The following is a 57,671-nucleotide window of genomic DNA, read 5'->3' as shown; positions in this document are numbered from 1 at the left end:
GCACCGCCTCGCCGGCGTCCCGCACCGGAACGATGACCACCTCCTTGCCCGGCGCCTCGACCGGCTCCAACTCGCCGACCCCGATACCGGAGGCCAACTCCCCGATCGGTCCGGGATCGGGTGTTCTGGACGCGACCTGCGGGCACACCTTCGCCGCGAGCAGGTCGGCGAACGCCCGTCCGGGTCCCGCTGACCACAGCACCCCCGGATCCCCGCTGAGCACCAACCGGGCGCCGTCCGGCACCGATTCGACCAGCGTGGCCGCCCGCTCCACGTCCAACTGCGGCGCGTCCAGGACGGCGAGCAGATCCAGCTCCAGGGTGCCGTCCGCGCCACGCCCCGGACCCTCGCCGCCCGACAGCAGACCGTCGACGGTGACCGCCGCCTGCTCGCCCTCCGTGCCGAGCAGCTCGGCCAGCCGCCGCCTGCCGTTCTCGGTGTGCGCCGCCGCGTAGGCGCGTAGGCCCGCCGTACGTGCCGCCGCCACCAGGGCGGCGGGTTCGGCCCGGGCGGCCTCGCCGCCGGTGTGCGCCGTCAGGCCGCTCCCGGCAGCGGCGAGGATCAGCTGCGCCGCGGAGGGGGAGGGCGCGTCGTCCTCGGACGGCTCCCACGGTGTCGCGGCCGCCTCGAAGGTGTTCAGCAGCCGTACCAGACCGTCCGCGAGGCTCTCCTCGGCGAGCGCGTAGCGGTCGAGGCCCAACAGCAGGGTGACCGGCGCCTCGTCATCGGGTGCGGCGCCCTCCTGCTGATCGTGGAAGACCATCACCTGGCCGTCTTCGACCGCCTTGCGCAGCGTTCCTTCGGCATCGGCGACCGACTGCTTCTGCAGTGCCGCGGTCAGTACGGACCACTCCAGCGCCGTGTGCCCGGCTTCCGCCGCCCGCTCCAGCAGCCATCCGACGACCGCGCGCCCCCGGCGCTCGTCATCGGGACAGCAGGCCGCGCCGAGCAGGGTCCGGGCGAATCCGTCGGCCTGGTCGACCCGCACTCCGGGGAGGGACAGGACGAGCCACGGGTCCTCGGCCAGCAGTTCCCCGGCGCGCTCGCCGAGCCGTTCCACGGCCGGTTCGGCGAGCGTCTCCGGCGCACCGCCACGGCTGAGGACCTGTCGAGCCGCTTCGAGGGGCTCGCCGGACAGCGCGACCGGCCGGGCGGCGGCAGGCGCGGGCCGCTGGGCGACCGCGGGTGGCTCGGGCCGCTCGGCGGGCGCCGGACGGTCGGTCTGCGGGCTCGTTGCGTCGCCGCGCTCTATCGCCCGTACCGCCTCGGCGAGGCGGGCCAACTCCTCGGAGGGCTGCCCGGCTGGGCGGGGCGCCGGATTCGCGTCCTCGGCCGGGGTACGGTCCGTGCTCACTGTGCTGCTCCGTTCGCTGCTCCGCCGGCGCGGCGCCGGGGGCAGCGCTGATCGGCTGCGTGTGCGTCGCTCACAGCGTGCTCCAGTCGTGGTCGGGATAGCGATGCACCGGCGCCGAGACATCGTCCAACGCCTGGTTGATCTCATCCGGAAGCGTAAGGGCCTCCACTGACAACGCCTGGCTGAGCTGGTGTGCGGTACGGGCTCCGAGGATCGGCGCGGCCACGCCCGGCCGGTCCCGCACCCAGGCGAGGGCGGCCTGCAGCGGGGAGACCGCCAGGCCGTCCGCGGCCGTCGCGACGGCGTCCACGATCCGGCGCGCGGGCTCGTCGAGATAGGGCGCGACGAACGGCGCCAGGTGCTCCGAGCCGCCGCGGGAGTCCGGTGGAGTGCCGTTGCGGTACTTGCCGGTCAGTACGCCGCGCCCGAGCGGTGAGGAGGGGAGCAGCCCGACGCCGAGGTCCAGCGCGGCGGGCAGCAGCTCGCGTTCGACACCGCGCTGCAGCAGCGAGTACTCCATCTGCACACCCGCCAGCGGAGTGCGGCCCTGGCCCGCCGACTGCCAGGTGGCGGCCTTGGCCAGCTGCCAGCCGGAGAAGTTGGACACCCCGGCGTACCGGGCGCGGCCGGAGGCGACCGCGATGTCGAGGGCCTGGAGCGTCTCGTCCAGCGGAGTCGTGGGGTCGAAGGCGTGCACCTGCCACAGGTCGACATGGTCGGTACCGAGTCGTTGCAGGGAGGCGTCGAGCGCGGAGAGCAGATGGCCGCGTGAGCAGTCGAACCGCCGGTCGGGGTCCGGGACGCTGCCCGCCTTCGTGGCGATCACCAGGTCGGAGCGCGGCACCAGGCTCTCCATCAGTCGGCCCAGCAGATACTCCGCGCCGCCGTCGGCGTAGACATCCGCGGTATCGAGCAATGTGCCGCCAGCCTCCCAGAATGTCTTGAGTTGGTCGGCGGCGTCCCGTTCCTCGACGTCCCGTCCCCAGGTCAGGGTGCCGAGGCCGAGCCGGGAGACGCGCAGTCCGGTGCGGCCGAGATGCCTTAGCTCCATGCCCGGTGACATTACTGAGATTCACTCCCGGTGTCGCTCGGGGCATGGGGGAGTGCCCGCGGGAGTGCGGCCCGGCCGACGGGCGAGGCAGGGCGGTGTGGCACACCCGACAGGCGCTGATCGGCGCGCTCCGCGCTACAGTCCCGGAGACGACGACGTTACTGATCAGTAAGGGGAGCGGTATGGCGAGCGGAATGCGGCTCGGGATCAACCTCGGGTACTGGGGCGCCGGAATGGACGCGGACAACCTCGCCGTGGCGCGTGAGGCCGACCAGCTCGGCTACTCGGTCTGCTGGGCCGCCGAGGCCTACGGATCGGACGCGGCGACCGTGCTGTCCTGGGTCGCGGCGCAGACCGAGCGCATCGACGTCGGCTCGGCCATCTTCCAGATCCCGGCGCGCACCCCGGCCATGACCGCGATGACCGCGGCCACCCTGGACTCGCTGTCCGGCGGCCGGTTCCGGCTCGGCCTCGGAGTCTCGGGGCCGCAGGTCTCCGAGGGCTGGTACGGCGTCAAGTTCGACAAGCCGCTGGCGCGCACCCGTGAGTACGTCGAGATCGTCCGCAAGGCGATGTCCCGCGAGCGGCTCTCCCACCAGGGCGAGCACTGGACGCTGCCGCTCCCCGACGGCCCCGGCAAGCCGCTCAAGCTCACGGTGCACCCGGTGCGCGAGTACATCCCGCTGTACATCGCCGCGATCGGCCCGAAGAACCTCGAACAGACCGGCGAGATCGCCGACGGCGCGCTGCTGATCTTCCCTGCCGCCGAGCACCTGGAGGAGACCGCGCTGTCCTCGCTGCGCGCCGGCCGCGAGCGGGTGGGCAAGACCCTGGACGGATTCGACGTCTGCCCGACGCTGCCGATCGCGGTCGGCGACGACATCGAGACGCTGGCCGACCAGTTCCGCCCGTATACCGCGCTGTACGTCGGCGGGATGGGCAGCCGCCAGCAGAACTTCTACAACCGCCTTGCCCAGCGCATGGGTTACGCGAAGGAAGCCGCCGAGATCCAGGACAAGTACCTGTCCGGCGACAAGGCGGGCGCCGCTGCCGCTGTGCCGCACGACCTGATCGACAAGACCTGCCTGCTCGGCCCGGTCGACCGGATCGCCGACCGGATGCGGGCGTACGCCGAGGCGGGCGTGACCACGCTGACGCTCTCGCCCGCCGGGTTCACCCTGGACGAGCGGATCTCCGCGCTGCGCGCGGGTGTTGACGCCTTGGAGCGCGCCGGACTGGCGTGATCTCCGCGCCGGACCCCGATCGGGTTGCGGCTGGCTCGGTATCGCCGGACCAGTCGCAACCCACCGGAGACCGGCTGGCCTGCCCGAGCCGCGTCAGCTCGGTACCAGCCGCCCCAGCAGCCTGCCGAACGCGATCAGTCGTGCTATCTGGCCAGGACCGCCGTCCTCAAGGGACTTGCTGAACCGGAATGCCTCCGGCCGGACCCGTGCCGAGGCCACCGGGGATTCGGGATCCGTCTGGACCGCGCTGAGTTCATGCGGCGTCGCCGTCGCCAGCACCAGATAGACCCCGCGGTCCACCCGCTGGCCCCGCTCGTCACGGCCGACCAGGGTGCGCATCCCCACATGGCCGATGGCGTCCAGCGGCAGTACCTGGATCGACGAGTCGAGAACCGTGCCGCCGGGCGCGGCCATGTCCGTCAACTCCTCGCTGTGCCACAGGATCAGCCGCCGGCCGTCGCACACCGCTGCCTCCTGCCAGACCGAGGCGCCGGCCTCCGTCAGATCGACCACCCGCTCCAGAGTGAATCCGCGTACCCTGCGGCGGCCCAGCACCCCCGCGATCGCCTCCAACGCGACGTCGGCGTGCAGGAAGTAGGCGCGGGAGGCGTCATCGAGGCGAGCGTACGGCGACCAGTCGGCACCCGCAGGCCCTGGCCGACCGGGCGTCGTATGACGTCTGGCGGCCTTGCTGAACATGTCCACGCTTCGCGATCCCGTCCCCTGGCGTACCACCGATCCCATCGCACCTTACCCAGCCCTGCGGACGGGCGCGGGGCGCGTCTGGTGGGAGGCGGCGCGGGATGGTGGCGCGCCGGACGATCCGGCTGCGCGCGGTGTGGTGACGTTTCTGCGGCCGTGGTGGGGGCTCGGGCGTCTTCCCCGCCACGGCCGTCACCAAACACAACGCCGTGCGAGGCGAAGGGTTACGCCCAGCGGTCACCCGTCAGTGGGCGGCTGCGGTGCTCGCCGACACCGCCATGCGCCACCCGCGGCGTTCCATCGCGCTATGGGGTGCTTCGCCGTCGCGGGGGACGAGCAGCCGTGACGCGGTGACCCGTTCGGGCGCTGCCCGTCGCGACACCAAGAGCTGTCCGCGGCGCCGGTGAACAGCCGCGATGGCGCGGACCGGCGGTCACCGGGCTGCCCCGGCCCACGAGCACCCGGCCCAGCCCTTCAACGCCTTCGGATCATCCCGGAGTTCGCCCCATCCCGGTATCCACGAGCACGCCGTTCATGTGTGGGTCCACGCTCCGGTGCCGGTCCGCCGCGCCGAAGGCCGCCGCGCGCCGCGGGCGGCGGGCGGGACGGTGCAGAGGCATCGGTCCGGTGATCAGCGCGCCCCGGGAGCTTCTGGGTTGTCGGACCCTGGCCGTACGCTCGGAACCATGCCCATCGTGATCCTTGTCCGGCACGGCCGGTCCACCGCAAACGCCGACGGAGTGCTCGCCGGATGGAGCCCCGGAGTGGGCCTGGACGAGCGCGGCAGCGCGCAGGCCGCGGCACTCGCCGGACGCCTCGCCGAGCTGCCGATCACCGCCGTGGTCTCCAGCCCGCTCCAGCGCTGCCGGGAGACCGTGCGCCCACTGCTGGACGCCCGGCCCGAGCTGCCGATCCACACCGACGACCGGGTGGGTGAGTGCCGGTACGGAGACTGGACCGGGCGCAAGCTGGTGGAGCTCGCCGGCGAGCCGCTGTGGCAGACCGTCCAGCACCACCCGTCGGCCGCCGTCTTCCCCGGCGACACCGGCGAGTCGGTACGTGCCATGCAGGCCCGCGCCGTCGACGCGATACGGGACTGGAACGCGCGGATCGAGGCCGAGCACGGACCGGACGCGATGTACCTGGTCTGTTCACATGGCGACATCATCAAGTCGCTTGCCGCGGACGCGCTCGGTATGCATCTCGACCTGTTCCAGCGGCTGTCGGTGGAACCCTGCTCGATCACCGCCATCCGGTACACGCCGTTGCGCCCGTATCTGCTCCGCCTCGGTGACACCGGGGAGTTCGGCGGACTGCTGCCCCGCCCGTCCGCGGAGGTGGGCGCCGGAGACGACGCGGTGGTCGGCGGAGCCACCGGCGCACCGTGATCGCCTTCCGCAGTAGGGTGGTGCCGCGGATTCCGCGCGATCACGTGATGGCACGTGAAGCGAGCAAGTAACCAAGCAGCCGAGCAAACGGAGCGGACGTGCCCCGTCAGGTGTTCTTCTACGAGCAGCCGGACCGGTTCGTGGCCGGTACGGTAGGGCAGCCGGGCCAGCGCACCTTCTTCCTGCAGGCGACCGCGGCCGGGCGCACCACCAGTGTGGCGTTGGAGAAGACCCAGGTGGAAGCGCTGGCCGAGCGCATCGACGAGTTGTTGGACGAGGTGGTACGGCGCAGCGGCGGCAGCGCCGCGGTACCGGCCGTGGCACCGGCCGAGCTGACCGACACCGCGCCGCTCGATGCGCCTGTCGAAGAGGAGTTCCGGGTCGGCACCATGGCACTCGCCTGGGACACCACCGCCGAGCGGATGATCCTCGAGGCGCAGGCGCTGGTCGAGATCGAGGCCGACTCCGAGATGTCCTCCGAGGACCTGGAGGCAGCGGAGGAGATGCTGCTCCAGGACGAGGAGAACGGGCCGCCGATGCTGCGGGTCCGGCTGACCGGGGCGCAGGCCCGATCGTTCGCCAAACGGGCCCTGGAGGTGGTCTCCGCGGGCCGACCGCCCTGCCCGCTGTGCAGCCTGCCCCTAGACCCGGAAGGACATGTATGCCCGCGCCAGAACGGGTACCGCCGGGCGGGGTGACGTCCGACGGCACACACCACGCCGACGGCGTCGAGCTGCTGGCCAAGGGCGCGCTGACCGTCCGCGGGCAGCTGCGGGAGGCCTCGAACGCGGTGCTGTACTGCGCCGTGGAGTACGACGGCGGCAAGGCCATGTGCGTCTACAAGCCGATAGCCGGCGAGCGGCCGCTGTGGGACTTTCCGGACGGCTCGCTGGCCGCCCGTGAGGTGGCCGCATACCTGGTCTCCGAGGCCACCGGCTGGGACCTGGTGCCGCCCACCGTGCTGCGCGACGGGCCATACGGCGAGGGCATGTGCCAGCTGTGGATCGAAGCCGATCCCAGCGCTGAGCTGCTCGCGCTCGTCGAGGACGACGAGCCCGGCGACGGCTGGAAGGCGGTGGCCTTCGCGGAGGTGGACGAGGGACGCACTGCGCTCCTGGTGCACGCCGACGACGAGCGGTTGCGTCGGCTGGCCGTCCTGGACGCCGTGATCAACAACGCCGACCGCAAGGGCGGCCACCTGCTGCCCACCGCGGACGGGCGGCTGTACGGAATCGACCACGGTGTCTCGTTCCACACCGACGACAAGCTGCGCACCCTGCTGTGGGGCTGGGCGGGCGAGCCGCTGACCGAGGACGCCCGGGAGGCGCTTCGGCTGCTCTCCGACGCCCTCGGCGATGATCTGGGCGAGCGGCTGTCCACACTGCTGACCGAGGCCGAGCTGGCGGCGCTGCGGGCCCGGGTGACCACGCTGCTCGCCACCGGCCGCCACCCGGAGCCGAGTGGCCGCTGGCCCGCGATTCCCTGGCCGCCGGTCTGAACACCGGGCGCCCCCGGTCCGGACCTTTCGCGTGTGCGGCGTCCTCGATGCGGTGCGCAGCCGTAAGCACGTCGAGCCCCGTAACGCAAGACCGTGAATCCGGCCATCCCTGCTGGTCCCGGCTCGTATCCGGAACGGGCATCCGGTTAGGCTCAAGGCATGCATGCCTGGCCCGCTTCGGAGGTTCCCGCCCTGCCTGGCAGGGGACGCGAACTCCGCCTCCACGACACCGCGACGGACGGTCCGGTAACCCTGGACCCCGGTCCCGTTGCCCGCATCTACGTATGCGGCATCACCCCCTATGACGCCACCCACATGGGGCACGCGGCCACATACACCGCGTTCGACCTCGTGCAGCGCGTGTGGCTCGACACGAAGCGGCAGGTTCACTACGTACAGAACGTCACCGATGTCGACGATCCGCTGCTGGTGCGGGCCGCCGAGACCGGAGTCGACTGGACCGAGCTCGCCGAGCGCGAAACCGCCCTGTTCCGCGAGGACATGACGGCCCTGCGGCTGCTTCCGCCGCGGCACTACATCGGCGCGGTCGAGGCCATCCCCGGGATCGTCCCGCTGGTGGAGCGGCTGCGCGACGCGGGTGCGGCCTACGAACTCGACGGCGACGTCTACTTCTCCGTCGAGTCCGACCCGGACTTCGGCAAGGTCTCCCGACTCGACGCGGCCGTCATGCGGCGGCTGTCCGCCGAGCGCGGCGGTGACCCGGACCGGCCGGGCAAGAAGAACCCGCTCGACCCGATGCTGTGGATGGCCGCCCGTGACGGTGAGCCGAGCTGGGACGGGGGCTCGCTGGGCCCCGGCCGTCCCGGTTGGCACATCGAGTGTGTGGCCATCGCGCTCGACCACCTCGGCATGGGCTTCGACGTCCAGGGCGGCGGCTCCGACCTGGCCTTCCCGCACCACGAGATGGGCGCTTCGCACGCCCAGGTGCTCACCGGCAAGTTCCCGTTCGCCAAGGCGTACGTACACGCCGGGATGGTCGCCCTGCACGGCGAGAAGATGTCGAAGTCCAAGGGCAACCTGGTCTTCGTCTCCAAGCTCCGCCAGGACGGAGTCGACCCGGCCGCCATACGGCTCGCCCTGCTGGCGCACCACTACCGCGCCAACTGGGAGTGGACCGACGCCGTGTTGGCCGAGGCCGTCGCACGCCTCGACCGGTGGCGCGCGGCCGTCTCGCGTCCTGACGGGCCGTCCTCCGACGCGCTGCTCGAGCAGATCCGCGAGGCGCTCGCCGATGACCTGAACGCCCCCGCCGCGCTGGCCGCCGTCGACCGCTGGGCGCAGTTGCAGCACGCCGAGGGCGGTACGGACACCGGTGCGCCGGGACTGGTCTCCAGGGCGGTGGACGCGCTGCTCGGCGTCGCACTGTAGCGGTCCGAACAGACAGCGAAGAAACGTCTCATCAATCAGGTGCCCCGGTCATGGCGGCCGGGGCACCCGGTCCCGTCGCCGGGTCCCGTCGACCGGTCCCTCAACCGGTAAGGGGCGCCCACCACGGGTGGGCGCCCCTTACGCATCTGCGGTTGCCGCCGAAGCTACTGTCCGGACTCCTCGGAATCGGAACCGTCGGCGTCCTCCGGACCGCCCTCTTCGCGCTCCGCCTTGTCCTCGTCGCGGGCGAGCTGCGGACCGCGCAGGAAAGGTCCTATGTCCCGGCTGTCTCCGCTCTCGGTGGCGTGCGATCCGGGCTGGCCGTCACGGCGGCGCAGATAGCGCTCGAACTCCCGGGCGATCGCCTCGCCGGAGGCCTCGGGGAGTTCGGCGGTGTCCCGGGCCTCCTCCAGCGTCTGCACGTACTCGGCGACCTCGCTGTCCTCGGCGGCCAGCTGGTCGACCCCCAGCTGCCAGGCGCGCGCGTCCTCGGGAAGCTCGCCCGGCGGGATGCGCAGGTCGATCAGGTCCTCCAGGCGGTTGAGCAGCGCCAGGGTCGCCTTCGGGTTCGGCGGCTGCGACACGTAGTGCGGGACCGCCGCCCACAGGCTCACCGTCGGAATGCCCGCGTGGGTGCAGGCTTCCTGCAGGATGCCCACGATGCCTGTGGGGCCCTCGTAGCGGGACTCCTCAAGGTTCAGCGTGCGGGCCAGATCCGGGTCGGAGGTGACACCGGTGACCGGCACCGGGCGGGTGTGCGGGGTGTCGCCGAGCAGCGCGCCGAGGATCACCACCATCTCCACGCCCAACTCATGGGCGAACCCCATGAGTTCGTTGCAGAAGGAGCGCCAGCGCATACTGGGCTCGATGCCCCGGACCAGGACCAGGTCGCGTGGCGTGGGGCCCTGGACTCGTACCACCGAGAGCCGGGTGGTGGGCCAGGTGATCTTCCGGGTCCCACCGTCCAGCCATACGGTCGGCCGGTTGACCTGGAAGTCGTAGTAGTCCTCGGCGTCGAGTGCCGCGAACACCTCGCCCTTCCACTCCCGGTCCAGGTGTGCGACCGCGGCGGACGCGGCGTCCCCGGCGTCGTTCCAGCCTTCGAACGCGGCCACCATGACCGGGTCGATCAGCTCGGGTACCCCCGCGAGCTCGATCACCCAGCGCCTCCTTCCGGCCCCGGCGGCTGTGCGCGCCGCGGCTTTACTGTTCTGCTGCTTCCCGTGGACCGGGTCGCGCGTCTCGGTTCTCTTGCGCCACCAGCCTACGGCTTTCGCCGCCCGGGTCCGCAGCCCTGGGCACTAGTGAGCCATTCAGGCCCGCGGCGGGGTCAGTGCCTCGGCGTCGATCGCCGGTCATCGAGTGTGCAGACGTGCGTCCAGAAGACATCCGACGTGTCACCCTGCGGCTTCCCGGGGAAATTGCTGCACACCCCTGGACTCGACTCAAGCGGTGGCGCTATACATCGGAGGGCCAAGGAAAGATCCGATGTCTTGCTGGGGGGATAAATGAGTCCGACCATCACCGCGGTCGAGGTCCACGACATCAGGTTTCCCACCTCGGAGCGGCTCGACGGTTCGGACGCGATGAATCCCGACCCCGACTACTCCGCCGCGTACGTGGTGCTGCGCACCGATGCGCCGGACGCCCAGGAGGGCCACGGCTTCTGCTTCACCATCGGGCGCGGCAACGAGGTGGCCGCCGCCGCCATCCGCGCCCTTCGACCCTACGTCGAAGGGCGCAGCGTCGACAGCGTCACCGGCGATCTCGGCGGTTTCCACCGGCAGTTGACCCATGACTCGCAACTGCGTTGGCTGGGGCCCGACAAGGGCGTGACGCACATGGCGGCCGGTGCGGTGACCAACGCCGCCTGGGATCTGGCCGCCAAGTCGGCGGGCCTGCCGGTGTGGGAGTTCCTCGCCACCATGCCCCCGGAGCAGATCGTCGACATGGTGGACTTCCGGTACGTCACCGACGCCCTCGACCGCGAACAGGCGCTGGACATCCTGCGTGCCGCGCAGCCCGGCCGGGCCCGGCGCATCGCGGAGTTGAAGGCCGATGGCTATCCCGCGTACACCACTTCGCCCGGCTGGTTGGGCTACTCCGACGAGAAGCTGGTCAAGTTGGCGCAACAGGCGGTGGCCGAGGGATTTCGGCAGATCAAGCTGAAAATCGGCGCCGACCTGGCCGATGACGTACGGCGGATGCGGCTGGCGCGGGAGGCGGTCGGCCCCGGAATCCGCATCGCGGTCGACGCCAACCAGCGATGGGACGTCTCCGACGCCCTCGGCTGGATGAGCGCGCTGGCACCCTACGACCCCTACTGGATCGAGGAACCCACCAGCCCCGACGATGTACTGGCGCATGCCGCGGTACGCGCCGGGCAGCCGGTCAAGGTGGCCACCGGGGAGCACGTCGCCAACCGGGTGGTCTTCAAGCAACTGCTCCAGGCCGGTGCGGTCGACTTCGTACAGATCGACGCCGCCCGGGTCGCCGGGGTGAACGAGAACATCGCGATCCTGCTGCTCGCCGCCAAGTTCGGCGTTCCGGTCTGCCCGCACGCGGGCGGCGTGGGGCTGTGCGAACTCGTCCAGCACCTGTCGATGTTCGACTACGCGGCGGTCTCCGGCAGCCTTGACGACCGGGTCATCGAATACGTCGACCACCTGCACGAGCACTTCACCGACCCCGTGGTCATCGAGCGCGGCCGCTATCGCGCGCCGACCGCCCCCGGCTTCTCGGCCCGTATGCGGCCCGAGTCGCTCGCCGCCCACAGCTACCCCGACGGGCCCGTCTGGCGGGCCCGGACCGCCACCGGTCAGGAGGCCGACTGATGCCCTACCCCCACGACTTCGAGGGGCTCACCGCCCTGGTCACCGGCGGCGCCTCCGGCATCGGCGCCGCCACCGCCGCCCTGCTCACCGCTCGGGGTGCCCGGGTCGCCGTGCTGGACCGGGACCCGTCGGGTGCCCCCGCCGGGTGCCTGCCCCTCAAGGCCGATGTGACCTCCGACGAGGCGGTGCGCGCCGCCGTCGCCGAAGCCGCGGACGAACTCGGCGCCCTGCACATCCTGGTCAACAACGCCGGAATCGGCAGCGTCGGTACCGTCGAGGACAACGGGGACGACGAATGGCACCGGGTGCTGGACGTCAACGTCCTGGGGATGGTCCGCACCACCCGGGCCGCCCTGCCGCATCTGCGGCATGCCGCGCGGGAGCGGCCCGGAGCCGCGTCCATCACCAACACCTGCTCCATCGCCGCGACCGCCGGGCTGCCGCAGCGAGCGCTGTACAGCGCCAGCAAGGGCGCGGTCCATTCGCTCACCCTGGCGATGGCCGCCGATCATGTGCGCGAGGGGGTCCGGGTGAACTGCGTCAACCCCGGCACCGCCGACACCCCGTGGGTCGGCCGACTGCTCGACCAGGCCGCCGACCCGGCGGCGGAGCGGGCGGCGTTGGAGGCACGCCAGCCCATGGGCCGGTTGGTGACCGCCGGTGAAGTGGCCTTCGCCATCGCGTATTTGGCGAACCCCGCCGCGGCCCCGGTCACCGGGACGGCCCTCGCCGTCGACGGCGGCATGCAGGGGCTGCGGCTGCGGCCGTTAACGCGGTAGCGGGTGCTTTTCCGGCTGGGTCGCGGTGCCGAACCGGCCGCGCCCCTCAACGAACCGTCTACGCGCAGCCAGGAAACCTCCTCCGCGAAGGGCAGGGACCCCCATGAGACTCCATACGACCGCCGCCGTGGCGTGCGCCGCGCTCCTCGCCGTCGCCACGCTGGCGGGCTGCAACCGAGGTAGTTCGGCCACCGCGGGCACCTCGGGCAAGGTCGGCATCGACCTACCGCGCGCCGACAGCGACTTCTGGAACTCGTACGCGCAGTACCTGAACCAGGGCATCAAGAGCGGGGTGGTCTCCGCCCTGCCCCTGTCCAACTCCCAGAACGACATCGGCAAACTCGTCGCCAATGTGCACGCGTTCACCGACCAGGGCGCCAAGGCCGTGGTCATCGCCCCGCAGGACACCGGAGCGATCGCCTCCACCCTCGACGAACTGGCCGCCAAGAAGGTACCGGTGATCAGCGTCGACACCCGGCCCGACAAGGGCAAGGTCTACATGGTCGTACGGGCCGACAACCGGGCGTACGGCACCAAGGCCTGCGACTACCTCGGGCAGCAGCTCAAGGGGCAGGGCAAGGTCGTCGAGTTCGAGGGAGACCTGAGCTCGATCAACGGCCGGGACCGCTCCCAGGCGTTCGGCGACTGTATGAAGACCAAGTACCCCAAGATCCAGGTCTTCGCGCTGCCGACCAACTGGCAGGGGGACGTGGCCTCCGCCAAGCTGCAGAGCGTCCTCGCCCAACACCCCGACATCAACGGCATCTACCTGCAGGCGGGCGGCGTCTTCCTCCAGCCGACCCTCGCCCTGCTGCAGCAGAAGGGCCTGCTCAAGCCCGTTGGCACCACGGGCCACATCACGATCATCTCCAACGACGGCATTCCGCAGGAGTACGACGCCATCCGGGCGGGGAAGATCGACGCCACCATCTCACAGCCCGCCGACCTCTACGCCGAGTACGCGCTGTACTACGCCAAGGAGGCGCTCGCCGGGAAGACCTTCCAACCGGGATCCACCGATCACGGTTCGACGATCGTCGCCATACCGAACGGCTTGGAGGACCAGTTGCCGGCGCCGCTGGTCACCAAGGCCAATGTGGACGACCCGAAGCTGTGGGCCAATCAGCTCCAGAAGAAGCAGTGATGGACGCACCCGCCGCCGTACACGCACAGGGCATCGTCAAGCGCTTCGGGCCGACCCTGGCGCTCGACGGTGTCCGGCTGACCGTGCGCCCCGGCGAGTCGCACGCGCTCGTCGGACGCAATGGAGCGGGCAAGTCGACCCTGGTCTCCGTACTGACCGGGCTGCACCGCCCGGACGCCGGCACCGTCACCTTCCACGGCGAGCCCGCGCCGGCGCCCGGCGACCGCGCGGCCTGGCAGGCCGAAGTGGCCTGCGTCTACCAGAAGTCGATGGTCGTCCCCGACCTCACCGTCGCCGAGAACCTCTTCCTGAACCGCTTCGACCAGCACAGGTCGCTGGTCCGCTGGGGACGCCTGCGGTCCCGGGCCCGGGAACTGCTCGCCGAGTACGGCGTGGAGGTGGACCCGCAGCGGCGGGCCAAGGACCTCACCGTGGAGCAGCGGCAGTTCGTGGAGATCGCCCGTGCGCTGTCCTTCGGCGCCCGGCTGATCATCCTCGACGAGCCCACCGCACAGCTGGACGCGAGTGGCATCCAGCGCCTCTTCACCCGGCTGCGGGAACTCCAACGGCAGGGCGTCGCCTTCCTGTTCATCTCGCACCACCTTCAGGAGGTCTACGACCTGTGCACCACCGTCACCGTCTACCGTGACGCCCGGCATGTGCTCACCGCCCCCGTCGCCGACGTCGCCAAACGGGAGCTGGTCGCCGCCATGACCGGCGACTCCCCGGCCGAGCGGGCTTCCCGGCACGCCGCGGGAGCAGCGGTGCCCGGCGCTGCGGAGACCGTGCTACGAGCCGAACGGCTCTGCCTGGACGGCCAGTTCGACCCCATCGACCTCACCGTCCGCCGCGGCGAGGTACTGGGCGTCGCGGGCGCCACCGCCAGCGGCAACACCGCGCTCGGCGAAACACTGGCAGGCCTGCGCAAGCCCACCGCCGGGCGGATCACGGTCCGCGGCCGCACCGTGCGCCCCGGCAGCGTTCCGCATGCCCTCGACGCCGGTATCGGCTACGTACCCGAGGACCGGCAGCGGCAGGGCCTGGTGCTGAACCGCAGCGTCGCCGAGAACGCCACCCTCACCGTGGCGGACCAACTCGGCCCCTGGGGGACCGTGCTGCCCTCCCGCACCCGGGCGTTCGCCCAGCGGGTGATCACCTCGTTGGACATCAAGACCTCCGGCCCCGACCAACCGGTCAACGCACTGTCCGGCGGCAACCAGCAGAAGGTCGTCATCGCGCGCGCCCTCGCCCGCGAACCGCACTGCCTGGTCGCGATCCGGCCGACCGCGGGCGTGGACGTCAAGTCCAAGGAGGCGCTGCTCGGCGTCGTACGGGGGGTGGCCCAGGAGGGCCGCGCGGCGGTCATCGTCTCCGACGAGCTCGACGACCTACGGGTCTGCGACCGGGTGCTCGCCCTGTTCCACGGGCGCGTGGTCGCCGAGTTCGACCGCGGATGGACCGACCAGGCACTGGTCGCGGCCATGGAAGGCGTCACCGAGCAGCGGCGGCACGCCGCATCCGAGGGAGGCGGGCAATGACCGACACCACCCGACAACTGGCCGCGGACGCCCCGCCGGGCCGCGGCAGCGGCGGCGCCACCGGCCGCGGGCCGCGCCTGGACCTCACCCGGCTGAGGGATCTGTCCCTGGTGCCGGTGATCCTCGTCCTGTGCGTGATCGGCTTCATCGTCTCCCCGGCGTTCCTGACCACGGACAACCTCGTCGGCGTCGTCCAGCAGTCCACCGAGCTGAGCCTGCTGGTGCTGGCCGAGGCGCTCATCCTGATCAGCGGCCGGATGGACCTCTCCCTGGAGTCGACCATCGGCGTCGCGCCGGTCATCGCCATGTGGCTGGTACTGCCCGCGCACGGCGGGCGCTTCAACGGCCTTGGGCTGCTGCCGGGTTGGACCTCGGTTCCGGTCTGCCTGCTGGTCGGTGTGGCCATCGGCGCGGTCAACGGCTTCCTGATCCTCAAGCTGCGGGTCAACGGCTTCATCGCCACCCTCGGCATGCTCACCATGCTGCGCGGACTGCAGGTCGGCATCTCCCAGGGCCAGTCGATCGTCACCGTCCCCGCCTCGTTCTCCTACCTCGGCGCGGCCGCCTGGCTCGGCGTGCCCGCCGCGGTGTGGATCTGCCTGGTGCTGTTCGCGCTCGGCGGCTGCGCGCTCGCCTGGCTGCGGCACGGCAGGGCGCTGTACGCGATCGGCGGCAACCCGGAGGCGGCCCGCGCCGCGGGCATCCGGGTCGACCGGGTCACCTGGGCCATCCTCTGCCTCGGCAGCGGCCTCGCCGCGTTCGCCGGAGTCCTCTACACCGGGCACTACGGATCCGTCTCCGCGACCCAGGGCAACGGCTGGATCTTCCAGGTGTTCGCGGCGGCCGTGATCGGCGGCATCAGCCTCAACGGCGGCCGCGGCACGCTCTTCGGCGCGCTCACCGGTGTCCTCACCCTGCAGCTGGTGGTCAACGTGATGACGCTCGGCGGTGTTCCTCCGCTGTGGAACCAGTTCCTCAACGGCGCCATCATCATCGTCGCCCTTGTCATCTCCCGCTTCGCCAGCGGCGAGAAGCAGGAATAGGCGGGGCCTGCCATGCCATACCCAACCGGCCCGCGAACGCTGGGCAGTTCGGGGGTACACGTGCCGCCCCTGGGCCTCGGCACCGCCCCACTGGGCAACCTCTACCGCGCGGTCACCGAGGAGGACGCCCAGGCGGCGGTCTCCGAGGCGCTGGGCGCGGGATGCCGCTATCTCGACACCGCTCCGCACTACGGACTGGGGCTGGCCGAGGAGCGGCTCGGCCGCGCACTGGCCGGGCGGGACCGCTCCTCGTACGTGCTGTCCACCAAGGTCGGCCGCAGGCTGCGCCCGCTCGCCCCCGGGGAGGTGGCCGACGGCCAGGGGTTCGTCAGTCCACCGCCGCGTGCCCGCGAATGGGACCTGACGCGCGACGGTATCCGGGCCACCCTGGAATCGTCGCTTGACCGGCTCGGAACGGACGCCGTCGACATCGTCTATCTGCACGACGTGGAGGGCAGGGAGCGGGAGGTCTACGAGACGGCCTTCCCGGCCCTGGCCGAACTGCGCGCGGACAAGGCGGTGGGCGCGATCGGCTTCGGGATGAACCACAGCGGTCCGCTGGCCCGTTTCGTCGAAGACCTCGATGTCGACGTGGTGCTCTGCGCCGGGCGCTGGACGCTGCTGGACCGCGCCGCGCTGGATGACCTGCTACCGGTGTGCGAGCGGCGGGGCACCTCGGTCGTGGTCGGCGGTGTCTACAACTCCGGTCTGCTCGCCGACCCCCGGCCGGGGGCGCCGTTCGACTACCAGGAGGCGCCGCCGCACCTGGTCGCCAGGGCCCGGGATATCCGTGACGTGTGCGCGCGCTACGGGGTGCCGCTGCGGGCGGCGGCGCTGCGCTTCCCGTTCGGCCATCCGGCTGTGGCCGCCGCCGTCGTCGGTGCCGCAGGCGCCGCCGAAGTCCGGGACAACGCCGCCCTGTTCACCCATCCGATCCCCGACGCGCTCTGGTACGACCTCGTGGACCGGGGACTACTGGACAGCGACGTCCCGTTGCCGACCACCGGAGTATGACCGATGCGTGTCGACGCACACCACCACCTGTGGGACCTGTCCCGGCGCGAGCAGCCGTGGATGGACGCACCATGGGCCGACCCGATCCGCCGCACCTACCGGGTCGACGAACTGGCACCGCGGTTGGACGCTCACGGCATCCAGGCCACCGTGGTGGTGCAGGCCTGCTCCTCCTACGAGGAGACGGAGGAACTGCTGGCGCTGGCCGGGAAGTCGGACCGGATCGCCGGTGTGGTGGGCTGGGCCGACCTCACCGACGCGCGGCTGGCGGAGCGGCTCGCCCGGTTGGCCGCCGTACCCGGTGGCGGCCACCTGGCCGGAATCCGCCACCAGGTGCAGGACGAGCCCGATCCGCAGTGGCTGCGCCGCCCCGACGTACGGCACGGCCTCGCGCGGATCGCCGAGGCGGGCCTGGTCTACGACCTGCTGGTCACCCCGCGCGAACTGCCCGCGGCGATCAATGCCGTACGGGACCTGCCGGAGCTGGTCTTCGTCCTCGACCACGCCGCCAAACCGCCCATCGCACGGGGCGATCGACAGCCGTGGGCCGGGCTGATCACCGAGCTGTCCGGAGCGCCGAACGTCCACTGCAAGCTCTCCGGCCTGGTGACCGAGGCCGACTGGCGGTCCTGGACGGCGGAGCAGATCCTGCCGTACGCCCAGCATGTGCTGGACAGTTTCGGCCCCGACCGGGTGATGTACGGCTCCGACTGGCCGGTGTGCACCCTGGCCGCCAGCTACGACGAGGTGGCCACGCTCACCGAACGGTGCCTGGCCGGGCTGTCCCGCAGGGAGCGGGCAGCCGTGCTGGGCGGGACCGCGACCCGGGTGTACGGGCTCGGCCGCAGGGCAAGCGCCTGAGCTTCGGGGGCGGTTCGCGGTCGGGGCGCCGCCCGGTCACAGCGTGGAGCGAAGCCACTGCTCCACGCTCGCGATGTGCACCGTCGCCCAGGCCCGCGCCGCCTCGGCGTCCCGGTCGCGCAGCGCGCCGAGGATCGCGCGGTGCTCGCGCAAGGTCCGCTCCACCGCGTCCTCCTGGGTGAGGCCCCGCCACACCCTGGCCCGGGTGGTCGGCCCGGACAGGCCGTCCAGCAGCGAGCACAGCACCGAGTTGCCCGATGACTGGACGATGCCGCGGTGGAACTCCAGATCGCAGGCGACCAACTGCTCCACCGAGGGACTCGGGCCCAGCGCCGCCAACTGGTCCTCAAGGGCGTTGAGTTCACCCTCGCTGATCCGGGGGGTGGCCATCGCGGTCGCGGCGGGTTCCAGGATCCGGCGCACCGCGAGGAACTCCAGCACGGTGTCGTCGCGGTGGAAGTCCACTACGAAGCTCAGCGCTTCCAGCAGCAACTGCGGGTCCAGGCTGGTGACGTAGGTGCCGTCGCCCTGGCGTACGTCCAGGATCCGGATCAGCGACAGCGCCCGTACCGCCTCGCGCAGGGAGTTGCGGGACAGCCCCAGTTCCGCCGCGAGTTCGCTCTCCTTCGGCAGCCGGTCGCCGGGTCGCAGTGCGCCGGAGACGATCATTCCCTTGATCTTCTCGATCGCCTCGTCGGTGACCGCCATCAGCGACCTCCTCGTCCCGGGCCCTGCCGTGCGCAGCCAGACCTCCGATGTATCGGCCCATTATGCCCTGCCGACCGGGGCGGTCGCCGGGTCGTCGTCCAGAACACCGCCGTCGAGGAAGCCCTGTTCGCGCATCCACTCGTCGTCGTAGACCTTGGTCAGGTAGTTGCGGCCGGAGTCCGGTAGCACGACGACCACCAGGTCCCGCGGACCGAGCTCGGCGGCGACACGCAGCGCGGCGGCGACCGCGGTTCCCGCCGATCCGCCCACCAACAGTCCCTCCTCACGGGCCAGTCGCCGGGCGGTCAGCAGTGATTCGCGGTCACCGATCGGCTCGAACCGGTCGACCACGGCGGTGTCGAAGGACCGCGGCCAGGAGTCGTCGATCGTCTCGGGGTGGCGGAACAGGCCGATGCTCTCCACCGCGTACGGCGTGCCGGGGCCGCCCGAGTAGACGGAGGCCTCCGGGTCGGCGCCGATCACCCGCACCCGGCCGTCGCTGACCTCCTTGAGATATCCACCGGTGCCGCTGATCGTGCCGCCGGTACCGACGCCCGCCACCAGGTGGGTGATCCGGCCGTCGGTCTGCCGCCACAGCTCGGGTCCGGTACTGCCGTAGTGCGCGCGGGGATTGGCCGGATTGTTGTACTGGTCGGCGAGCCATGCCCCCGCGGTGGTCGCCGCGATCCGTTCCGCCGCGGTGCGCGGGTGGTCGGGATGCTCGCGAGGTACGTCGCCGGGGCAGACCACCACTTCGGCGCCGTACGCGCGGAGTACCGCCACCTTCTCGGCGCTGCTCTTCTCGGGCAGGGTGAACACGCAGCGGTAGCCGCGCTGGGCCGCCACCATGGCCAGTCCCACCCCGGTGTTGCCCGAGGTGCCCTCCACGATGGTGCCGCCCGGCCGCAGTGCTCCGGCCTCCTCCGCGGCCAGCACCATGGACAGCGCGATGCGGTCCTTGACGCTGCCGCCTGGGTTGACGTACTCCAACTTGGCGTAGACGGGAGCCGTCAGGCCCGCCGTGATCCGGTTCAGCCGCACCAGCGGGGTGTTGCCGACAACATCAACAAGGGATTCGTAGACGTCCACTGGAGCAGTCTGCCGGGAAAAAGGGGGGTCTGGGGCGAAAAAGCCCCAGCCCCCCCCCCGCGATGCACGGTCAGCCGCGCTGCGCCAGCAGCTCGTCCACCCGGGTCCGCACCTCGTCGGTGTCCAGGCCGCGGATGGTCAGCGTGGTGCGGCGGCGCAGTACGTCGTCCGCGGTCTGGGCCCACTCGTTGTCGCGTGCGTAGACCACCTGCGCCCAGATCTCCGGGCCGTCCGGGTGGATCCGCTCGCCCAGCGACGGGTCCTCGTTGACCAGCCGGGCGATGTCGAACGACAACGCGCCGTAGTGCGTGGCCAGATGGCGTGCCGTGAGCGGGTCTATCCGCCTGCCCGGCTCCCGGTCGACCAGCAGACGGTGCGCGACCGCGTTGGGGTTGGCCACACCCGGCAGCGGCACCCGGCGCACCAGGTCGCCCACCGGCAGCATGTCCTCGGTCAGCGGGCTGCCCGGCAGCTTGGCGAGCTTGTCCATCACCGTACGGCCGATGTGCCGGTAGGTGGTCCACTTGCCGCCCGCCACCGACAGCATGCCGCCCTTGCCCTCGGTGACCACCGTCTCGCGCTTGGCCTGTGCCACGTCGCCCGGGCCGCCGGGCAGCACGCGCAGACCCGCGAAGGCGTAGGTCATCAAGGAGCGGTCCAGGTCGGCGTCGCGGATGGAGAACGCGGCCTCGTCCAGGATCTGCTGGATGTCGGACTCGGTGGCCCGTACGTCCGCCGGGTCACCCTCGTACATCTCGTCGGTGGTGCCGAGCAGCAGCTGGTCCTCCCAGGGGAGGGCGAAGGTGATGCGGTACTTGTCGATCGGGGTGGCCATGGCGGCCTTCCACGGCGACTTGCGCTTCATCACGATGTGCGCGCCCTTGGACAGCCGGATGGAGGGGGCCGCGCCCTTGTCCTCCATCGTGCGCAGGTGGTCGACCCACGGGCCGGTGGCGTTGAGCACGACGCGCGCGTTGACACCGAACTCGGTACCGTCCAGGCGGTCCTTGAGCTCCGCGCCGGTCACCCTGCCCTGGGTGAAGCGCAGTCCGGTCACCTCGGCGTGGTTGAGCACCACGGCGCCGGACTCGACGGCCGCGCGGACCGTCATGACGGCCACCCGCGAGTCGTTCATCTGGTGGTCGTAGTAGACCGCGACGGCCTTGAGGTTGTCCGTGCGCAGGCCGGGGTTGGCGGCCTGCGCCTTGGCCGGGGAGATGACCTTGCCGACGCCGTCGCCGAAGGCGGACAGCGCCGAGTAGGCGAAGACGCCCGCGCCGAGCTTGGCCGCACCGACCGGTCCGCCCTTGTAGACCGGCAGGTAGAAGGTGAGCGGGTTGACCAGGTGCGGGGCAACGTCCTTGGCCAGCACCCGGCGCTCGTGGTGGTTCTCCGCGACCAGCTTGACCGCACCGGTCTGCAGGTAGCGCAGGCCGCCGTGGACGAGCTTGGAGGACGCGGAGGAGGTGGCGCCGGCGAAGTCGCCGGCGTCCACCATTGCGACCCGCAGCCCGGCCTGGGCCGCGTGCCAGGCCACCGAGGTGCCGAGGATCCCGCCGCCGATGACCAGCAGGTCGTACGTGGCGTGGCTTAGCAGGTCCCGGGTCTCGCTGCGGCTGGGGTTGCGGCCGTTGGCCGGATGCGTCCCAAGGGCGGGGACGCTCTGCAGGGTGCTCATGTGTCTCAGTGCTCCTCTTCGATCCAGCCCATGGTCCGCTCGACGGCCTTGAGCCAGTTCTTGTACTCGCGGTCACGAGTGTCCGCGTCCATACGGGGGGTCCATTCGGCCGCGCGGCGCCAGTTCGCCCGCAGCTCGTCGGTGTCCTGCCAGAAGCCGACCGCCAGTCCGGCCGCGTAGGCGGCGCCCAGGCAGGTGGTCTCGGCGACCATCGGCCGGACGACGGGTGCGTCCAGTACGTCGGCGAGGGTCTGCATCAGCAGGTTGTTGGAGGTCATACCGCCGTCGACCTTGAGGGCGGTCAGCTCGACGCCGGAGTCCTTGTTCATCGCGTCGACGATCTCGCGGGTCTGCCAGGCGGTGGCCTCCAGCACCGCACGGGCGATGTGCGCCTTGGTGACGTAGCGGGTCAGACCCGCGATGACACCGCGCGCGTCGGAGCGCCAGTACGGCGCGAACAGTCCGGAGAAGGCGGGGACGAAGTACGCGCCGCCGTTGTCCTCCACCGAGCTGGCCAGCGTCTCGATCTCCGCCGCGCTCTTGATCAGGCCCATCTGGTCCCGCATCCACTGCACCAGGGAGCCGGTGACCGCGATGGAGCCCTCCAGCGCGTAGACCGGAGCCTGGTCGCCGATGCGGTAGCCGACCGTCGTCAGCAGGCCGTTGTACGAATTGACCGGCGTGTCACCGGTGTTGAGCAGCAGGAAGGTGCCGGTGCCGTAGGTGGACTTGGCCTCGCCCTTGGAGAAGCAGGTCTGGCCGAACAGCGCGGCCTGCTGGTCACCGAGCGCGGAGGCGACCGGAACGCCATCCAGGGCGCCCTTGGCGTATCCGTAGACCTCGGCGGAGGAGCGGATCTCCGGCAGCACGGCGGCCGGGATGTCCATGGAGGACAGGATCCGCTCGTCCCAGTTCAGGGTCTGCAGGTTCATCAGCATGGTGCGGGAGGCGTTGGTGACGTCGGTGACGTGCACGCCGCCGTTGGGGCCACCGGTGAGGTTCCAGATGACCCAGCTGTCCATCGTGCCGAAGAGGATCTCGCCCGCTTCGGCGCGCTGCCGCAGCCCCTCGACGTTGTCCAGCATCCAGCGGATCTTCGGGCCGGCGAAGTAGCTGGCCAGCGGCAGACCGGTCTCCCGGCGGAACCGGTCCTGGCCGACGTTGCGGCCCAGTTCCTTGCACAGGGCGTCGGTGCGGGTGTCCTGCCAGACCAGGGCGTTGTGCACCGGCTCACCGGTCGCCTTGTCCCACAGCACGGTGGTCTCGCGCTGGTTGGTGATGCCGAGCGCCTTGACGTCCTCCTTGGAGATCCCGGCCTTGTCCAGCGCGCCCGCCACGACTTCCTGGACGTTGGTCCAGATCTCGGCGGCGTTGTGCTCGACCCAGCCCGGCTTGGGGAAGATCTGCTCGTGCTCCTTCTGGTCGACGGAGACGATCCGGCCGTCGCGGTCGAAGACGATGCAGCGGCTGGAGGTGGTGCCCTGGTCGATCGCCGCAATGAACGGGCCTTGCCCGTGGGAGGAAGTCACGGCGGTGTGGTTGTCGGTCACGGGGTGCTCCTGAGGTCTGAGGTCTCGGCGGCGGTGCGCGGCTGGTTCATACGAATGGCTTAGCGGACGGCTTACGCGAAAGCGAGGTGGTAGATGCCGCCGGCGAGAACGGCGCCGGCGAGCGGGCCGACGACCGGTATCCACGCGTAGCCCCAGTCCGAGCCGCCCTTGTTGGGCAGCGGCAGCAGGCTGTGGACGATGCGCGGGCCGAGGTCGCGGACCGGGTTGATCGCGTAGCCGGTGGGGCCGCCGAGCGACAGACCGATACCGACAACGAGGAGTGAGGTCAGCAGGATGCCCAGGCCGTTGAGGGCCAGCCCGTTGGTCATGCCCTGGGTGAGGATGAACAGCACCAGCACCGTGGTGGCGATGATCTCGGTGAGCAGGTTCTGCACCGTGTTACGGATCTCCGGGCCGGTGGAGAAGATGCCGAGCACCGGGCCGCCGGGGTTGCGGGCGTCGTCCTTGGTGACCGGGCCCGCCGGGTCGACGCCGTGGCCTGCCAGCACCTCGGGGTCGGTGAGGTGGGTGGCGAACTGGCCGAGGTAGACGACCCAGACCAGGAACGCGCCGATCATGGCGCCGAGCAGCTGACCGCCGAGGTACACCGGCACGTTGCTCCAGTCGCCGGTCTTGATGGCGATGCCGATGGTGACGGCCGGATTGAGCTGGCCGCCGGACAGGCCGTTGGCTATGTAGGCGCCCGCCAGAACGGCGAAGCCCCAGCCGAAGGTGATCGCGAGCCAACCCGCGTCCTTCGCCTTCGACTTCTTGAGGGTGACGGCGGCGCAGACACCGCCGCCAAGCAGAATGAGCACGGCGGTGCCAATGGTCTCGCCGATGAAGATGTGGCCGCTGGACATCGCGACTCCTTTGTCTTCGTCCAAGATGGCGGACCGGGTCCCGTCCGGTGTTCGACAATGTCGACCGCCGAACGGCAGTTTTATGCCCCGTAGGAAACGCGTCAAGGGTTCGTAACCTAGGAGTGACCCAGGACTCCAAAAGTGCTGAAGGTCTGAAACGTCCCGCTTGCCGGGAAAGCGGCCGGCCAGGGTCCTAAAAGCGCCCGCCTCCCAGGTCGCGTGACACGGCACGGGCGCAGTCCCGTACCGCCGCCACCAGACGGGCCCTTATCTCCCCGTCCTCGCACACCCGCTCCACCGCGCCGGTGATCCCCACCGCGCCCACCGGCATCCGGCGCCGGTCGTGCACCGGAGCGGCCGCCGACGCCACGCCGTCCCATGTCTCCTCCAGGTCGGCCGCCCAGCCCCGGGCGCGGGTGATGTCCAGTACGCCCTCGAACTCGTCCGGTTCGGTCACCGTCCGGGGCGTGAAGCGCTGCCGTTCGACCTCCAGTGCCTCCCGGTGCGCGACCGGGTCGAACGCGGTCAGCACCTTGCCCAGCGCCGTGCTGTGCAGCGGGTGCATCGCCCCGACCTCCAGCACCTGGCGGCTGTCGTCCGGGCGGAAGACGTGGTGCACGATCAGCACGCCCTGTTTGTGGAGCACGCCCAGGTAGACACTCTCGCCGCTGGCCCGCGCCAGGTCGTCGGTCCACACCAGCGCACGGGCCCGCAGTTCGTGCACGTCCAGATAGCTGTTGCCGAGTCGCAGCAGCTCCGCGCCGAGCTGGTACTTGCCCGAGGCGTCGTCCTGCTCGACGAACCCCTCCTGCTGGAGGGTGCGCAGAATCCCGTGGGTGGTGCCCTTGGCCAGTCCCAGGGTGGAGGCGACGTCGGTCAGGCCCAGTCGGCGCTCGCCACCCGCGAGCAGACGCAGAACGGCTGCCGCGCGCTCCACCGACTGGATGCTTCCTGCCATCGGGTAACCTCCGTCTACGTTCTGCCAGGGGTCAGCAAAGGTCGGCAATGCTGAACACCATTGGGCGATGCCGAACACCCATCGTAGTAGCCCGCGTGCCCGGAAGATGCGGTGCGGTGGCCGATGAGCCACACAGGTGGCTTGATTGATTCGGTCCACCCCTTGGAATACCTGGCGAAACTGACGGAGCCGACGGTTACCCTGGCCGGGTGCGTGCCCGTGCACAGGGCACGCAAAGCCGACAGCCGTCGCATCCCAGGGAGCAAGTCCATGGCCTCGCCATCCCAGCAGACCGCCCAGCAGTCCCGAGCCGACGCCCTGCGCAGGGCGCTCGCCACCCGTGTCGTGGTGGCCGACGGCGCCATGGGGACCATGCTCCAGGCCCAGGACCCCTCCCTGGACGACTTCCAGGGACTCGAAGGATGCAACGAGGTCCTGAACGTCACCCGGCCCGACATCGTCCGCTCGGTCCACGAGGAGTACTTCTCCGCGGGCGTCGACTGCGTGGAGACCAACACCTTCGGCGCCAACCTCGCCGCGCTCGGCGAGTACGAGATCTCCGACCGCATCTACGAGCTGTCCGAGGCGGGCGCCCGGCTGGCCCGCGAGGTCGCGGACGGCTTCGCCACACCTGACCGGCCGCGCTGGGTGCTCGGCTCGGTCGGCCCCGGCACCAAGCTGCCGACCCTCGGCCACGCCCCGTACACCGCGCTGCGCGACGCCTACCAGACCGAGGTCGAGGGGCTGATCGCGGGTGGCGCGGACGCGATCCTGGTGGAGACCACCCAGGACCTGCTGCAGACCAAGGCCTCGATCATCGGCGCACGCCGGGCGCTGCGCACCGCCGGCGCCGACCTGCCGCTGCTGTGCCAGGTCACCGTGGAGACCACCGGCACGATGCTGCTCGGCTCCGAGATCGGCGCGGCGCTCACCGCCCTGGAGCCGCTGGGCATCGACATGATCGGCCTCAACTGCGCGACCGGCCCCGCCGAGATGAGCGAGCACCTGCGCTACCTCTCGCGGTACGCCCGGGTCGGCGTCTCCGCGATGCCCAACGCGGGCCTTCCGGTGCTCGGCAAGGACGGTGCCCACTACCCGCTGACGCCCGAGGAGTTGGCGGACGCCCAGGAAGTGTTCGTCCGCGAGTACGGCCTGTCGCTGGTCGGCGGCTGCTGTGGCACCACCCCTGAGCATCTGCGCCAACTCGTGGAGCGGGTACGCGGCCAGGAGATCACCGAGCGCCGTCCGCGCCCCGAGCCCGGTGCCGCCTCGCTCTACCAGAGCGTGCCGTTCCGGCAGGACACCTCGTATCTGGCGATCGGTGAGCGCACCAACGCCAACGGCTCCAAGAAGTTCCGCGAAGCCATGCTGCTCGGCCGCTGGGACGACTGCGTGGAGATGGCGCGCGAGCAGATCCGGGAGGGCGCGCACCTGTTGGACCTGTGTGTCGACTACGTCGGCCGCGATGGCGTCGCCGACATGAAGGAGGTCGCGGGCCGCCTCGCGACCGCCTCCACCCTCCCGATCGTCCTCGACTCCACCGAGCCGGCCGTCATCCAGGCCGGGCTGGAGCTGCTCGGTGGGCGCGCCGTGATCAACTCGGTGAACTACGAGGACGGTGACGGACCCGAGTCCCGGTTCCAGAAGGTCACCAGGCTGGCCGTCGAACACGGTGCCGCGCTGATCGCGCTCACCATCGACGAGGAGGGCCAGGCCCGTACCCCCGAACACAAGGTCGCGGTCGCCGAGCGGCTGATCGCCGACCTGACCGGCAACTGGGGGGTGCGCGAGTCCGACATCATCGTGGACTGCCTGACCTTCACCATCGCCACCGGCCAGGAGGAGTCCCGCAAGGACGCGGTGGCCACCATCGAGGCGATCCGCGAACTCAAGCGCCGCCACCCCGACGTACAGACCACCCTCGGTCTGTCGAACGTCTCCTTCGGCCTCAACCCGGCCGCCCGGATGGTGCTCAACTCGGTCTTCCTCAACGAGTGCACCGAGGCCGGTCTTGACTCCGCCATCGTGCACGCCGCGAAGATCCTGCCGATCGCCCGGATTCCCGAGGAGCAGCGCGAGGTAGCCCTCGACCTGGTCTACGACCGCAGGCGGGAGGGGTACGACCCGCTGCAGAAGTTCCTGGAGCTGTTCGAGGGCGTCGACACCAAGTCGGTCAAGGCGGGCCGCGCCGAGGAGTTGGCGGCGCTGCCGCTGGAGGAGCGGCTGCAGCGCCGCATCATCGACGGCGAACGCAACGGGCTGGAAGCCGATCTGGACGAGGCGCTGGAGTCCCGTCCGGCGCTGGAGATCGTCAACGACACGCTGCTGGAAGGCATGAAGGTGGTCGGCGAGCTGTTCGGCTCCGGCCAGATGCAGCTGCCGTTCGTGCTGCAGTCCGCCGAGGTGATGAAGGCGGCCGTCGCCCAGCTCGAACCGCACATGGAGAAGACCGACGACGAGGGCAAGGGCACCATCGTGCTCGCCACGGTGCGCGGCGATGTGCACGACATCGGCAAGAACCTGGTCGACATCATCCTCTCCAACAACGGCTACACGGTGGTCAACCTCGGCATCAAGCAGCCGGTCTCCGCGATCCTGGAGGCGGCCGAGGAGCACCGGGCGGACGTCATCGGCATGTCCGGACTGCTGGTGAAGTCCACGGTGATCATGAAGGAGAACCTCCAGGAGCTCAACCAGCGTGGCCTGGCGGCCAGTTACCCCGTCATCCTGGGCGGTGCCGCGCTCACCCGGGCCTATGTGGAGCAGGATCTGCACGAGATCTACGAGGGCGAAGTCCGCTACGCGCGCGACGCGTTCGAGGGCCTACGCCTGATGGACGCGCTGATCGCGGTCAAGCGCGGGGTTCCTGGCGCGACCCTCCCGGAACTTAAGCAGCGCCGGGTCCCGCAGCGGGCCGTCGAGATCGACGAGCCCGAGGCCAACTACGGCCAGATCCGCTCCGACGTCGCCACCGACAATCCGGTCCCCAGCCCGCCGTTCTGGGGCACCCGGGTGGTCAAGGGCATTCCGCTCAAGGACTACGCGTCGTGGCTGGACGAGGGCGCGCTGTTCAAGGGCCAGTGGGGGCTGAAGCAGGCCCGCGCCGGTGGCCCGAGCTACGAGGACCTGGTGGAGACCGAGGGGCGCCCGCGGCTGCGCGGTCTGCTCGACCGGTTGCAGACCGACGGGTTGCTGGAGGCGGCGGTCACCTACGGGTACTTCCCCTGTGTCTCCAAGGGCGACGACCTGATCATCCTGCACGAGGACGGCAGCGAGCGGACCCGCTTCACGTTCCCGCGCCAACGCCGGAGCCGCAGGCTGTGCCTCGCGGACTTCTTCCGGTCGCGGGAGTCCGGCGAGACCGACGTGGTGGGCCTGCAGGTGGTGACCGTCGGCAGCAAGGTCTCCGACGCGGCGAACGAACTGTTCGCCGCCGACTCCTACCGCGACTACCTGGAACTGCACGGCCTGTCCGTCCAGCTGGCCGAGGCACTCGCCGAGTACTGGCACGCCCGGGTGCGGGCGGAGCTGGGCTTCGGCGGGGAGGACCCCGCGGACGTCGAGGACATGTTCGCGCTGAAGTACCGCGGTGCGCGCTTCTCGCTGGGCTACGGGGCCTGCCCCGACCTGGAGGACCGGGCGAAGATCGCCGAACTGCTGGAGCCGGAACGCATCGGCGTCCGGCTCTCGGAGGAGTTCCAGCTGCATCCTGAGCAGTCCACGGACGCCATCGTGATTCACCACCCCGAGGCGAAGTACTTCAACGCGCGCTGAGCGCGCGAGTTCCGGCGAGCGTGACGGGGGCTCCGCCCCGGGCCCGGGAGACGCGATGGCCTGGGGGCCGGGGGCTCTGCCCCGGGGCCGGGCGCGCTGGGTGCGGTTTCCGGGGCTCCGTCCCTGGGGCCGGGCGCGCGTTGGGTGGGGTTTTCCGGGGCTCCGACGATGGGCCGGGGCGCATGTTGGGTGGGGCTTTCCGGGCTTCGCCGCTGGGCTTGTCCGTACGGCCGGGGTGGTGTCGTTGCGGCCGGTCCGGTCCCGCCGGGGTGCGGGACCGTGGTTGGGCGCCGTCGCGGCGGACTTCTCTTGCCGCCCAACGGTGGCTACCCCCGAGGGCGCGGCCCGGCGGTATCGAACCGGCCGCAAACCACACCGCTCGACCGGGTGCGGCCCGGATGGCCGCGACCCGTGGCGCCTGGGCGGGCGCGGCCGACGCCGCCCGGCAGGCCATGCCCAGTACCGCCAGGCCGGGTGCGGCCACCTCGCCGCGATGCTCGCCGCCCAGGTGGCTGGGCCCCCGGGTAGGGGCCCTTCGGCCGCCCGTGACCTGCTGTGTCGCAGCTCGCAACGTGTGAGATGCGCGCTTGATCCCTGGTGGTCGTAGAATGGACGGTCCGGTAGAGGCCGGTCGCCCGCCGCGTTCGCGGTACGCGACCGGCCTCTTCGTCCCCCGCACGGAGGTGCAACCCGGATGACCAGCAGCATCCCCGCCGTCCAGACGACGCGCGCCGAGGGCTCCGCCCTGCAGGCGGTGCTTCTCGACATGGACGGCACTCTGGTGGACACCGAGGGATTCTGGTGGAAGGCGGAGTCGGAGGTCTTCGCCGAGCTCGGGCACGTACTGGACGAGGAACACCGTCAGATCGTCATCGGCGGCCCGATGACTCGCAGTGTCAACCACCTGATCGACGTCACCGGCGTCAAGCTGACGCTCGCCGAGCTGTCCGTCCTGATCAACAAGCGCTTCGTCGAACTCATAGGCCACGGTGTGCCGTTGATGCCGGGAGCCCGGCGGCTGCTGACCGAACTCGCCGCCCACCAGGTGCCCACCGCGCTGGTCTCCGCTTCCCACCGACACATCATCGACACCGTGCTGCGCTCGCTGGGCCCGGAGAACTTCGCCCTGTCGGTCGCGGGCGACGAGGTCGAGCGGACCAAGCCGCACCCCGATCCGTATCTGCTGGCCGCCGCCGGGCTCGGCGCTGATCCGGCCCGCTGCGTGGTCGTGGAGGACACCGCCACCGGCGTCGCCTCCGGGGAGGCGGCCGGCTGCCGGGTGGTCGCCGTACCGTCGCTGGTACCGATCGCGCCGGGCCCCGGCCGCACCATCGTGGGCTCGCTCGAAGAGGTCGACCTGACTTTCCTGCGCTCTCTGGTTACGGCCGCACACTGAACGTGTGCTTCTGCGGTCGCGGTAATTAGGCCCGGCGCCCGCCGGAAACTGTGGGCTGTTGGCCGCTCATTTTCCGTTACGAATGCGTTGGCCGAAATTCCGCGCCCAAGCAGCCGTATGGTTCCGTGATACTTATCACATTCCGGCCCAGTCGACAGCTGGCGTGCCGTCTGATCCCGCTGTGTGGCGAGGGGGGCGCGCGCTGCCCTTGTGTCCTGATTGGTCACCTGGAGAGTAGATCGCTCCAGTGTTCGGATATCGGGGCACTGGGTGCCGTTATCAGGGCGTGATATCGCCTCAACTTCTCTGTGCCCTGGCGGAGTCGAGCGTTCCCACTAGGGTCCTTGCTGGTCAATGCCGAATCAACCGATCGGCGTTTGAGCAAGGGGATTCACGAGATGTCACGTACCAAGCGTGTCGTCGCTGCCACCACCGTCGCCTTCTTGGCCATCGGTGTATCCGCATGCGGCGGCGACAAGGGATCAGCGTCCGGTGGCAAGGCTGTCGTGGTCGGCACCACCGAAACGGTGTCGTCACTTGACCCGGCGGGCGCATATGACTACGGCTCCTGGGAGGTCCTCGACACCGTCTTCCAAAAGGTGATGCGCTTCCCGACCGGCGGCACCACGCCCGAGCCGGACGCGGCGAAGTCCTGCAGCTTCACCGATCCGAAGACCTACTCCTGCACCCTCAACTCCGGGCTGACCTTCTCCAACGGCGACAAACTCACCGCCAATGACGTGAAGTTCTCCTTTGACCGGATGGTCGGCATCGCGGCGCCCAACGGCCCGTCAAGCCTGCTCGCCAACCTCGACAAGACCGAGGCCAAGGGCGACGACCAGGTCATCTTCCACCTGAAGAACCCGGACGCGACCTTCCCGCAGGTCCTCGCGACCGACGCCGGGCTGATCGTCGACAGCAAGGTCTACCCCAAGGACAAGCTGCTCGACGGCACCAAGGTGGTTGGCTCCGGCCCGTACACGCTGGACAAGTACGCTGCCAAGCAGTCGGCCGACTTCGTGGCCAACAAGGGCTACAAGGGTCCGGTGAAGCTGCAGAACCAGCAGTTCATCATCCAGTACTTCTCCGACGCCTCCACGCTGAAGCAGGCGATCCAGGGCGGTGACGTCAACGTGGCGTTCCGTACCTTCTCGCCCACCGACGTCAAGTCGCTGCAGAGCGCCAGTGGTCTGCAGGTCGTCCAGGGCACCGGCACCGAGAAGCGCTACGTCGTCTTCGACGCCAAGGTGAAGCCCGTCGACCAGAAGCCCGTCCGACAGGCGATCGCCCAGGTCATCGACCGCGAAGCCATCGCCAAGCAGGTGTACAACGGCACCGTGGAGCCGCTGTACTCCATGGTCGGCAACGGCATCCAGGGTCAGGTCCCGGCCTTCAAGGACAAGTACGGTGCGCCGGACAAGGACAAGGCCGCCAAGATCCTGAAGGACGCCGGGATCAGCACCCCGGTCTCACTGCAGTACTTCTTCACCCCGAGCCACTACGGCCCCGCCTCCTCCGACGAGGCCACCAACATCAAGCGCCAGCTTGAGGCCAGCGGCCTGTTCAAGGTGAACGTGCAGTCCACCGAGTGGACGCAGTACCAGAAGGACGAGAAGGCCGACAACTACGCCTCGTACATGATGGGTTGGTTCCCGGACTTCCCGGACCCGGACGACGACCTGGGGCCGTTCCTGACCAAGCAGCCGTTCCTCGGCACCGGTTACCAGAACTCCCAGATCCAGGACGACCTGGCCAAGGAAGAGGGCTCGACCGACCAGAACACGCGCAACCAGGCCCTCGCCGACATCCAGAAGACCGAGGCGGAGGACGCGCCGATCATTCCGGTCTGGCAGGGCAAGCAGACCGCGATCGTCCACACCGGCGTCAAGGGGGCCGACAAGGCCCTCGATCCGTCGATGTTCCGCTTCTACGAACTCAGCAAGTAGCGGCATGTGACGTCGGCCGGCCCATGGCAACCACCAGGGGCCGGCCCCGTCGCCCGGTGAAGAAAGACGTCCCTCTATGAGCAAGCAGTCCGGGTCGCTGCGTCGCTACGTCCTCACCAGGATCGCGCTGGCAGTGCCCATGGTCTTCATCCTGCTGGTTCTGGTCTTCGTCATGATGCGGGTGGCGCCAGGCGACCCCATCGCGGCGTCCCAGGGCGGCAAGCTGTCCGCCGCCGAACTCGCCGCGCGCAGGCACGCGGCGGGCTTTGACCGGCCGCTGTACCTGCAGTTCTGGGAGTACCTGAAGTCGGTCGGCACCCTGAACTTCGGCACCACCTTCTCCGACAACCTCAGCGTTCGCGATGTCATCATCCAGCGCGGTGGAGCCACCCTCTCGCTCAGTCTGGGCGCCCTGATCGTGGCCACGATCATCGGCGTACCGGTCGGGTTGCTCGCCGGCCGGTTCCGCGACCGCGGCATCGATGTCGCCGGTCGACTGTTCGCGATCATCACCTACGCGGCCCCCGCGTTCGTGCTCGGCCTGCTGGCCCAACTCGCCTTCGGGCCCAACGGGTTGAACGTGCTGCCGTCCTCCGGACAGGCCTCGCTGCTGGTCGGCCTCGACGTACCGACCACCACCCACATCCTGATCCTGGACGCGGCGATCGCCGGTGACTGGAGCGCGGTCGGCGACATCGCCCAGCACCTCGTACTGCCCTCGGTCACGCTCGGCCTGATCATCGTGGGTGTCTTCATCCGTATGATCCGGGTCAACGTGATCCAGTCGCTGCAGGGCGACTACGTGGAAGCGGCCCGCGCCCGGGGCATCAAGGAGACCTCGGTGGTCACCCGGCATGCCTTCCGCAACGCGCTGGTGCCCGTCGTCACCGTGCTCGGCCTGCAGGTGGCCATGCTGCTCGGCGGTTCCGTGCTGACCGAGAAGACCTTCAACTGGCCCGGAATCGGACAGGCGTTGATCACCTACATCAACGCGCGTGACTACGCGGCGGTGCAAGGCATCGTCACCGTCTTCGCCCTGGTGGTCGTGGTGATCTCCATGCTCATCGACTTCGTGAACGCACTGATCGACCCGAGGGTGCGGTACTGAGATGACCCAGACAACCCTACTTCCGCCCACCGACGCGGACGCGGTGACCAAGCCCGCCGTCAAACCGGGCCGGCTGCGCGGCCTGCGCCGCACCTTCGCGCCTATCGGCCAGGCCCACGGCATGCCCAAGTTCATGCTCTGGACCGGGTTCGTGATCTCCGGACTGTTCGTGCTGGTAGCGCTGTTCGCGCCGCTGATCGCGCCGTACAGCTTCGACCAGTACCAGTCCGGCGGAAAGCCGTTCCCCAAGCAGGGTGCGCCGGACGGCACCCATCTGTTCGGCACCACCGTGCAGAGCCTGGACGTGCTCTCCCGCACCATCTACGGCGCGCGCACCGCGCTTGAGGTGATGCTGCTCGCCGTCGTCTTCTCGCTCATCCTCGGCGTGCTGCTGGGCCTGTTGGCCGGGTACTTCGGCGGTTGGCTGGACCGGATCCTCGTCCTGGTGATGGACGCCCTGTTCGCCTTCCCATACCTGCTGCTGGCGATTGTCGCCGGTTTCGTCTTCTCCGGTGTGGTCGGTGGCGGCGTGGTGACCGCGGCCCTGTCCATCACCGTGGTCTACATCCCGCAGTACTTCCGGGTGGTGCGCTCCTCGGCGCTGTCCGCCCGTGAGGCGCTGTACGTGGAGGCGGCGCGCGCGATGGGTGCCAAGCCGTCCGTGGTGATCCGCAAGTACCTGTTCAGCAACGTCGTGCAGTCCGTGCCGGTCATCTCCACCATGAACGCCGCCGACGCCATCTCCACCCTGGCGGGCCTGGGCTTCCTCGGCCTGGGCATCCAGCCCACCGAGGCCGCCGAGTGGGGTTACGACCTGCAGCGCGCCATCGACGACGTCAACGCGGGTATGTGGTGGACCGCGCTCTACCCGGGCATCGCGATGATCTTCGCGATCCTTGGCTTCACGCTGGTCGGCGAGGGCCTCAACGACGTCCTCAACTCCTCGATGCGCAAGCGTCGTATCACCAAGGTGATCCTCCCTGCGCGCGGCGCCGCGCGCAGGCTCGTCACGGCGGGCGGCGGCTCCGTGAAGGCCACGGCCGCGGCGTCGGTGACGGCGACCGAGGAGGCGGCTGCGCAGGCGGAGACTGACCGGAACGCGGCGGAGGACGCCGACGGTTCCGCGGAGCCCGCCCGATCGGAGCCGGAGGCCGAGCAGGCCACGGCGTCCGCTCCTGAGCAGGAGCCCGCCGCCGCGACGAAGGCCGAGCCCCAGCTGGAAGCAGAGGCGGAGCCGAAGCCTGAGCCCGAGCGGGAGCCTGAGCCCGAGGCGCAGTCCGAGACGGAGGCGAAGCCTGAGGCCGAGGCGAAGCCCGAACCGGAGGCGCAGCCCGAACCGGAGGCGAAGCCCGAGCCGGAGGCGCAGCCTGAGGCCGAGGCGCAGCCGGAGCCGGAGGCACAGCCCGAACCGGAGGCGAAGCCCGAGCAGGAGCCCGAGCCCGAGCCTGAACCGGAGGCGCAGCCCCAGGCGAAGCCCAGGCGCCAGCCCGCCGCCCGTAGGACGAGGTCCGCATCGGCCCCGAAGTCGAGCCCGAAGCCGGACTCGGCAACCGCGGCGCAGCCCGCGGCGGAACCCACGTCCAAGACGGAACCCACGTCCAAGACGGACCCCGCGCCGGAGGCGGAACCAAAGGCGGGCTCCAGGACGGCTGCCAAGAAGGCCACCAAGGCGACCCCCAAGAAGGCCACCAAGGCGGCCCCCAGGAAGGCGACCAAGGCGGCTCCCAGGAAGGCGACCAAGGCGGCTCCCAGGAAGGCGACCAAGGCCGCCCCGAGGAAAGCCACGAAGGCAGCTCCCGCCCCCGCGCCGGACGGCGAAACCGCGCCGGACGGCGCCCCCGCCTCGGACGGCGCCCCCGTCGAGACCCCGGAGGAGGGTCGATGACCACCACTACAGATGCCGCCGCTGCGGCCACGCCCGCTGCGGGCGAAGCCGGTGAACCCGTTCTGTCCGTGCGCGACATGCGCGTCTGGTACGGGACCGAGCGGGGCCCGGTCCGCGCTGTCGACGGCGTCAGCTTCGACGTGCGGCCGGGGGAGACCCTCGGGCTGGTCGGTGAGTCCGGCTGCGGCAAGTCCACCCTCGGGCGTGGCGTGCTCGGCCTGACCCCGCCCGGCTCCGCCGTGGACGGCGAGGTGCTGCTGCGCGGGACGAACCTCGTGGAGCAGTCGCCCAAGCAGCTGCAGAAGCTGCGCGGTCCCGAACTGGGGTTGATCTTCCAGGAGCCGATGACCCGGCTCAATCCGCTGATGAAGATCTCCGAGCAGTTCGAGGAGACCCTGCGCACCCACGAAAAGGGCCTGTCCAAGCAGGAGATCCGCGAGCGCTCACTGGAGGCGCTACGCGGAATGGGCATTCCGCCCAGCCGCTACGAGAGCTACCCGCATGAGTTCTCGGGTGGTATGCGCCAGCGCATCATGATCGCCCTGGCGCTGGTGCTGCGACCCGCGTTCGTGGTGGCCGACGAACCGACCACCGCGCTCGATGTCCTCGTCGAAGCACAGATCATCAAAATTCTCGCGGACCTTCGGAAGAACTTTGACACCGCCTTGGTTCTCATCACGCACAATCTCGGTATCGTCGCGGAAGCATGCGACCGGGTCGCGGTGATGTACGCGGGGCATATCGTCGAACAGGGCGATTCCCGCGAAGTGTTCGCCAACCCGCAGCACCCATACACCAAGGAACTGCTCCGCTCCACCATCTCGCTGTCCACCACCGGGCTGCACTACATTCCGGGCAGCCCGCCGGACCTCGGCAACCCTCCCGAGGGCTGCCGGTTCCACCCGCGGTGCCCGGTGGCGATGCGTGGATGCGCGACCGCGGAGCCGCCCGAGGTGCAGCTGCGGTCCGGCGTACGCAGCACCTGCTGGCACCAGGCGATCGAGGTGGACCCCTCGCTGGCCGACGAGTTGGGAACGGACGGGCGCGAGCCGCTCGCCGCGGTGAAGGAGATCAGCGTTGCCGACGAAGCCTGACACGGACGCGGCCGCCATCGTCCTCGACAAGGAGGCCGAGGTGTCCGCCGACGCCGAGACGCTCGTCGAGATCGAGGACCTCGAAGTCCACTTCGGCCTGCGCGGTAATTTCCTCAGCCGGTTGACCGGCCGCGGCGGCGGAGCGGTCAAGGCCGTCGACGGCATCAACCTCACCCTGCGCAAGGGCGAGGTGCTCGGCCTGGTCGGCGAGTCCGGCTCCGGCAAGACCACGCTGGGGCGCACCCTGCTGGGTCTCAACGCGGCCACCGGAGGCGCCATCCGGTACCGGGGGGAGGACATCGTCAAGTACAGCGAGCGCCAAATGCGGCCGCTGCGCCGCAAGTTGCAGATGGTCTTCCAGGACCCGCACGCCTCGCTCAACCCGGCCATGGACATCCGTACCGCCGTCGGCCACCCGCTGATCATCCACGGTCTGGTCAAGGACGACGAGGAGTACGAGGCCAAGGTCGTCGACGCCCTGGAGCGGGTCGGTCTGGCCCCGGCCGAGCGGTACCTCACCAAGTTCCCCTCGGACCTGTCCGGCGGCCAGAAGCAGCGCGCGGTGCTCGCCAGGGCGATCATCGCCGATCCCGAACTGCTCGTCGCCGACGAGCCGATCTCGATGCTCGACATGAGCGTGCGCGCCAAGATCCTGCAGCTGATGCTGGATCTCAAGCGCGACCTGGACCTCACGTACGTCTACGTCACCCACGACCTGGCGAGCGCGAAGTTCTTCTGCGACAACATCGCGATCATGTATCTGGGCCGGATCGTCGAGTACGGGCCTACCGAGGAGGTCTTCGCCGACCCCAAGCACCCGTACACCAAGGCGCTGCTGGCGGCGATCCCGGAACCGGACCCGACGAAGGCCGTGGAGCGCGAACTGCCGCGTGGCGAGATCCCCGACGCGGCCCGCCCGCCGCTCGGCTGCTCCTTCCACCCCCGGTGTCCGGTGGCGCTGGCGAGCTGCGGCTGGGAGGCTCGCGACCTGCGCGCGCTGCTGGAACGGCGCTGGTTGGAGATGCCGGTCGAGGAGTACGCGAAGGAGAAGTCGCTCTTCGCTGACCTCGTCGCGCTCGGCGAACCGGAGCTCAACCGGCTCGCTATCGCACCCGGCCGAGGGCACACCGAGGAAGAAGTGTTGGAATACCTCCGGAACCTTCGCGAAGAGGGTTCCGCCGCGCAGCCGCGCGAGCCGTTCTGGAGCGGGGTGGTGGCCATGCAGGCCGAGGGGGGCCACGTCGTGCTGGAGTTCGAACAGGCGCGGGATCCGCGACTGCGGCTGCTGCCGGAGACCGGAGTGCAGGTGGCCTGCCACCTCTACGACGGCTCCGGCGGCGAGTAACAACAAAACATGACATAGACCCCCGGGGGAGCGGGTGGCGCAGGCGTAGCGCCACCCGCAGCTATGAACTACCAGCGCCGATTAGGGAGACCAACGAGGATGAATCGCAAGCTACTGGTGCTGCCGGCTGTGGTGGGCCTGATCGCGCCCGCCCTCGCCGCATGCGGTGGATCCAGCGGCAACAGTGGAGGCGGCGGCGATGCCATCGTCGTGGGCACTACGGACCGGATCGAGGCGACCAAGGACAACCCGGCCCCGCTCGACCCGGCAGCCGCGTACGACGTCGCCGCCTGGACGGTCCTGCGCAACACCTTCCAGACGCTGCTGAGCTACCCCCGCACCGGCACCGACCCGGTACCGGAGGCCGCCGAGCGGTGCGGCTTCACCGACCAACTCAGCGAGACGTACCGGTGCAGCATGCACACCGGGCTGCAGTTCTCCAACGGGGACCCGCTGACCGCCGCGGACGTGAAGTTCTCCGTGGACCGCATGCTGGCGATCCACGACCCCAACGGCCCGTCCGGGCTGCTGGACAACGTCGACAAGGTGGAGACGCCGACCGACTCGACGGTCGTGTTCCACCTCAAGGCCCCGGACGCCACCTTCCCGTTCAAGCTGGCCACCCCGGCCGCCTCGATCGTGGACAGCAAGGTCTACCCGAGCAACAAGGTCTACTCGGGAACCTCGTTGCTGGGCTCCGGGCCGTACACGCTCGCCTCGTTCGACTCCAGCGACAAGGCGGTCTTCAACAAGAACCCGCACTACAAGGGCAACGCCAAGCTCAGCAACAGCAAGATAGACCTGCGGTTCTTCAAGAGCTCCAGCGACATGGAGTCCGCGCTGAAGGCCGGTCGCATCGACGTGATGAACCGGACCATGACGCCGGACGAGATCTCCGGGCTGAGCAACGGCGCGACGCAGAACATCAACCTGGTCGAGGCGCCCGGCACCGAAATCCGCTACCTGGTCTTCAACACCAACGACCAGACGGTGAAGAACCCGGCGGTGCGCAAGGCGGTCGCCCAGATCGTCGACCGCTCCGCGCTGGTACGGGACGTGTACGCGCGTACCTCGCAGCCACTGTTCTCGATGGTTCCGCAGGGCATCACCGGACACACCAACTCGTTCTTCAACATCTACGGCAATCCGAATGTTTCGGCCGCCCGTAGCACCTTGGAGAGGGCTGGCATCAGCACCCCGGTCTCGCTGGCCCTGAGCTACACCACGGACCACTACGGTGAGTCCACCGCCAAGGAGTTCACCGAGCTGAAGACCCAGCTTGAGTCGAGCGGTCTGTTCAAGGTGACGCTGCAGGGCGTGCCGTGGTCGGGCTACCGGCCCGCGGAGCGCAAGGGCGAGTACCAGGTCTACGGCATGGGCTGGTTCCCGGACTTCCCGGACCCGGACAGCTACATCGGCCCGTTCTTCGGCAAGGACAACTTCCTTGGCAGCGCGTACCGCAACGATGCCATCGAGTCCCAGCTGCTCCCGCAGACCCGTACGGTCGCCGAGCGCAGCACGGCCGTGAACAGCTTCCAGCAGATCCAGGACAACATCGCCAAGGACGTGCCGTTCCTCCCGCTGTGGCAGGGCAAGCAGTACCTGGCGGCGCAGTCCCAGATCACCGGTACCGAGTGGGCCATGAACGCCTGCTCGGAGCTGCAGTACTGGGAGCTCGGCAAGGGCGTGAAGGGCTGACCCGCTGAACGCGAAGGGGGCCGGGGCGAAACGCCCCGGCCCCCTTCGCTGGGCCGGTCCCGGCTACTGGGCCCCCGGCCGCACCAGCCCGCTCTCGTAGGCGTACACGGCGGCCTGTACGCGGTCCCGCAGCCCCAACTTGGTGAGCACATGGCCGACATGGGTCTTGACCGTGGTCTCGCTGACGAACAGCTCCGCCGCGATCTCCGCGTTGGACAGCCCGCGGGCCACCAGCTTGAGCACCTCGACCTCACGCTCGGTGAGCGTGTGCAGCGCCTGCGGCACCGGTTCCTCGCCGGACGGCAGATGCCCCGCATACTTGTCCAGCAGCCGGCGGGTGATGCTCGGCGCCAGCATGGCCTCACCGGCCGCGACCACCCGGATCGCCTGGACCAGCTCGTCCGCCGGGGCGTCCTTGAGCAGGAAGCCGCTGGCGCCCGCGCGGAGCGCCTCGACCACGTACTCGTCCAGGTCGAAGGTGGTCAGCACCAGCACCTTGGCCGGACCGTCCCGGCCGGGCCCGGTGATCTGCCGGGTCGCCTCGACGCCGTCCATCCTCGGCATGCGGATGTCCATCAGGACCACATCCGGCTGGAGCGCACGTACCTGATCCAGCGCCTGCAGGCCGTCCCCGGCCTCGCCGACCACGGCCAGGTCCTGCTCCGCCTCCAGAATCATCCGGAATCCGGTGCGCAGCAGCGGCTGGTCGTCGACCAGCAGGACGCGGATTGCCACGTGATCTCCTAACGGTAGGCCGCCCCCATTCTTCCCTACGACGGTCCTTCCGCACCGAGCGGCCGTCGCATGGTGGGCAGCGGATAGACCGGGGGAGTGCCACCGAACGCCGGACACAGCGGCTGGTGGTCGCACCAGTCGCACAACTTGCTCGGCCGCGGCCGCCAGTCCCCGGACTCGGTGGCGCGCTGGATGGCGTCCCACAGGGCGAGCAGCTTGCGCTCCACGACACGCAGCTCGTCCGCCGTGGGGTCGTAGGTCACCACATCGCCGCTGCCCAGGTAGACCAGTTGCAGCCGGCGCGGTACCACTCCACGCAGCCGCCACAGCACCAGTGCGTAGAACTTCATCTGGAACAGCGCTTCCGCCGCGTACTCCGGCCGGGGCGCCTTGCCCGTCTTGTAGTCCACCACCCGCAGGTCGCCGCTGGGCGCGACATCCAGCCGGTCCACATAGCCGCGCAGCACCAGCCCGGACTCCAGCGCGGTCTCCACGTACAGCTCGCGCTCGGCGGGCTCCAGGCGCGTCGGGTCCTCCAACGAGAACCACCGGTCCACCAACTGCTCGGCGCTTTCCAGCCACCGCGCGAGCCGCTCCGCCGCGGGCTCCGCCGCGTCGTCGGCCGCGTCGTCGGCCGTGTCGTCGGTGAACAGCTCAGCCAGCTCCGGCCTCGCGGCCAGCAGCCGCTCCCACTCCGCGGCCACCATCGCCCGGGCCCGTACCGCCGTGCGCTCCGCCGAGGGCGCGTCGAAGAGGCGCTCCAGCACGGCATGCACCACCGTGCCCCGAGTGGCCGCCTCGCTGGGTTTCTCCGGCAGCTTGTCGATCACCCGGAACCGGTACCGCAGCGGGCACTGCATGAAGTCCCCGGCCCGCGACGGCGAAAGCGACGACGGGGGCGCGGGCGGGGCGGTCGGAGCGGCCGGGCCGCACTCGGGACTGCTGGTCATGGCACACGACCCTACGGGTTGCCACTGACAACGGTCCGCCATCTCGTCGTTACCATCGACGGCAACGGCCTTCGCACCGCATGATCGGTCATCATCGGTCAGGAGGATCCAGCAATCGAGGGGACGCATGAACACGAGTGGGCAGCCGCAGTCCGGCAACGGGGGAGCGGCTCCCGGGCCCACCCCCGATGGCGGTGGAAACGGCAAGCGGCCGCGTGAGGCCGGCGGTGGGATCCTCATGGGCCGGCCGTTCGGCGTCCCGGTCTATGTCGCGCCCAGCTGGTTCCTGGTCGCCGCGCTGATCACCTGGGTCTTCGGCGGCCAGCTCGACCGCGTCCTGCCCGAACTCGGCGCCGCGCGCTATCTGGTCTCGCTCTTCTTCGCGGTCGCCTTCTACGGCTCGGTGCTCGTCCACGAGTTGGCCCACACGGTGGCCGCGCTCCGCTTCAAGCTGCCGGTGCGCCGCATCCAGCTGCAGTTCTTCGGTGGGGTCTCGGAGATCGAGAAGGATTCGGACACGCCGGGGCGCGAGTTCGTCCTCGCCTTCGTCGGGCCGCTGCTCTCGCTCGTCCTGGCCGGGCTGTTCTACCTCGGCATGCAGGGCGTCGAACCGGGCACCGTACCCGGCGTCCTGCTCGCCGGACTGATGGTCAGCAACCTCATCGTCGCCGCCTTCAATCTGCTGCCCGGCCTTCCGCTGGACGGCGGCCGGATGCTGCGGGCCGTGGTGTGGAAGATCAGCGGCAGGCCCATGACCGGCACCGTGGCCGCCGCCTGGACCGGCCGGGCGCTGGCCGTCGCCGTACTGGTCGGGCTTCCGCTGCTCAGTTACGCGGACGGGATGAGCGAAACCAAGTCCGGTGCGGACTCGCTCACCGACGCCCTGCTCGCCGCGATCCTCGCCGCCATCATCTGGACCGGGGCGGGCAACAGCCTGCGGATGGCCCGGCTGCGGGAGCGGCTGCCCGACCTGCGGGCCCGCACGCTGACCCGCAGGGCGGTCCCGGTGACCGCGGCCACCCCGCTGTCCGAGGCGCTGCGCCGTGCCCATGAGGCGGGCGCCCGCGCCCTGGTGGTCGTCGACTCCGCGGGGGAGGCCACCGGCCTGGTGAGGGAAGCCGCCATCGTCGGCATCCCGGAGCACCGCCGCCCCTGGGTGGCGGTGAGCGGCGTGACCCAGGACCTCAGGCCCGGAATGCGGGTTTCCGTCGAACTGTCCGGTGAGGACCTGCTGGAAACCCTGCGTGCCACCCCCGCCAGCGAGTACCTCGTCGTGGAACCCACGGGTGAGATCTACGGCGTGCTGTCCGCCGCGGACGTGGAGCGGGCCTTCGTCGCGGCCATGGCGCAGCCCACCCGTGCATAGGACCCCCTCCTGACCTCGGATATCCTGGTCACATGTCCGAACCGACCGGTGCCGCCCGCCGTCGCGGGCCCTTCCAGGTCGGGGACCAGGTCCAGCTCACCGACCCCAAGGGACGCCACCACACCTTCACGCTCGAAGCCGGGAAGAGTTTCCACACCCACAAGGGTTCCTTCCCGCACGACGAGCTGATTGGCGCGCCCGAAGGCAGTGTTGTGCGTACCACGGGGAACATCGCGTATCTCGCGCTGCGCCCCCTGCTCCCCGACTATGTCCTGTCCATGCCCCGCGGCGCCGCCGTGGTCTACCCCAAGGACGCGGGGCAGATCCTGTCGATGGCCGACATCTTCCCCGGCGCGCGAGTCGTCGAGGCGGGCGTCGGTTCCGGCTCGCTCAGCTGCTTCCTGCTGCGCGCTGTCGGCGACCAGGGCATGCTGCACAGCTACGAGCGCCGGGCGGACTTCGCCGAGATCGCCGCGCAGAACGTCCGCCGCTACTTCGGCGAGGACCACCCGGCCTGGCAGCTCACCGTCGGCGATCTTCAGGACAACCTGTCGGACGCCGACGTCGACCGCGTCATCCTCGACATGCTCGCGCCCTGGGAGTGCCTGGAGGCCGTCTCCAAGGCGCTGGTACCCGGCGGCATGCTCTGCGCCTACGTCGCCACCACCACGCAGCTGGCCCGCACCGTGGAGGCGATCCGCGAGCATGGCACGTTCAACGAGCCGACCTCGTGGGAGACCATGGTCAGGACCTGGCATGTCGAAGGCCTCGCGGTCCGCCCGGACCACCGGATGATCGGCCACACCGGCTTCCTGCTGAGCGCCCGTCGCCTCGCCGACGGCGTGGAGCCGCCACTGCGCCGCCGCCGCCCCGCCAAGGGCGCGTACGGCGAGGACTACGTCGGGCGGGGTGGAGGGAAGGAAGACGCGCGGGGTGGAGGGAAGGAAGACCCGCGGGGTGGAGGGAAGGAAGACGCTCCCGGCAGCGGGAGCGCGGACTCGCCGCTGCCCGAGTAGCCACGCCTCGATTCGCTCAACACCCAAGCGCCGCCGTCGATTTCCGGACACATCGGGAACCGGCGGCGGCGTCGTCTCGTTGCCCGTAACGGGGTGCCGAGGAAACCCGGACCCGGTGGTTCCGGGGACGTGTGACGTGTGGCACGATGCTGGGCACCGCCAAAAGATCAAGCCGCTCGGCTCAAGCCCCAGGAGACAGCCGCGTGCAGCCTTCGGCAGGCCAGGACCTCACGCACACGCGCACCCACCCGGCACACTGGCTCGCCACCGGTGTGGCCATCGCCGCCGTGATAGGGATCGGCGCTCTGATCCGGCCACCGGGCGCCTCGGCGTCGGACGCCGGCAGCGCACCCGCGGCCCCCGACGCCGCCACCGCGCACTATCCGCTCAACTGCGGCGGAGGCTCCGTGGACGTGGTCGCCAAGGCCTCCGCCGATCTCGACGGCGACGGGCGCGCCGAGACTGTCGCCGTGGTGCGCTGCCACACCGACTTCGGCACCCCGCCCAGCGGGATGTACGTGCTCTCCGCCGGTACCTCGGCCAGCACGCCGCCCCGGGTGGTGGCGACCCTGGTGGATCCGGCGCACAAACTCAGCGTGAAGGACCTCGCGGTGACCGGCCGTACCGTCACGGCGACGCTGCTCGGCTACTCGTCGGACACCGTGCCGCGCTGCTGCCCGGACCTGGAGCGGAAGTTCGGCTGGAACTGGCGCGACGGCCGGTTCATCGCGACGCCGGGCCCGCGTGCGGGGAGTGTCTGAACCGTCACCGCACGCTGGTTCCGCGGTCTTCCGGCGGCAACCCCCGGCCCCGGGCGAAGGCCCGTGCCCGCCGCCCCGCCCGGAGCGACATCGCGTGATGAACCGTTACTCCGCGTCCGGTCCGTACACCTCGACGCCGTCGGCGACCCGGCGTACGTGAATGCACTCGCCGGGGCACTCCTTGACCGAGTCCACCACGTCGGTCAGCAGCGGCAGCGGTACCGGCACGGTCGCCCCGGCCGCCGTACGCAACTCGTCGTCATCGCCCTTGACGTAGGCCAGACCGTCGATGTCGAGCTCGAAGACCTCGGGCGCGTACTGCGCGCAGATCCCGTCGCCGGTGCACAGGTCCTGGTCGATCCAGACTTCCAGCGCCTCGCCGACTGCGTCGCTCACGGGTACCTCGCCTGCCGTTCGTCCATCGGGAAGTAACAGCCCCTGGCGGCTGTTGACCGAAACGACGATACAACCGGTCGCTTTCCGATGTCGTTGGGTGGGTATCTCCCTGGCGTGGGGACGTGCGCAAGGGTGAAGATCGGACACACCCCGACCGGGTTTGTGATCTAGGGGTTTCAACCCCCACCGGCCCAGGTAGGGTCTGAAAGCGTCCAGCTCCCCCTGGAGGAGGTGAGGACCGTGGCAGCCCACGACGACGACATCAACCGTGGCAACCGGCCCGCACGGGGTTCGGAGGACCCCGCGAGCCAGGTGGCCTTTCTTGAGCAGGAGATCGCCGTCCTGCGCCGCAAGCTCGCCGACTCTCCGCGTCACACGAGGATTCTCGAGGAGCGGATCGTCGAGCTGCAGACCAACCTGGCAGGTGTGTCCGCACAGAACGAACGGCTTGCCAACACCCTTCGCGAGGCCCGCGACCAAATCGTGGCCCTCAAGGAGGAAGTGGACCGGCTGGCCCAGCCGCCTGCCGGATTCGGCGTGTTCCTGCAGGCGAACGACGACGGTACGGCCGACATCTTCACCGGCGGCCGCAAGCTGCGGGTGAACGTCAGCCCGACCGTCGAGCTCGATGAACTCCGGCGCGGCCAGGAGCTCATGCTCAACGAGGCGCTCAACGTGGTTTCGGCCATGGAGTTCGAGCGCGTCGGTGAGATCGTCACCCTCAAGGAGATCCTTGAGGACGGTGAACGGGCCCTGGTGATAGGGCACACCGACGAGGAACGGGTGGTCAGGCTCGCCGAGCCGCTGCTCGACGTCAACATCCGCGCCGGTGACGCCCTGCTGCTCGAGCCCCGCTCCGGCTATGTCTTCGAGGTCGTGCCCAAGAGCGAGGTCGAGGAACTCGTCCTCGAAGAAGTGCCCGATATCGATTACACCAAGATCGGCGGGCTGGGGAACCAGATCGAGTTGATCCGCGACGCGGTCGAACTCCCTTACCTGTACCCGGATCTGTTCAAGGAGCACGAACTGCGGCCGCCCAAGGGCGTGCTGCTGTACGGCCCGCCCGGCTGCGGAAAGACGCTCATCGCCAAGGCGGTGGCCAACTCCCTTGCCAAGAAGGTCGCCGAGGTGACCGGGCAGCCCGCGGGCAAGAGCTACTTCCTGAACATCAAGGGCCCGGAGCTGCTGAACAAGTACGTCGGCGAGACCGAGCGGCACATCCGCCTTGTCTTCCAGCGGGCCCGGGAGAAGGCGAGCGAGGGCACGCCCGTCATCGTCTTCTTCGACGAGATGGAGTCGCTCTTCCGTACCCGCGGATCCGGCGTCAGCTCGGACGTGGAGAACACCATCGTCCCGCAGCTGCTCGCCGAGATCGACGGTGTGGAGGGCCTGGAGAACGTCATCGTCATCGGCGCCTCCAACCGCGAGGACATGATCGACCCCGCGATCCTGCGCCCCGGCCGCCTCGACGTGAAGATCAAGATCGAGCGTCCGGACGCGGAGGCCGCCAAGGACATCTTCTCCAAGTACCTGACGGACACGCTGCCGCTGCACGCCGACGACCTCGCCGAGCACGGCGGCTCGTCGGAGGCCACGGTCAGCGCGATGATCCAGTCCGTGGTCGAGCGGATGTACGCCGAAACGGAGGAGAACCGCTTCCTCGAGGTCACCTACGCCAACGGTGACAAGGAAGTCCTGTACTTCAAGGACTTCAACTCCGGCGCCATGATCCAGAACATCGTGGACCGGGCGAAGAAGATGGCGATCAAGGATTTCCTCGACCACAGTCAGAAGGGCCTTCGGGTCTCCCACCTGCTCTCCGCCTGCGTGGACGAGTTCAAGGAGAACGAGGACCTGCCGAACACCACCAACCCGGACGACTGGGCCCGTATCTCCGGCAAGAAGGGCGAGCGCATCGTCTTCATCCGCACCCTTGTCACAGGCAAGCAGGGCGCGGACACCGGTCGCTCGATCGACACCGTGGCCAATACCGGGCAGTACCTGTAGAACGGCAGCCGGACGCTTTTCCCGGGGTTCCAGCGGGCGCCGCCGGGGCCCGCAGGCCGGTCACCACACGTCCGGAAGCCGAGGAATGACTGTAATGATCTCCCCACCGCCGCCGCCGCGTTCTACGCTCGTCGATACCGCGCCACACGGTGCCGCCGATGGGCGGAGCCGGGCAAGGAGGGCCGCATGACCGTACGGCGAGTAATGGGCATCGAGACGGAGTACGGGATCTCCGTCCCCGGCCACCCGAACGCCAATGCCATGCTCACCTCGTCCCAGATCGTCAACGCCTACGCGGCGGCGATGCACCGGGCCCGCCGCGCCCGCTGGGACTTCGAGGAGGAGAACCCGCTGCGGGACGCCCGCGGCTTCGACCTGGCGCGCGAGGCGGCCGATTCCAGCCAGCTCACGGACGAGGACATCGGCCTGGCCAACGTGATCCTCACCAACGGGGCCAGGCTGTACGTGGACCACGCACACCCCGAGTACAGCGCCCCCGAGGTCACCAACCCGCGGGACGCGGTCCTCTGGGACAAGGCGGGGGAGCGGATCATGGCCGAGGCGGCCGAGCGGGCCGCCCAGCTGCCCGGAGCGCAGCCGATCCACCTGTACAAGAACAACACCGACAACAAGGGCGCGTCCTACGGCACCCACGAGAACTACCTGATGAAGCGGGAGACCCCGTTCTCGGACATCGTGCGCCACCTCACGCCCTTCTTCGTCTCCCGGCAGGTCGTCACCGGCGCGGGCCGGGTCGGCATCGGCCAGGACGGCGGTGAGCACGGCTTCCAGATCAGCCAGCGGGCCGACTACTTCGAGGTCGAGGTGGGCCTGGAGACGACGCTCAAGCGCCCCATCATCAACACCCGCGACGAACCGCACGCGGACGCGGAGAAGTACCGCCGGCTGCATGTGATCATCGGCGATGCCAACCTCTCGGAGATCTCCACCTACCTCAAGCTCGGCACCACCGCCCTGGTGCTGTCGATGATCGAGGACGGCTTCATCGCCGTGGATCTCGCGGTCGACCAGCCGGTACGCACCCTGCACCAGGTTTCCCACGACCCCACGCTGCGACGACTGATCACACTGCGTAACGGTCGCACACTGACCGCCGTGCAGCTGCAGATGGAGTACTTCGAGCTGGCCCGCAAGTACGTCGAGGACCGCTACGGCACGGACGCCGACGAGCAGACCAAGGACGTGCTCACACGGTGGGAGGACGTCCTGGGCCGGCTGGAGACCGACCCCATGAGCCTGTCCGGCGAACTGGACTGGGTGGCCAAGCGCGAGCTGCTGGAGGGCTACCGCAGGCGGGACGGCATCGACTGGGACGCGGCCCGGCTGCACCTGGTCGACCTGCAGTACGCCGACGTACGCCTCGACAAGGGCCTGTACAACCGCCTGGTGGCGCGTGGCCGTATGAAGCGGCTACTGGACGAGCCGGCCGTCTCCAGGGCCCGTATCAAGCCTCCGGAGGACACCAGGGCGTACTTCCGCGGCCGGTGCCTGGAGCAGTACGCGGACGACGTGGCCGCCGCCTCGTGGGATTCGGTCATCTTCGATCTGCCCGGACGCGATTCGCTGCAGCGCGTGCCGACCCTGGAGCCGCTGCGTGGCACCCGCAACCACGTGAAGGAACTGCTGGACCGCTGCCGTACCGCGGAGGACCTGGTACGGGTGTTGTCCGGCGGCTGAAACGGCGCGGTTGCGGGAATCATCGAGGTGGTTCCCGAACGTTGAACCAGTGGAAGGCACGTGAGCGAGGGTCCGCGAGTTCCGCGAGATCACCGGAGAACAGGGCCGATGTCAGACCCGGCTTGTAGGGTCTGATCTTGTAGGACATGCAAACCGAGCGGGCGATCGGGGTGAGGTGCACATGGCTACCAAGGACACCGGCGGGCAGCAGAAGGCCACGCGTTCCACCGAGGAGGTCGAGGAGACCGCCCCGGAGGCGCAGGCCTCCGACGACCTCAAGGAGCGCCAGGAAAAGCTCTCGGACGACGTGGACTCCGTCCTGGACGAGATCGACGACGTCCTCGAAGAGAACGCCGAGGACTTCGTGCGGTCATTTGTGCAAAAAGGGGGAGAGTAGGGCATTTCTGGCATGTTCGACTCAAAGAAATGCTCCACATGCCAGCGTGCCCTGCCGAGGAATGCATTCGCAGGCAACAAGTCACGTCCTGATCGGCTCCAGACGTGTCGCCGGGAATGCTCTGCCGAGCATTACCGGCGCCGTCAGGAGGTAAAAGGCCTCTCGGCGCGCGTCAAGGTGCCGGTGCCGCGAGGCTTCAAACGGTGCCCACAGTGTCGCGACGTGAGGTCTCACGACCAGTGGGAACGTAACAAGCCATCGTCGGACGGCTGGGCGAGCTACTGCCGAGCTTGCCGAACCGAACGAAACCGGGAGGCGTCCTTCCGGCGGAGGTGCGGCCTGGGTCAGGCCGAATTGCAGGACCTTGCGGAGCAGCAGGGCAGAGTGTGCGTGATCTGCCTTGCGGCTCCTCCTGAGCAGGTGGACCACGATCACGAGACGGGTAAGGTCCGTGGCGTACTGTGCTTCAGCTGCAATGCCGCGCTGGGGCAGTTCAAGGACCGGCCCGATGAGATACGGCGGGCCGCCGCATATGTGGAAGGAAACGTGTGGAAGCCAACACTCGTAGCACCGGGCGTCTACCAGCTGCCTTCCTGACGCCAGGCTCCTCGTCCTTCATGGACTTCCTCGGCGAGCACGCGCCGGGGCTCCTGCCCGGCAACCGGTCGCTGCCGCCCGTGCAGGGCGCGGTGGAGCTCCCGCATGGGACGACGATCGTGGCGGCCACGTTCCCCGGCGGCGTGGTGCTCTCCGGTGACCGGCGGGCGACGATGGGCAATCTCATCGCGCAACGGGACATCGAGAAGGTCTTCCCGGCCGATGAGTACTCCGCTGTCGGCATCGCCGGCACCGCGGGTCTCGCCGTCGAGATGGTCAAGCTGTTCCAACTGGAGCTGGAGCACTACGAGAAGATCGAGGGCGCCGCGCTCTCCCTGGAGGGCAAGGCGAACCGGCTGTCCACGATGATCCGCGGCAATCTGGGCATGGCCCTGCAAGGCCTAGCCGTGGTGCCGCTGTTCGCCGGGTACGACACGGACCGCGAGAAGGGCCGGATCTTCTCGTACGACGTGACCGGTGGCCGTTCGGAGGAGCACGGTTTCGCGGCCACCGGATCCGGTTCGGTCTTCGCACGCGGTTCGCTCAAGAAGCTCTACCGCAAGGACCTGACGGAGCAGCAGGCCATCACCGCGGTCGTGCAGGCGCTGTACGACGCGGCCGACGACGACTCGGCGACCGGCGGCCCGGACCTCGCCCGGCAGATCTACCCCATCGTCACCGTCATCACGGACGAGGGTTTCCGGCGGTTGACGGAGGCCGAGGTGTCGGAGGTCGCCCGCTCCGTCCACGAGCGGCGGCTGGAGGAGCCGGACGGCCCACGCGCCTCGCTTCTGTAACGGTCAGGTCCGGGATGAACTTCCCACAGACAGAAAGGGACGGATAGCCGGTGTCGACGCCGTTCTACGTCTCACCCCAGCAGGCCATGGCGGATCGTGCCGAATACGCCCGCAAGGGCATCGCGCGCGGCCGCAGCGTCGTCGTACTGCAGTACACCGACGGCATCCTCTTCGTCGCCGAGAACCCGTCCCGCGCGCTGCACAAGGTCAGCGAGATCTACGACCGCATCGCCTTCGCCGCGGTCGGCAAGTACAACGAGTTCGAGAACCTGCGGATCGGCGGTGTCCGCTACGCCGATCTGCGCGGCTACACCTACGACCGCGATGATGTGACGGCTCGCGGTCTGGCCAATGTCTACGCCCAGACGCTCGGCACCATCTTCTCCAGCGCGGCGGAGAAGCCGTACGAGGTCGAGCTCATCGTCGCGGAGGTCGGGTCCGCCCCCGAGGAGGACCAGATCTACCGCCTGCCGCACGACGGTTCGATCGTCGACGAGCACGGTGCCGTCGCCGTCGGTGGCAACTCCGACCAGATCGGCAGCTACCTCGATCAGCGGCACCGCGACGAGATGACCCTCGCCGAGGCGCTGGGACTCGCGGTGGAGTCGCTCAGCCGGGACAACAACGGCGGTGAACGGCAGCTCACCGCCGAGCAGTTGGAGGTCGCGGTCCTGGACCGCACCCGCCCCCAACAGCGCAAGTTCCGCCGCATCCTGGGCCGCCAGCTCACCCGCCTCCTGTCGGCCGAGTCCTCGGCCGCCGCGGAGACCGAGGAGTCCACGGAGGACTCCGCCTCCGCGGACACGGAGTCGCAGGAGTAGAACGCCGCACGCAGCGCGCCGCCCGTGGGCCTTACGCCCACCGGGCGGCGCGCTGCGTTTCCGGCTTCGGCGGGCGTGCGTGTCCGGGGGCTTTCGGCCTTGGGTTGCGGTGAGTTCGTGACCGCCGCTCCGCGCCGTCGCGGCTGCTCGCCGCTGCGGCGGATCATTTTTTGGGGGCGAGCCCCCAAGTCCCCGGCGGTGGAACTTCTGAAGTCCTCAGCCGCAGGTCGTATCGGGGCAAGCCCCCCGAACCCCCCTAGCGGTGGAGCTTCTGAGCCCCCCGGGCGCGGGCCTCCTCAACCAACCCGGGGGGCCGGGGGCCTGCCCCAAGGATTTTCCTGCTTGGGGGCTTGGGGGCTTGGGGGCTTGCCCCAAAAAATGATCCGCCGCAGCGGTGAGCAACCCCCGCGGCGCGGAGCGGCGGTGACGAACGCACCGCAAGCCCAACGCGAGATCCGCCGGACAGGCCCGGCAGCCCTCAAGCAGTCGCCGGGGCGGTGGAGCCACGGATGATCAGTTCGACCGGGAGGTCGGTGGCCTCGACGGGCTGGGCGTTGAGGGTGGCCAGTAGGGCGGACATGCCGCGGGCGCCCACCTCGTCGGCGGGGAGGCGGACGGTGGTGAGCTCCGGTTCGACCGCGGTGGCCAGGGCCAGGTCGTCGAATCCGGTGACCGAGACATCCTCCGGTACCCGCAGACCCAGCCGTCGTACCGCCTTGCAGGCCCCCGCGGCCAGTAGGTCGTCGTCGCAGACCAGGGCGGTCGGCCTTGGCCCTGGGGCGGTGAGGGCCAGCCGCGCGGCCCGTAGCCCCTCGTCGACGCTCAGACCGGCTGACTCGTGGCCCGGGGCCGCGTCCTGAAGGCCGCTGACGGCGGCGTCGAAGGCGTCGCGGCGTACCCGGAACGTCCAGGAGTCCACCGCCGCCGCGATGTGCGTGACGCGACGGTGTCCCAGCGCGGCCAGATGGCCGACCACCTGCCGCATACCGTCGGCGATGTCGAGGTTGACGGTGGCCGCCGCCCCGGTCACCCCCGGTTCGCTGTCCAGCATGACCAGCGGCAGTCCGGCCGTCCCCGCGGCGGATTCGCCGCTGATCGCGTCCAGCGCCTCGACTGCCATGGACGACGCGATCACCCCGTCCAGGGCCGCCCGAGCCGAACCGAAGGGGTCGGGTGCCGGGCCGACCCCTTCGGGAGACGGATAGAGCACCACGCCGAACCCGTTCTCCGCCGCGATCCGCGCCGCACCGGTGTAGACCCGGGCGAAGTAGTCGTTGGTGAGGGCGGGCACCACCAACAGTGCGGTCCTGGTCCGGCCCAGCCGGAGGTTGCGGGCGGCGAGATTCGGCCGATATCCGAGCTCGGCGGCGGCCGAGCGGACCGCGCCGGCCGTCCGCTCGGAGACCCGGCCGCGCCACTTGTCGCCCAGTACCAGCGACACCGTGGCCTGTGAGACTCCGGCGGCGCGTGCGACATCCCGTGATGTCGGACGGTCGGTCCCGGTCACCGTTCATGTCCCTTCTGCGTCCCGCGGCTGGACCCGCCGCAGAGCGCCATGCTACGTATGGCGGGTAAGTTATACGTAACACTATCGGGGGCGGAAGGACCGCCCGTACGGAAACGGGGATGGTATGGCCACGGCGTACCTGGAGTTGCTGCGCACGCGGTACGCGATACGACTGCTGACCGGAACCCTGGTCGGGCGGTTGCCGAACGCCACCTCGGCGTTGGCGGTCGTACTGTTCACCCGCGCCCACGGCGGCAGCTACACCCTCGCCGGGGCCCTGTCCGCGGTCTACGGCCTGGGTACCGCTGTCGGTCAGCCCGCCCTCGGCCGTCTGGTCGACAAGCGCGGCCAGGCCGGTGTGATGCTCGGCGGGGCGGTGCTCTCCGCTGCCGCGATGACCGCGTTCGCCGTGGTGGGTCCGGCTCCGCTCGCCCTCGCCTGCGCCGCGATGGCCGTGGCGGGCGTGGCCACCCCGCCACTGGAGGGCGGGCTGCGCGCCCTGTGGCCCAGCGTGCTGGACCGTGACGATCAGGTGCACAGCGCGTACGCGCTCGACGCCGCCGCGCAGGAGGTGATGTACGCGGTCGGGCCACTGCTCGTCACCCTGCTTGTCGCGGCCGCCTCCACGGCTGCCGCGTTGGTCGGGCTCTCCCTGATAGGCGTCCTCGGAACGCTCCTGGTGGTCACCGCGGAGCCGTCTCGCCGCTGGCGGGCCGAGGAGCGCGAGGCGCACTGGCTCGGTCCGCTGCGCTCGCCCGGACTGCTCGCGCTGCTCGGCTCGTTCTTCTTCGTGGGGGTGGCGCTCGGTTCGATAGCGGTCGCCGCGGTCGCTTACGCCGACGCGCACGGCGGTGGCATGGTCTCCAGCTATCTGCTCTCCGCGCTGGGCTTCGGAGCGCTGGTCGGCGGAGTGGTCTACGGGGCGCGGCGCTGGGCCGGCGTTCCCGAGCGGCGGCTGCGGATGCTGATGCTGTGTCTCGCGGTCGCCTACGTACCGCTGGTGACCGTGCCCGGTGTATCCGGTATGACTGCGTTGGCCGGATTGTCGGGAGTGTTCCTTGCGCCAACCCTGGCCTGTGCCTTCGTCGTGGTCGACCGGCACGCCCCGGCGGGCACCGTGACCGAGGCGTTCTCCTGGCTGGTCACGGCCTTCGGGGTGGGCGCCTCGGTGGGCGCGGCGGCCGCCGGACCCGCCGCGCAGTACGGTGGCGTTCCGGCTGGGTTCGCGGTGGCGGGGGCCGGTGGGGTCGTCGCGCTGTTGGTGCTGCTGGCCGGCGGCCGGTTCCTCGCTGCCCCAATCTCACGGCAGCGGCGGGAAAATGATCGAATCGACGCCGCCGAACCCGGTTTCAGTGAGACGCATCGGGCGTAATGTTCACTCATGGACCGCCGCATTTTCGGGCTGGAGAACGAGTACGGCGTCACGTGTACGTTCCGGGGACAGCGCCGCCTGTCGCCGGACGAGGTGGCGCGGTACCTCTTCCGCCGTGTCGTGTCATGGGGTCGCAGCAGCAACGTCTTCCTGAAGAACGGCGCCCGCCTCTATCTCGATGTGGGTTCGCACCCGGAGTACGCCACTCCGGAGTGTGACAGCGTCACCGAACTGGTCACGCACGACAAGGCCGGTGAACGCATTCTGGAAGGGCTGCTGGTCGACGCCGAGCGCAGGCTGCACGAGGAGGGGATCGCCGGCGACGTCTATCTGTTCAAGAACAACACCGATTCCGCGGGCAACTCCTACGGCTGCCACGAGAACTATCTGGTGGCCAGACACGGGGAATTCTCCCGGCTGGCGGACATCCTCATCCCGTTCCTCGTCACCCGCCAACTGCTGTGCGGCGCTGGCAAGGTGCTGCAGACCCCGCGCGGCGCGGTCTACTGCGTCAGCCAGCGCGCCGAGCACATCTGGGAGGGCGTCAGCTCCGCGACCACCCGATCCCGTCCGATCATCAACACCCGGGACGAACCACACGCCGACGCCGAGCGCTACCGGCGGCTGCATGTCATCGTCGGCGACTCCAACATGTCGGAGACGACCATGCTGCTCAAGGTCGGCGCCACCGACCTCGTGCTGCGCATGATCGAAGCGGGCACGGTGATGCGCGACCTCACGCTGGAGAACCCGATCCGGGCCATCCGCGAGGTGAGCCACGACATAACGGGACGCCGCAAGGTCCGCCTGGCCAGCGGACGGGAGGCCTCCGCGCTGGACATCCAGGAGGAGTACTACTCCAAGGCCGTTGACTTCTGCGAGCGCCGCGGCATCCGCACCGGAGTCACCGAGCAGGTCCTCGAACTGTGGGGCCGCACCCTGGAGGCGATCTCCAGCGGCGACCTCGCCTCGATCAGCACCGAGATCGACTGGGTGATGAAGTATCAGCTGATCGAGCGATACCGACGCCGCGACAACATCACCATGTCGCATCCGCGAATCGCCCAGATAGACCTCGCATACCACGACATCCACCGTCGTCGAGGTCTGTACTACCTGCTGGAACGCAAGGGCCAGGCCAAGCGGATCTGCAACGATCTGAAGATCTTCGAGGCCAAGTCGGTGCCACCGCAAACCACTCGGGCGCGGCTGCGCGGTGAGTTCATCCGCCGGGCGCAGGAACAGCGGCGCGACTTCACCGTTGACTGGGTGCATCTCAAACTCAACGACCAAGCACAGCGCACGGTGTTGTGCAAGGACCCCTTCCGCTCGGTTGACGACCGAGTGGAGAAGCTAATTGCCGGAATGTGATCAGAACACAGCCGAAAGCAACGCCGGGGCCCCGTACGTTTCTCGTACGGGGCCCCGGTCGCGTCGTAGAGTGGCCCGCATTGCACACCGGAAGATCCATTGATGAACTGAGGCAACGTTGCGTCGAATTGCCCCGCCGCCGCCGACCCCTGGCGCGGCAGCCCCCGAGTCCGTCACCCCACGAAGCAAGCGCCGCGCCTCGCGGCTGCTTGCCGCCCTGGTCATCCCGCTGCTGGTGCTGACCGCGGTCGCGTGCGGCGGCAGCGAGAACAGCCCGCCGAAGATCACCGCCGGGGCCAAGTTCGGCGAGAAGCCGACCGTCTCCAAGGGCAAGGGCACCCCGCCCAAGAAGCTGGAAGTCAACGTCATCAGCCAGGGCAGCGGCCCCACTCTCGCCAAGGGCTCCCTCGCCGAGGTGAACTACCTGGGGCAGACCTACGACTCCGACACGCCCTTCGACACCAGCTTCGGCAAGCAGCCGTTCAACCTGGTGGTGGGCACCGGGCAGGTCATCAAGGGCTGGGACCAGGCGCTCGAAGGACAGAAGGCCGGCAGCCGGATCACCATCACCATCCCGCCGGACCTCGGTTACGGCGCGCAGGGCCAGCCCCCGCAGATCCCGCCGAACGCCACACTCTTCTTCGTCGTCGACATCCTCAAGGGCGTCACGCCCCCGCCGAGCGCCAAGGGCACGGTGCAGCCGCAGAACGACAGCAGCCTGCCCAAGGTCGGCACCAACACCGACGGCAAGGCGCCCTCGCTCGACGTGCCCAAGACCACGGCGCCCAAGAACCTGGTCTCGAACTACGTCATCGAGGGCACCGGCCCGCAGGTGAAGAACACCGACACGGTCATCGTGCAGTACAAGTCCGTACTGTGGGACGGCGCCAAGCAGTTCGACAGCACCTACGAGCGGGGCGCGCCCACCACGCTGACGCTGAACCAGATCCCGGTCAAGGGCCTCTCGCAGGGCCTGACGGGCAAAAAGGTGGGCAGTCGCGTACTGCTCGTCCTCCCGCCTGACCAGGCCTTCGGCAGCCAGCCGCAGAACGGTGTGCCGGCCAACTCGACCCTGGTCTTCTCCATGGACATCCTCGGGACAATGTAAAACTGTGCAGGTTGCACACACCGCACTGAGGAGTAATGACGTGAGCATCGAGAAGCCCGAGATCGACTTCCCGGGCGGCGAGCCCCCGGCGGACCTTGAGATCAAGGACATCTGGGAGGGCGACGGGGCGGAGGCGAAGGCGCGCGACTTCGTCAGGGTCCACTACGTGGGCGTGGCCTTCAGCACCGGCGAGGAGTTCGACGCGAGCTGGAACCGCGGCAACCCGCTGGAGTTCCAGCTCGGTGTGGGCCAGGTCATCTCCGGCTGGGACAAGGGCGTGCAGGGCATGAAGGTCGGCGGTCGCCGCCAGCTGATCATCCCGGCGCACCTGGCTTACGGTGACCGTGGCGCGGGCGACCGGATCGCCCCGGGCGAGACGCTGATCTTCGTCTGCGACCTGGTCGCCGTTCAGGGCCGGTAGCGAACCGCGCCGATGGCCCCCGCCGCCCGGCGGGGGCCATCGGCTTTTGCGTGACGACCTTGGAACGGTAGGTTCAGCGGTGAGAGCAGAACAGGAGGGGTGCGTCGATGGCCATCGCCAAGGCCGAGCGGTTGATGAACCTGGCACTGTGCCTGATGAACACCCGCCGACCGCTCAGCAAGCGCGAGTTGCGCTCATCGGTCGAGGCCTACCGGGAGATCACCTCCGAGGACGCCTTCAACCGGATGTTCGAGCGCGACAAGGACGACCTGCGCGAACTCGGCCTGGTCATCGAGACGGTGGACGCCCTCGACGGTGAGACCGGCTATGTCGCCCGCCGGGACCGCAACCGCCTCCCCGAGATCGCACTCGATGCCGAGGAAGCCGCCGCACTGAGCCTGGCGGCCAAGGTCTGGCAGCAGGCCCGGCTCGCCGGAGCCGCCAGCGGCGCCCTGCAGAAGCTGCGGGCCGCGGGCGTGCCGTTCGAGGAGTCCGGCTACGAGTCAGCCGAGGGCCACAGCGTGATCGAACCCCGGATCCCCGCGCACGAGCCCGCGTTCGAGCCGCTGATGCTGGCCGCCCGCGACCGCCGCCCGGTCTCCTTCGACTACCGGAAGTCCAACGCCGTACGCCCCGAGCCGCGGCATGTGGAGCCCTGGGCGCTGGAGTGCTGGCGCGGCCACTGGTACCTGGCCGGGTGGGACCGGGAGCGTGCGGCCCGCCGGGTCTTCCGGCTCAGCCGGATCACCGGCCGGATCCGGTCGCGCGGCGGTGAGTTCACCGCGGAGGTGCCCGACCACGTCGACGTACGGCAGACCGTGGCGAGCTGGGCCGGTGAGGGCGCCACGGCCACCGCCCGGATCCGGCTGCGGCGCGGCGCCGGATACCCGCTGCGCGCCAAGGCGGTGGAGACGATGCCCGCGCCGGGAGACCGGGCCGCCGAATGGGACGAGCTGGAGATCCCGTACGGGCACGGACTCGACGACTGGCTGGTGGAGTTCGGCCCGGATGTGGTCGTCCTGGCCCCCGGTGAACTGCGGGATGACGTGGTCGACCGGCTGCGCGCCGTGGCCCGCGGCTGAGGGGGAGACCAGAAGCGATGTCCAACGCGATCGACCAGACCCGCCGGATGCTCTCCCTCGTCACGTACCTGAGGGAGCGGCCCGGCGCCCACGTCAGCGACGTGGCGCGGGCCTTCGGCGTGACCGAGGCCGAGCTGATCGGCGACCTCAACGTGCTGCCGATGTGCGGGACCAGTTTCCGCGGCGGCGACCTGCTCGACATCGACACCGACGGTGAGCGGATCTGGTGGCACAACGTCGACGATGTGGCCCAGCCGCTGCGGCTGGCCGCCGACGAGGCCACCGCGCTGCTGGTCGCGGCCCGGGCGGTGGCCACCCTGCCGGGGCTGCGGGACAGC

The 57,671-nt window shown here is 69.8% G+C and carries 48 protein-coding genes and 1 pseudogene (2 of these 49 running past the window's edge); 35 read left to right on the top strand and 14 right to left on the bottom strand.

The genetic code is table 11. From position 1 onward, the window contains the following. Positions 1–1,477, bottom strand: the 5' portion of a protein-coding gene (locus tag P2L57_RS29215; RefSeq protein ID WP_372515973.1) for a helix-hairpin-helix domain-containing protein. 566 nt of this gene lie to the left of the window's left edge; only the first 1,477 of its 2,043 coding nucleotides appear in the window; its start codon is at positions 1,475–1,477; its stop codon lies off the left edge, out of view. Next, positions 1,425–2,405 (bottom strand): aldo/keto reductase, encoded by a 981-nt coding sequence (locus tag P2L57_RS29210; protein WP_275819442.1) that lies wholly within the window; start codon positions 2,403–2,405, stop codon positions 1,425–1,427. Before P2L57_RS29210 ends, P2L57_RS29215 begins: the two co-directional genes overlap by 53 nt. 194 nt (positions 2,406–2,599) lie before the next feature. Here P2L57_RS29210 and P2L57_RS29205 point away from each other — a divergent pair, with 194 nt between their 5' ends. Continuing rightward, on the top strand, positions 2,600–3,649 hold the full coding sequence (locus P2L57_RS29205; RefSeq protein ID WP_275819483.1) for an LLM class F420-dependent oxidoreductase: 1,050 nt from the start codon (positions 2,600–2,602) through the stop codon (positions 3,647–3,649). Positions 3,650–3,742: 93 nt separating this feature from the next. Here P2L57_RS29205 and P2L57_RS29200 read toward each other — a convergent pair whose 3' ends face one another. Next, positions 3,743–4,348 (bottom strand): hypothetical protein, encoded by a 606-nt coding sequence (locus P2L57_RS29200; protein WP_275819481.1) that lies wholly within the window; start codon positions 4,346–4,348, stop codon positions 3,743–3,745. A gap of 689 nt (positions 4,349–5,037) precedes the next feature. On the opposite strand from P2L57_RS29200, the gene P2L57_RS29195 reads away from it, so the two are divergent. From P2L57_RS29195 to mshC, 4 genes are all read left to right on the top strand, one after another. Then, positions 5,038–5,739, top strand: coding sequence for a histidine phosphatase family protein (locus P2L57_RS29195; RefSeq protein WP_275819440.1), 702 nt, complete (start codon positions 5,038–5,040; stop codon positions 5,737–5,739). A gap of 98 nt (positions 5,740–5,837) precedes the next feature. Further along, positions 5,838–6,437, top strand: a complete 600-nt coding sequence (locus P2L57_RS29190) for a DUF3090 domain-containing protein (protein WP_275819438.1) — start codon at positions 5,838–5,840, stop codon at positions 6,435–6,437. Beyond that, positions 6,401–7,237: an SCO1664 family protein gene (locus P2L57_RS29185; protein WP_275819436.1), complete on the top strand. Its 837-nt coding sequence runs from the start codon at positions 6,401–6,403 to the stop codon at positions 7,235–7,237. The genes P2L57_RS29190 and P2L57_RS29185 overlap by 37 nt, the downstream gene beginning before the upstream one ends. Before the next feature lie 159 nt (positions 7,238–7,396). Beyond that, the gene (gene mshC, locus P2L57_RS29180; RefSeq protein ID WP_275819434.1) at positions 7,397–8,626 is read left to right on the top strand and encodes a cysteine--1-D-myo-inosityl 2-amino-2-deoxy-alpha-D-glucopyranoside ligase; all 1,230 of its coding nucleotides are present in this window, start codon (positions 7,397–7,399) and stop codon (positions 8,624–8,626) included. A 164-nt stretch (positions 8,627–8,790) separates the two neighbouring features. Here the strand turns inward: mshC and P2L57_RS29175 are convergent, their stop codons facing one another. Then, entirely contained in the window at positions 8,791–9,786 is a 996-nt protein-coding gene (locus P2L57_RS29175) for a PAC2 family protein (protein WP_275819432.1), read from the bottom strand. A gap of 348 nt (positions 9,787–10,134) precedes the next feature. On the opposite strand from P2L57_RS29175, the gene P2L57_RS29170 reads away from it, so the two are divergent. The 7 genes from P2L57_RS29170 (at position 10,135) to P2L57_RS29140 (ending at position 17,839) form a co-directional block, all read left to right on the top strand. Next, complete coding sequence (locus tag P2L57_RS29170) at positions 10,135–11,460, top strand: L-fuconate dehydratase (RefSeq protein WP_275819430.1); 1,326 nt, start codon at positions 10,135–10,137, stop codon at positions 11,458–11,460. Beyond that, positions 11,460–12,239: an SDR family NAD(P)-dependent oxidoreductase gene (locus P2L57_RS29165; RefSeq protein ID WP_275819428.1), complete on the top strand. Its 780-nt coding sequence runs from the start codon at positions 11,460–11,462 to the stop codon at positions 12,237–12,239. The genes P2L57_RS29170 and P2L57_RS29165 overlap by 1 nt, the downstream gene beginning before the upstream one ends. 103 nt (positions 12,240–12,342) lie before the next feature. Beyond that, positions 12,343–13,383, top strand: coding sequence for a sugar ABC transporter substrate-binding protein (locus tag P2L57_RS29160; protein ID WP_275819426.1), 1,041 nt, complete (start codon positions 12,343–12,345; stop codon positions 13,381–13,383). Further along, complete coding sequence (locus tag P2L57_RS29155; protein WP_275819424.1) at positions 13,383–14,921, top strand: sugar ABC transporter ATP-binding protein; 1,539 nt, start codon at positions 13,383–13,385, stop codon at positions 14,919–14,921. Before P2L57_RS29160 ends, P2L57_RS29155 begins: the two co-directional genes overlap by 1 nt. Further along, positions 14,918–15,964, top strand: a complete 1,047-nt coding sequence (locus P2L57_RS29150) for an ABC transporter permease (protein ID WP_275819422.1) — start codon at positions 14,918–14,920, stop codon at positions 15,962–15,964. The genes P2L57_RS29155 and P2L57_RS29150 overlap by 4 nt, the downstream gene beginning before the upstream one ends. 12 nt (positions 15,965–15,976) lie before the next feature. Next, on the top strand, positions 15,977–16,978 hold the full coding sequence (locus P2L57_RS29145; protein WP_275819420.1) for an aldo/keto reductase: 1,002 nt from the start codon (positions 15,977–15,979) through the stop codon (positions 16,976–16,978). A gap of 3 nt (positions 16,979–16,981) precedes the next feature. After that, positions 16,982–17,839: an amidohydrolase family protein gene (locus P2L57_RS29140; protein WP_275819418.1), complete on the top strand. Its 858-nt coding sequence runs from the start codon at positions 16,982–16,984 to the stop codon at positions 17,837–17,839. A 36-nt stretch (positions 17,840–17,875) separates the two neighbouring features. Here the strand turns inward: P2L57_RS29140 and P2L57_RS29135 are convergent, their stop codons facing one another. The 6 genes and pseudogenes from P2L57_RS29135 to P2L57_RS29110 all read right to left on the bottom strand — a co-directional run bounded on the left by P2L57_RS29135 (position 17,876) and on the right by P2L57_RS29110 (position 24,685). Continuing rightward, positions 17,876–18,547, bottom strand: a complete 672-nt coding sequence (locus P2L57_RS29135; protein ID WP_275819416.1) for a FadR/GntR family transcriptional regulator — start codon at positions 18,545–18,547, stop codon at positions 17,876–17,878. 111 nt (positions 18,548–18,658) lie between these two features. Continuing rightward, positions 18,659–19,636, bottom strand: a pseudogene (locus P2L57_RS29130) (PLP-dependent cysteine synthase family protein); the annotation flags it as partial. A 70-nt stretch (positions 19,637–19,706) separates the two neighbouring features. Continuing rightward, complete coding sequence (locus P2L57_RS29125; protein WP_275819414.1) at positions 19,707–21,314, bottom strand: glycerol-3-phosphate dehydrogenase/oxidase; 1,608 nt, start codon at positions 21,312–21,314, stop codon at positions 19,707–19,709. 5 nt (positions 21,315–21,319) lie between these two features. After that, positions 21,320–22,864: a glycerol kinase GlpK gene (gene glpK, locus P2L57_RS29120; RefSeq protein WP_275819412.1), complete on the bottom strand. Its 1,545-nt coding sequence runs from the start codon at positions 22,862–22,864 to the stop codon at positions 21,320–21,322. A gap of 71 nt (positions 22,865–22,935) precedes the next feature. After that, positions 22,936–23,727 carry an MIP/aquaporin family protein gene (locus P2L57_RS29115; RefSeq protein WP_275819411.1) on the bottom strand — a complete coding sequence of 264 codons (792 nt, stop codon included), beginning with the start codon at positions 23,725–23,727 and terminating at the stop codon, positions 22,936–22,938. A gap of 193 nt (positions 23,728–23,920) precedes the next feature. Continuing rightward, complete coding sequence (locus P2L57_RS29110) at positions 23,921–24,685, bottom strand: IclR family transcriptional regulator (protein ID WP_275819409.1); 765 nt, start codon at positions 24,683–24,685, stop codon at positions 23,921–23,923. Positions 24,686–24,955: 270 nt separating this feature from the next. On the opposite strand from P2L57_RS29110, the gene metH reads away from it, so the two are divergent. The 8 genes from metH to P2L57_RS29070 all read left to right on the top strand — a co-directional run bounded on the left by metH (position 24,956) and on the right by P2L57_RS29070 (position 38,931). Then, the gene (metH, locus tag P2L57_RS29105; RefSeq protein ID WP_275819407.1) at positions 24,956–28,459 is read left to right on the top strand and encodes a methionine synthase; all 3,504 of its coding nucleotides are present in this window, start codon (positions 24,956–24,958) and stop codon (positions 28,457–28,459) included. 694 nt (positions 28,460–29,153) lie between these two features. Then, positions 29,154–29,855, top strand: coding sequence for an HAD family hydrolase (locus P2L57_RS29100; protein WP_275819405.1), 702 nt, complete (start codon positions 29,154–29,156; stop codon positions 29,853–29,855). 398 nt (positions 29,856–30,253) lie between these two features. After that, positions 30,254–31,801 (top strand): ABC transporter substrate-binding protein, encoded by a 1,548-nt coding sequence (locus P2L57_RS29095; protein ID WP_275819403.1) that lies wholly within the window; start codon positions 30,254–30,256, stop codon positions 31,799–31,801. 76 nt (positions 31,802–31,877) lie between these two features. After that, complete coding sequence (locus P2L57_RS29090; protein WP_275819401.1) at positions 31,878–32,909, top strand: ABC transporter permease; 1,032 nt, start codon at positions 31,878–31,880, stop codon at positions 32,907–32,909. Between the two features lies 1 nt (position 32,910). Next, the gene (locus P2L57_RS29085; protein WP_275819400.1) at positions 32,911–34,794 is read left to right on the top strand and encodes an ABC transporter permease; all 1,884 of its coding nucleotides are present in this window, start codon (positions 32,911–32,913) and stop codon (positions 34,792–34,794) included. Further along, positions 34,791–35,888, top strand: coding sequence for an ABC transporter ATP-binding protein (locus P2L57_RS29080; RefSeq protein WP_275819398.1), 1,098 nt, complete (start codon positions 34,791–34,793; stop codon positions 35,886–35,888). Before P2L57_RS29085 ends, P2L57_RS29080 begins: the two co-directional genes overlap by 4 nt. Next, positions 35,872–37,233: an ABC transporter ATP-binding protein gene (locus P2L57_RS29075; protein ID WP_275819396.1), complete on the top strand. Its 1,362-nt coding sequence runs from the start codon at positions 35,872–35,874 to the stop codon at positions 37,231–37,233. Before P2L57_RS29080 ends, P2L57_RS29075 begins: the two co-directional genes overlap by 17 nt. Positions 37,234–37,332: 99 nt before the next feature. After that, complete coding sequence (locus tag P2L57_RS29070; RefSeq protein ID WP_275819394.1) at positions 37,333–38,931, top strand: ABC transporter substrate-binding protein; 1,599 nt, start codon at positions 37,333–37,335, stop codon at positions 38,929–38,931. Positions 38,932–38,994: 63 nt separating this feature from the next. On the opposite strand, the gene P2L57_RS29065 is transcribed toward P2L57_RS29070, so the two are convergent. Both P2L57_RS29065 and P2L57_RS29060 read right to left on the bottom strand, forming a co-directional pair. Next, complete coding sequence (locus P2L57_RS29065) at positions 38,995–39,666, bottom strand: response regulator (RefSeq protein ID WP_275819392.1); 672 nt, start codon at positions 39,664–39,666, stop codon at positions 38,995–38,997. A 35-nt stretch (positions 39,667–39,701) separates the two neighbouring features. Beyond that, positions 39,702–40,616, bottom strand: coding sequence for a RecB family exonuclease (locus P2L57_RS29060; RefSeq protein ID WP_275819391.1), 915 nt, complete (start codon positions 40,614–40,616; stop codon positions 39,702–39,704). A gap of 127 nt (positions 40,617–40,743) precedes the next feature. Between P2L57_RS29060 and P2L57_RS29055 the strand changes: the two genes are divergently transcribed. The 3 genes from P2L57_RS29055 to P2L57_RS29045 all read left to right on the top strand — a co-directional run bounded on the left by P2L57_RS29055 (position 40,744) and on the right by P2L57_RS29045 (position 43,759). Further along, the gene (locus P2L57_RS29055) at positions 40,744–41,982 is read left to right on the top strand and encodes a site-2 protease family protein (protein ID WP_275819389.1); all 1,239 of its coding nucleotides are present in this window, start codon (positions 40,744–40,746) and stop codon (positions 41,980–41,982) included. 32 nt (positions 41,983–42,014) lie between these two features. Continuing rightward, positions 42,015–42,998 carry a tRNA (adenine-N1)-methyltransferase gene (locus P2L57_RS29050; RefSeq protein ID WP_275819387.1) on the top strand — a complete coding sequence of 328 codons (984 nt, stop codon included), beginning with the start codon at positions 42,015–42,017 and terminating at the stop codon, positions 42,996–42,998. A 203-nt stretch (positions 42,999–43,201) separates the two neighbouring features. Continuing rightward, on the top strand, positions 43,202–43,759 hold the full coding sequence (locus P2L57_RS29045) for a hypothetical protein (RefSeq protein WP_275819385.1): 558 nt from the start codon (positions 43,202–43,204) through the stop codon (positions 43,757–43,759). 105 nt (positions 43,760–43,864) lie between these two features. Here the strand turns inward: P2L57_RS29045 and P2L57_RS29040 are convergent, their stop codons facing one another. Beyond that, positions 43,865–44,155 (bottom strand): ferredoxin, encoded by a 291-nt coding sequence (locus tag P2L57_RS29040; protein ID WP_275819383.1) that lies wholly within the window; start codon positions 44,153–44,155, stop codon positions 43,865–43,867. A 240-nt stretch (positions 44,156–44,395) separates the two neighbouring features. Between P2L57_RS29040 and arc the strand changes: the two genes are divergently transcribed. The 6 genes from arc to prcA all read left to right on the top strand — a co-directional run bounded on the left by arc (position 44,396) and on the right by prcA (position 50,472). After that, entirely contained in the window at positions 44,396–46,162 is a 1,767-nt protein-coding gene (gene arc, locus P2L57_RS29035) for a proteasome ATPase (protein WP_275819381.1), read from the top strand. A 186-nt stretch (positions 46,163–46,348) separates the two neighbouring features. Continuing rightward, entirely contained in the window at positions 46,349–47,860 is a 1,512-nt protein-coding gene (gene dop / locus P2L57_RS29030) for a depupylase/deamidase Dop (protein ID WP_344184497.1), read from the top strand. Positions 47,861–48,041: 181 nt separating this feature from the next. Next, entirely contained in the window at positions 48,042–48,257 is a 216-nt protein-coding gene (locus P2L57_RS29025; RefSeq protein ID WP_275819379.1) for a ubiquitin-like protein Pup, read from the top strand. A 12-nt stretch (positions 48,258–48,269) separates the two neighbouring features. After that, entirely contained in the window at positions 48,270–48,854 is a 585-nt protein-coding gene (locus tag P2L57_RS29020; RefSeq protein WP_275819377.1) for an endonuclease VII domain-containing protein, read from the top strand. Further along, entirely contained in the window at positions 48,806–49,651 is an 846-nt protein-coding gene (prcB, locus tag P2L57_RS29015) for a proteasome subunit beta (RefSeq protein WP_275819375.1), read from the top strand. The genes P2L57_RS29020 and prcB overlap by 49 nt, the downstream gene beginning before the upstream one ends. 50 nt (positions 49,652–49,701) lie before the next feature. Then, positions 49,702–50,472 carry a proteasome subunit alpha gene (gene prcA, locus P2L57_RS29010; RefSeq protein ID WP_275819373.1) on the top strand — a complete coding sequence of 257 codons (771 nt, stop codon included), beginning with the start codon at positions 49,702–49,704 and terminating at the stop codon, positions 50,470–50,472. A gap of 478 nt (positions 50,473–50,950) precedes the next feature. Here prcA and P2L57_RS29005 read toward each other — a convergent pair whose 3' ends face one another. Next, positions 50,951–51,979 carry a LacI family DNA-binding transcriptional regulator gene (locus P2L57_RS29005; RefSeq protein ID WP_275819371.1) on the bottom strand — a complete coding sequence of 343 codons (1,029 nt, stop codon included), beginning with the start codon at positions 51,977–51,979 and terminating at the stop codon, positions 50,951–50,953. A 124-nt stretch (positions 51,980–52,103) separates the two neighbouring features. On the opposite strand from P2L57_RS29005, the gene P2L57_RS29000 reads away from it, so the two are divergent. The 6 genes from P2L57_RS29000 to P2L57_RS28975 all read left to right on the top strand — a co-directional run. Further along, the gene (locus P2L57_RS29000) at positions 52,104–53,351 is read left to right on the top strand and encodes an MFS transporter (RefSeq protein ID WP_275819369.1); all 1,248 of its coding nucleotides are present in this window, start codon (positions 52,104–52,106) and stop codon (positions 53,349–53,351) included. Between the two features lie 9 nt (positions 53,352–53,360). Further along, positions 53,361–54,722: a Pup--protein ligase gene (gene pafA, locus P2L57_RS28995; protein ID WP_275819367.1), complete on the top strand. Its 1,362-nt coding sequence runs from the start codon at positions 53,361–53,363 to the stop codon at positions 54,720–54,722. Positions 54,723–54,945: 223 nt separating this feature from the next. After that, a complete protein-coding gene (locus P2L57_RS28990; RefSeq protein WP_372515976.1) occupies positions 54,946–55,830 on the top strand; it encodes an FKBP-type peptidyl-prolyl cis-trans isomerase in 885 nt (294 codons plus the stop codon). Positions 55,831–55,870: 40 nt separating this feature from the next. After that, the gene (locus P2L57_RS28985; RefSeq protein ID WP_275819366.1) at positions 55,871–56,251 is read left to right on the top strand and encodes an FKBP-type peptidyl-prolyl cis-trans isomerase; all 381 of its coding nucleotides are present in this window, start codon (positions 55,871–55,873) and stop codon (positions 56,249–56,251) included. A 107-nt stretch (positions 56,252–56,358) separates the two neighbouring features. After that, on the top strand, positions 56,359–57,333 hold the full coding sequence (locus P2L57_RS28980; RefSeq protein ID WP_275819364.1) for a helix-turn-helix transcriptional regulator: 975 nt from the start codon (positions 56,359–56,361) through the stop codon (positions 57,331–57,333). Positions 57,334–57,350: 17 nt separating this feature from the next. Then, positions 57,351–57,671 carry the 5' portion of a helix-turn-helix transcriptional regulator gene (locus P2L57_RS28975; RefSeq protein ID WP_275819362.1) on the top strand. Its footprint extends 630 nt past the window's final position, so only the first 321 of its 951 coding nucleotides appear in the window; it begins with the start codon at positions 57,351–57,353; its stop codon lies beyond the right edge, outside the window.

The organism is Streptantibioticus ferralitis (assembly GCF_029223525.1).
Taxonomy (GTDB): domain Bacteria; phylum Actinomycetota; class Actinomycetes; order Streptomycetales; family Streptomycetaceae; genus Streptantibioticus_A; species Streptantibioticus_A ferralitis.
Note: the sequence above shows the minus strand (reverse complement) of the source record. Positions and strands in the feature narration are given on the sequence as shown.

Coding starts and splice junctions, on each gene's coding strand:
- P2L57_RS29090 (WP_275819401.1), top strand. CDS start 31,878: ATGAGCAAGCAGTCCGGGTCGCTGCGTCGCTACGTCCTCACCAGGATC.
- P2L57_RS29115 (WP_275819411.1), bottom strand. CDS start 23,727: ATGTCCAGCGGCCACATCTTCATCGGCGAGACCATTGGCACCGCCGTG.
- P2L57_RS29055 (WP_275819389.1), top strand. CDS start 40,744: ATGAACACGAGTGGGCAGCCGCAGTCCGGCAACGGGGGAGCGGCTCCC.
- pafA (WP_275819367.1), top strand. CDS start 53,361: ATGGACCGCCGCATTTTCGGGCTGGAGAACGAGTACGGCGTCACGTGT.
- metH (WP_275819407.1), top strand. CDS start 24,956: ATGGCCTCGCCATCCCAGCAGACCGCCCAGCAGTCCCGAGCCGACGCC.
- P2L57_RS29195 (WP_275819440.1), top strand. CDS start 5,038: ATGCCCATCGTGATCCTTGTCCGGCACGGCCGGTCCACCGCAAACGCC.
- P2L57_RS29205 (WP_275819483.1), top strand. CDS start 2,600: ATGCGGCTCGGGATCAACCTCGGGTACTGGGGCGCCGGAATGGACGCG.
- P2L57_RS29145 (WP_275819420.1), top strand. CDS start 15,977: ATGCCATACCCAACCGGCCCGCGAACGCTGGGCAGTTCGGGGGTACAC.
- P2L57_RS29160 (WP_275819426.1), top strand. CDS start 12,343: ATGAGACTCCATACGACCGCCGCCGTGGCGTGCGCCGCGCTCCTCGCC.
- P2L57_RS29060 (WP_275819391.1), bottom strand. CDS start 40,616: ATGACCAGCAGTCCCGAGTGCGGCCCGGCCGCTCCGACCGCCCCGCCC.
- P2L57_RS29140 (WP_275819418.1), top strand. CDS start 16,982: ATGCGTGTCGACGCACACCACCACCTGTGGGACCTGTCCCGGCGCGAG.
- P2L57_RS29050 (WP_275819387.1), top strand. CDS start 42,015: ATGTCCGAACCGACCGGTGCCGCCCGCCGTCGCGGGCCCTTCCAGGTC.
- P2L57_RS29165 (WP_275819428.1), top strand. CDS start 11,460: ATGCCCTACCCCCACGACTTCGAGGGGCTCACCGCCCTGGTCACCGGC.
- P2L57_RS29025 (WP_275819379.1), top strand. CDS start 48,042: ATGGCTACCAAGGACACCGGCGGGCAGCAGAAGGCCACGCGTTCCACC.
- P2L57_RS29070 (WP_275819394.1), top strand. CDS start 37,333: ATGAATCGCAAGCTACTGGTGCTGCCGGCTGTGGTGGGCCTGATCGCG.
- P2L57_RS29170 (WP_275819430.1), top strand. CDS start 10,135: ATGAGTCCGACCATCACCGCGGTCGAGGTCCACGACATCAGGTTTCCC.
- P2L57_RS29185 (WP_275819436.1), top strand. CDS start 6,401: ATGCCCGCGCCAGAACGGGTACCGCCGGGCGGGGTGACGTCCGACGGC.
- P2L57_RS29000 (WP_275819369.1), top strand. CDS start 52,104: ATGGCCACGGCGTACCTGGAGTTGCTGCGCACGCGGTACGCGATACGA.
- P2L57_RS28980 (WP_275819364.1), top strand. CDS start 56,359: ATGGCCATCGCCAAGGCCGAGCGGTTGATGAACCTGGCACTGTGCCTG.
- P2L57_RS29125 (WP_275819414.1), bottom strand. CDS start 21,314: ATGAGCACCCTGCAGAGCGTCCCCGCCCTTGGGACGCATCCGGCCAAC.
- P2L57_RS29100 (WP_275819405.1), top strand. CDS start 29,154: ATGACCAGCAGCATCCCCGCCGTCCAGACGACGCGCGCCGAGGGCTCC.
- P2L57_RS29080 (WP_275819398.1), top strand. CDS start 34,791: ATGACCACCACTACAGATGCCGCCGCTGCGGCCACGCCCGCTGCGGGC.
- P2L57_RS29020 (WP_275819377.1), top strand. CDS start 48,270: ATGTTCGACTCAAAGAAATGCTCCACATGCCAGCGTGCCCTGCCGAGG.
- P2L57_RS29150 (WP_275819422.1), top strand. CDS start 14,918: ATGACCGACACCACCCGACAACTGGCCGCGGACGCCCCGCCGGGCCGC.
- P2L57_RS29200 (WP_275819481.1), bottom strand. CDS start 4,348: ATGTTCAGCAAGGCCGCCAGACGTCATACGACGCCCGGTCGGCCAGGG.
- P2L57_RS29110 (WP_275819409.1), bottom strand. CDS start 24,685: ATGGCAGGAAGCATCCAGTCGGTGGAGCGCGCGGCAGCCGTTCTGCGT.
- P2L57_RS29210 (WP_275819442.1), bottom strand. CDS start 2,405: ATGGAGCTAAGGCATCTCGGCCGCACCGGACTGCGCGTCTCCCGGCTC.
- dop (WP_344184497.1), top strand. CDS start 46,349: ATGACCGTACGGCGAGTAATGGGCATCGAGACGGAGTACGGGATCTCC.
- P2L57_RS29135 (WP_275819416.1), bottom strand. CDS start 18,547: ATGGCGGTCACCGACGAGGCGATCGAGAAGATCAAGGGAATGATCGTC.
- P2L57_RS29085 (WP_275819400.1), top strand. CDS start 32,911: ATGACCCAGACAACCCTACTTCCGCCCACCGACGCGGACGCGGTGACC.
- mshC (WP_275819434.1), top strand. CDS start 7,397: ATGCATGCCTGGCCCGCTTCGGAGGTTCCCGCCCTGCCTGGCAGGGGA.
- P2L57_RS29095 (WP_275819403.1), top strand. CDS start 30,254: ATGTCACGTACCAAGCGTGTCGTCGCTGCCACCACCGTCGCCTTCTTG.
- P2L57_RS29155 (WP_275819424.1), top strand. CDS start 13,383: ATGGACGCACCCGCCGCCGTACACGCACAGGGCATCGTCAAGCGCTTC.